This window comes from Nocardia sienata NBRC 100364 (assembly GCF_001613205.1).
In the GTDB taxonomy this organism is placed as follows: Bacteria; Actinomycetota; Actinomycetes; order Mycobacteriales; family Mycobacteriaceae; genus Nocardia; species Nocardia sienata.
In genome coordinates this window covers 56,170-113,462 of sequence record NZ_BDBX01000005.1, presented here as the reverse complement: position 1 = coordinate 113,462, position 57,293 = coordinate 56,170, and the positions used below count along the sequence as shown (strand labels likewise).

54 protein-coding genes (2 of these 54 only partly in view) are annotated in these 57,293 nt (G+C 68.6%); 25 read left to right on the top strand and 29 right to left on the bottom strand.

Translation table 11 applies throughout. The annotated features are described in order from the left end of the window. From NS4_RS06210 to NS4_RS06180, 7 genes are all read right to left on the bottom strand, one after another. Positions 1–560, bottom strand: partial view of an alkyl/aryl-sulfatase gene (locus NS4_RS06210; protein WP_245665124.1) — the start only. Its footprint begins 1,504 nt before the window's first position; 560 of the gene's 2,064 nt are visible here — the first part of the coding sequence; the start codon lies at positions 558–560; its stop codon lies off the left edge, out of view. 57 nt (positions 561–617) lie between these two features. Then, positions 618–1,961, bottom strand: a complete 1,344-nt coding sequence (locus tag NS4_RS06205; RefSeq protein ID WP_063058528.1) for an MFS transporter — start codon at positions 1,959–1,961, stop codon at positions 618–620. A gap of 150 nt (positions 1,962–2,111) precedes the next feature. Continuing rightward, on the bottom strand, positions 2,112–3,302 hold the full coding sequence (locus NS4_RS06200) for a serine hydrolase domain-containing protein (protein WP_063058527.1): 1,191 nt from the start codon (positions 3,300–3,302) through the stop codon (positions 2,112–2,114). Between the two features lie 50 nt (positions 3,303–3,352). Beyond that, the gene (locus NS4_RS06195; RefSeq protein WP_063058526.1) at positions 3,353–3,646 is read right to left on the bottom strand and encodes a DUF202 domain-containing protein; all 294 of its coding nucleotides are present in this window, start codon (positions 3,644–3,646) and stop codon (positions 3,353–3,355) included. Then, on the bottom strand, positions 3,643–3,993 hold the full coding sequence (locus tag NS4_RS06190) for a YidH family protein (RefSeq protein ID WP_063058525.1): 351 nt from the start codon (positions 3,991–3,993) through the stop codon (positions 3,643–3,645). The genes NS4_RS06195 and NS4_RS06190 overlap by 4 nt, the downstream gene beginning before the upstream one ends. Beyond that, positions 3,990–5,177, bottom strand: a complete 1,188-nt coding sequence (locus NS4_RS06185) for an acyl-CoA dehydrogenase family protein (protein ID WP_063058524.1) — start codon at positions 5,175–5,177, stop codon at positions 3,990–3,992. Before NS4_RS06185 ends, NS4_RS06190 begins: the two co-directional genes overlap by 4 nt. A 12-nt stretch (positions 5,178–5,189) precedes the next feature. Continuing rightward, positions 5,190–6,746, bottom strand: coding sequence for an acyl-CoA synthetase (locus NS4_RS06180; RefSeq protein ID WP_063058523.1), 1,557 nt, complete (start codon positions 6,744–6,746; stop codon positions 5,190–5,192). A gap of 115 nt (positions 6,747–6,861) precedes the next feature. Here NS4_RS06180 and NS4_RS06175 point away from each other — a divergent pair, with 115 nt between their 5' ends. Further along, a complete protein-coding gene (locus tag NS4_RS06175; RefSeq protein ID WP_157105915.1) occupies positions 6,862–7,467 on the top strand; it encodes a TetR/AcrR family transcriptional regulator in 606 nt (201 codons plus the stop codon). A gap of 68 nt (positions 7,468–7,535) precedes the next feature. Here the strand turns inward: NS4_RS06175 and NS4_RS06170 are convergent, their stop codons facing one another. After that, on the bottom strand, positions 7,536–8,606 hold the full coding sequence (locus NS4_RS06170; protein ID WP_063058521.1) for a ferredoxin--NADP reductase: 1,071 nt from the start codon (positions 8,604–8,606) through the stop codon (positions 7,536–7,538). Between the two features lie 379 nt (positions 8,607–8,985). Between NS4_RS06170 and NS4_RS06165 the strand changes: the two genes are divergently transcribed. The 3 genes from NS4_RS06165 to NS4_RS06155 are packed head-to-tail and all read left to right on the top strand — an operon-like array spanning position 8,986 to position 11,188. Then, positions 8,986–9,489, top strand: a complete 504-nt coding sequence (locus tag NS4_RS06165; protein ID WP_063058520.1) for a flavin reductase family protein — start codon at positions 8,986–8,988, stop codon at positions 9,487–9,489. Positions 9,490–9,505: 16 nt separating this feature from the next. Next, a complete protein-coding gene (locus tag NS4_RS06160) occupies positions 9,506–10,039 on the top strand; it encodes a nuclear transport factor 2 family protein (RefSeq protein WP_063058519.1) in 534 nt (177 codons plus the stop codon). Between the two features lie 6 nt (positions 10,040–10,045). Beyond that, positions 10,046–11,188, top strand: a complete 1,143-nt coding sequence (locus NS4_RS06155) for an oxidoreductase (protein WP_063058518.1) — start codon at positions 10,046–10,048, stop codon at positions 11,186–11,188. Between the two features lie 183 nt (positions 11,189–11,371). Here the strand turns inward: NS4_RS06155 and NS4_RS06150 are convergent, their stop codons facing one another. Beyond that, positions 11,372–11,857, bottom strand: a complete 486-nt coding sequence (locus NS4_RS06150; RefSeq protein WP_063058517.1) for a nuclear transport factor 2 family protein — start codon at positions 11,855–11,857, stop codon at positions 11,372–11,374. Between the two features lie 250 nt (positions 11,858–12,107). On the opposite strand from NS4_RS06150, the gene NS4_RS06145 reads away from it, so the two are divergent. From NS4_RS06145 to NS4_RS06125, 5 genes are all read left to right on the top strand, one after another. Further along, entirely contained in the window at positions 12,108–13,280 is a 1,173-nt protein-coding gene (locus tag NS4_RS06145; protein WP_063058516.1) for an acyl-CoA dehydrogenase family protein, read from the top strand. 27 nt (positions 13,281–13,307) lie between these two features. After that, positions 13,308–14,234: a biphenyl-2,3-diol 1,2-dioxygenase gene (bphC, locus tag NS4_RS06140; protein ID WP_063058515.1), complete on the top strand. Its 927-nt coding sequence runs from the start codon at positions 13,308–13,310 to the stop codon at positions 14,232–14,234. Positions 14,235–14,402: 168 nt separating this feature from the next. Beyond that, positions 14,403–15,056 carry an IclR family transcriptional regulator gene (locus NS4_RS06135; protein WP_157105914.1) on the top strand — a complete coding sequence of 218 codons (654 nt, stop codon included), beginning with the start codon at positions 14,403–14,405 and terminating at the stop codon, positions 15,054–15,056. A gap of 170 nt (positions 15,057–15,226) precedes the next feature. After that, positions 15,227–15,979, top strand: a complete 753-nt coding sequence (locus NS4_RS06130; RefSeq protein WP_063058513.1) for an IclR family transcriptional regulator — start codon at positions 15,227–15,229, stop codon at positions 15,977–15,979. Between the two features lie 155 nt (positions 15,980–16,134). Further along, on the top strand, positions 16,135–16,764 hold the full coding sequence (locus tag NS4_RS06125) for a TetR/AcrR family transcriptional regulator (protein WP_063058659.1): 630 nt from the start codon (positions 16,135–16,137) through the stop codon (positions 16,762–16,764). Here NS4_RS06125 and NS4_RS06120 read toward each other — a convergent pair. The 3 genes from NS4_RS06120 to NS4_RS06110 all read right to left on the bottom strand — a co-directional run bounded on the left by NS4_RS06120 (position 16,747) and on the right by NS4_RS06110 (position 18,834). After that, positions 16,747–17,883 (bottom strand): 3-ketosteroid-9-alpha-monooxygenase, oxygenase component, encoded by a 1,137-nt coding sequence (locus tag NS4_RS06120; protein ID WP_063058512.1) that lies wholly within the window; start codon positions 17,881–17,883, stop codon positions 16,747–16,749. The genes NS4_RS06125 and NS4_RS06120 overlap by 18 nt on opposite strands. Positions 17,884–17,935: 52 nt before the next feature. Next, entirely contained in the window at positions 17,936–18,103 is a 168-nt protein-coding gene (locus NS4_RS33245) for a hypothetical protein (protein ID WP_245665122.1), read from the bottom strand. Positions 18,104–18,279: 176 nt separating this feature from the next. Further along, positions 18,280–18,834, bottom strand: coding sequence for a TetR/AcrR family transcriptional regulator (locus NS4_RS06110; RefSeq protein ID WP_063058510.1), 555 nt, complete (start codon positions 18,832–18,834; stop codon positions 18,280–18,282). Positions 18,835–18,933: 99 nt separating this feature from the next. Here NS4_RS06110 and NS4_RS06105 point away from each other — a divergent pair, with 99 nt between their 5' ends. The 3 genes from NS4_RS06105 (at position 18,934) to NS4_RS06095 (ending at position 21,969) form a co-directional block, all read left to right on the top strand. After that, a complete protein-coding gene (locus NS4_RS06105) occupies positions 18,934–19,371 on the top strand; it encodes an SPW repeat domain-containing protein (protein WP_084486899.1) in 438 nt (145 codons plus the stop codon). Beyond that, positions 19,368–20,018, top strand: a complete 651-nt coding sequence (locus NS4_RS06100) for a hypothetical protein (protein WP_157105913.1) — start codon at positions 19,368–19,370, stop codon at positions 20,016–20,018. Before NS4_RS06105 ends, NS4_RS06100 begins: the two co-directional genes overlap by 4 nt. Positions 20,019–20,295: 277 nt before the next feature. Further along, positions 20,296–21,969: a bifunctional 3'-5' exonuclease/DNA polymerase gene (locus NS4_RS06095; protein WP_218020310.1), complete on the top strand. Its 1,674-nt coding sequence runs from the start codon at positions 20,296–20,298 to the stop codon at positions 21,967–21,969. A gap of 82 nt (positions 21,970–22,051) precedes the next feature. Here the strand turns inward: NS4_RS06095 and NS4_RS06090 are convergent, their stop codons facing one another. Next, a complete protein-coding gene (locus NS4_RS06090) occupies positions 22,052–22,390 on the bottom strand; it encodes a glycine zipper domain-containing protein (RefSeq protein WP_084486895.1) in 339 nt (112 codons plus the stop codon). A 151-nt stretch (positions 22,391–22,541) separates the two neighbouring features. After that, on the bottom strand, positions 22,542–23,204 hold the full coding sequence (locus NS4_RS06085) for a class I SAM-dependent methyltransferase (protein WP_245665120.1): 663 nt from the start codon (positions 23,202–23,204) through the stop codon (positions 22,542–22,544). Between the two features lie 432 nt (positions 23,205–23,636). On the opposite strand from NS4_RS06085, the gene NS4_RS06080 reads away from it, so the two are divergent. Further along, positions 23,637–24,992, top strand: a complete 1,356-nt coding sequence (locus tag NS4_RS06080) for a phosphoribosyltransferase family protein (RefSeq protein WP_063058507.1) — start codon at positions 23,637–23,639, stop codon at positions 24,990–24,992. Further along, positions 24,979–25,164: a hypothetical protein gene (locus tag NS4_RS06075; protein ID WP_157105912.1), complete on the top strand. Its 186-nt coding sequence runs from the start codon at positions 24,979–24,981 to the stop codon at positions 25,162–25,164. The genes NS4_RS06080 and NS4_RS06075 overlap by 14 nt, the downstream gene beginning before the upstream one ends. Before the next feature lie 16 nt (positions 25,165–25,180). On the opposite strand, the gene NS4_RS06070 is transcribed toward NS4_RS06075, so the two are convergent. From NS4_RS06070 to NS4_RS06040, 7 genes are all read right to left on the bottom strand, one after another. After that, positions 25,181–25,588, bottom strand: coding sequence for a DUF302 domain-containing protein (locus NS4_RS06070; RefSeq protein ID WP_063058505.1), 408 nt, complete (start codon positions 25,586–25,588; stop codon positions 25,181–25,183). Between the two features lie 30 nt (positions 25,589–25,618). Further along, positions 25,619–25,885: a metal-sensitive transcriptional regulator gene (locus tag NS4_RS06065; protein ID WP_063058504.1), complete on the bottom strand. Its 267-nt coding sequence runs from the start codon at positions 25,883–25,885 to the stop codon at positions 25,619–25,621. Positions 25,886–26,120: 235 nt separating this feature from the next. Beyond that, positions 26,121–27,062 carry a universal stress protein gene (locus NS4_RS06060; protein ID WP_084486891.1) on the bottom strand — a complete coding sequence of 314 codons (942 nt, stop codon included), beginning with the start codon at positions 27,060–27,062 and terminating at the stop codon, positions 26,121–26,123. After that, a complete protein-coding gene (locus NS4_RS06055) occupies positions 27,059–27,769 on the bottom strand; it encodes a DUF2267 domain-containing protein (protein ID WP_084486889.1) in 711 nt (236 codons plus the stop codon). Before NS4_RS06055 ends, NS4_RS06060 begins: the two co-directional genes overlap by 4 nt. Positions 27,770–28,063: 294 nt before the next feature. Continuing rightward, the gene (locus NS4_RS06050; RefSeq protein ID WP_063058503.1) at positions 28,064–29,803 is read right to left on the bottom strand and encodes a sensor histidine kinase; all 1,740 of its coding nucleotides are present in this window, start codon (positions 29,801–29,803) and stop codon (positions 28,064–28,066) included. A 67-nt stretch (positions 29,804–29,870) separates the two neighbouring features. Further along, the gene (locus NS4_RS06045) at positions 29,871–30,515 is read right to left on the bottom strand and encodes a response regulator (RefSeq protein WP_063058502.1); all 645 of its coding nucleotides are present in this window, start codon (positions 30,513–30,515) and stop codon (positions 29,871–29,873) included. Between the two features lie 130 nt (positions 30,516–30,645). Beyond that, positions 30,646–31,512 carry a DUF302 domain-containing protein gene (locus NS4_RS06040; protein ID WP_063058501.1) on the bottom strand — a complete coding sequence of 289 codons (867 nt, stop codon included), beginning with the start codon at positions 31,510–31,512 and terminating at the stop codon, positions 30,646–30,648. A 402-nt stretch (positions 31,513–31,914) separates the two neighbouring features. On the opposite strand from NS4_RS06040, the gene NS4_RS06035 reads away from it, so the two are divergent. Together NS4_RS06035 and NS4_RS06030 are read left to right on the top strand one after the other, a co-directional pair. After that, positions 31,915–32,364 carry a pyridoxamine 5'-phosphate oxidase family protein gene (locus tag NS4_RS06035; protein ID WP_063058500.1) on the top strand — a complete coding sequence of 150 codons (450 nt, stop codon included), beginning with the start codon at positions 31,915–31,917 and terminating at the stop codon, positions 32,362–32,364. Positions 32,365–32,375: 11 nt separating this feature from the next. Next, complete coding sequence (locus tag NS4_RS06030; protein ID WP_063058655.1) at positions 32,376–33,371, top strand: zinc-binding alcohol dehydrogenase family protein; 996 nt, start codon at positions 32,376–32,378, stop codon at positions 33,369–33,371. A gap of 71 nt (positions 33,372–33,442) precedes the next feature. Here NS4_RS06030 and NS4_RS06025 read toward each other — a convergent pair whose 3' ends face one another. Beyond that, complete coding sequence (locus NS4_RS06025) at positions 33,443–34,309, bottom strand: universal stress protein (protein ID WP_063058499.1); 867 nt, start codon at positions 34,307–34,309, stop codon at positions 33,443–33,445. A 320-nt stretch (positions 34,310–34,629) separates the two neighbouring features. On the opposite strand from NS4_RS06025, the gene NS4_RS06020 reads away from it, so the two are divergent. Beyond that, positions 34,630–35,643: an Acg family FMN-binding oxidoreductase gene (locus NS4_RS06020; RefSeq protein ID WP_218020313.1), complete on the top strand. Its 1,014-nt coding sequence runs from the start codon at positions 34,630–34,632 to the stop codon at positions 35,641–35,643. Between the two features lie 102 nt (positions 35,644–35,745). Beyond that, entirely contained in the window at positions 35,746–39,732 is a 3,987-nt protein-coding gene (gene otsB / locus NS4_RS06015) for a trehalose-phosphatase (protein ID WP_281218638.1), read from the top strand. 45 nt (positions 39,733–39,777) lie between these two features. Here otsB and NS4_RS06010 read toward each other — a convergent pair whose 3' ends face one another. Continuing rightward, the gene (locus tag NS4_RS06010) at positions 39,778–40,677 is read right to left on the bottom strand and encodes a universal stress protein (protein WP_169811729.1); all 900 of its coding nucleotides are present in this window, start codon (positions 40,675–40,677) and stop codon (positions 39,778–39,780) included. Positions 40,678–40,972: 295 nt separating this feature from the next. On the opposite strand from NS4_RS06010, the gene NS4_RS06005 reads away from it, so the two are divergent. From NS4_RS06005 to NS4_RS05990, 4 genes are all read left to right on the top strand, one after another. Continuing rightward, positions 40,973–42,394, top strand: a complete 1,422-nt coding sequence (locus tag NS4_RS06005; protein ID WP_245665118.1) for a wax ester/triacylglycerol synthase domain-containing protein — start codon at positions 40,973–40,975, stop codon at positions 42,392–42,394. Further along, entirely contained in the window at positions 42,391–43,782 is a 1,392-nt protein-coding gene (locus NS4_RS06000) for a wax ester/triacylglycerol synthase family O-acyltransferase (protein ID WP_084486881.1), read from the top strand. The genes NS4_RS06005 and NS4_RS06000 overlap by 4 nt, the downstream gene beginning before the upstream one ends. A gap of 241 nt (positions 43,783–44,023) precedes the next feature. Next, positions 44,024–45,127 (top strand): GGDEF domain-containing protein, encoded by a 1,104-nt coding sequence (locus NS4_RS05995; RefSeq protein ID WP_157105910.1) that lies wholly within the window; start codon positions 44,024–44,026, stop codon positions 45,125–45,127. A 193-nt stretch (positions 45,128–45,320) separates the two neighbouring features. Continuing rightward, complete coding sequence (locus tag NS4_RS05990) at positions 45,321–45,968, top strand: LysE family translocator (RefSeq protein WP_063058652.1); 648 nt, start codon at positions 45,321–45,323, stop codon at positions 45,966–45,968. 68 nt (positions 45,969–46,036) lie between these two features. Here the strand turns inward: NS4_RS05990 and NS4_RS05985 are convergent, their stop codons facing one another. Both NS4_RS05985 and NS4_RS05980 read right to left on the bottom strand, forming a co-directional pair. Next, the gene (locus NS4_RS05985) at positions 46,037–47,191 is read right to left on the bottom strand and encodes an NADH:flavin oxidoreductase/NADH oxidase (RefSeq protein ID WP_084486879.1); all 1,155 of its coding nucleotides are present in this window, start codon (positions 47,189–47,191) and stop codon (positions 46,037–46,039) included. Positions 47,192–47,243: 52 nt separating this feature from the next. After that, positions 47,244–48,044 carry an amidohydrolase family protein gene (locus NS4_RS05980; RefSeq protein ID WP_245665116.1) on the bottom strand — a complete coding sequence of 267 codons (801 nt, stop codon included), beginning with the start codon at positions 48,042–48,044 and terminating at the stop codon, positions 47,244–47,246. Between the two features lie 292 nt (positions 48,045–48,336). Between NS4_RS05980 and NS4_RS32015 the strand changes: the two genes are divergently transcribed. Together NS4_RS32015 and ligA are read left to right on the top strand one after the other, a co-directional pair. Then, positions 48,337–48,498, top strand: a complete 162-nt coding sequence (locus NS4_RS32015) for a hypothetical protein (RefSeq protein ID WP_157105909.1) — start codon at positions 48,337–48,339, stop codon at positions 48,496–48,498. Between the two features lie 258 nt (positions 48,499–48,756). Further along, positions 48,757–50,748 carry an NAD-dependent DNA ligase LigA gene (gene ligA / locus NS4_RS05970; protein WP_063058496.1) on the top strand — a complete coding sequence of 664 codons (1,992 nt, stop codon included), beginning with the start codon at positions 48,757–48,759 and terminating at the stop codon, positions 50,746–50,748. Between the two features lie 108 nt (positions 50,749–50,856). Here ligA and NS4_RS05965 read toward each other — a convergent pair whose 3' ends face one another. Then, entirely contained in the window at positions 50,857–53,100 is a 2,244-nt protein-coding gene (locus NS4_RS05965) for an ATP-binding cassette domain-containing protein (protein WP_063058495.1), read from the bottom strand. A gap of 63 nt (positions 53,101–53,163) precedes the next feature. Between NS4_RS05965 and NS4_RS05960 the strand changes: the two genes are divergently transcribed. Continuing rightward, a complete protein-coding gene (locus NS4_RS05960; protein ID WP_084486875.1) occupies positions 53,164–54,168 on the top strand; it encodes a helix-turn-helix transcriptional regulator in 1,005 nt (334 codons plus the stop codon). 242 nt (positions 54,169–54,410) lie between these two features. Here the strand turns inward: NS4_RS05960 and NS4_RS05955 are convergent, their stop codons facing one another. From NS4_RS05955 to NS4_RS05945, 3 genes are all read right to left on the bottom strand, one after another. Further along, positions 54,411–55,244 (bottom strand): SDR family oxidoreductase, encoded by an 834-nt coding sequence (locus NS4_RS05955; RefSeq protein ID WP_063058651.1) that lies wholly within the window; start codon positions 55,242–55,244, stop codon positions 54,411–54,413. 220 nt (positions 55,245–55,464) lie between these two features. Beyond that, positions 55,465–57,027 carry a class I adenylate-forming enzyme family protein gene (locus NS4_RS05950; protein WP_063058494.1) on the bottom strand — a complete coding sequence of 521 codons (1,563 nt, stop codon included), beginning with the start codon at positions 57,025–57,027 and terminating at the stop codon, positions 55,465–55,467. Between the two features lie 16 nt (positions 57,028–57,043). Beyond that, on the bottom strand, positions 57,044–57,293 hold the 3' end of the coding sequence (locus NS4_RS05945; RefSeq protein WP_063058493.1) for an alpha/beta fold hydrolase. 638 nt of this gene lie beyond the right edge of the window; the window shows 250 of its 888 coding nt (coding positions 639–888); its start codon lies off the right edge, out of view — the gene reads right to left on this strand; it ends in the stop codon at positions 57,044–57,046.

Below are 57,293 nucleotides of genomic sequence, written 5' to 3'. Positions count from 1 at the left end.
TACAGCGCCAGCGCGGCGGCAGCGGTCTCCCGGGAGATCAGCGGGTCGATGACGACGACACCGGTCGCGCCTTCCACCAGTGTCATATTGGACAGGTCCAGGCCCCGCACCTGATAGATGCCCGGAACCACCTCGTAGAGACCTTGTTTGGCGACCAGTCCGGACTGGCGCCACAGGCTCGGATGTACCGACGGCGGACAGGGGTCCCGCAGGAACGCGTAGGAATCGTTGTCCCAGACGACCTTGCCGGTGGAATCGCGCACGACACCGGGGTCGAGCCCGGCGATCCGGCCCCGGTCTGCGTCGGCGAAGTCCGCGGTGTCCGAGAGCGGCAGGGTCTGCGCTGCCTGCCGGTGTTGTTCGACGATATGGTCGCTCGGCTCGGTCACCTCCGCGTAGGTGTGGGCGTCCGCGGGCGACGAGTCGCAGGCGGTGGCACCCACCGCGGTGGCCGCGAGCGCGGCCGCGCCCAGTCCCAGCACCCCGCGCCGGGACATCCACGGGCGGCCTCCGGCCTCCGGTCCGGCGGGGGCGCCGCCTGCTGCATTGATTTCCGACATGATCTCCACTCACCTACTGTCCGCGGACGAATACACAGCACACGAGAGCTCGGCCCGTCACTTCGCGCCGGTGCCCGCCGGAGGGGCCGGCGCGAGCGGGACGGGCCCCGGCCACCGGGCGGCGATGACAGCGCTGTCGCGCGCGTAGGGTCGGTACAGCGCCGCCGAACAGATCCCGTTCGCGGTGGTCAGCAGCACCGTGACCAGGAGTAGCGCCCCCTGCAGCCCGATGGCGTCACCGAGGCGCCCGACCAGCAGTGCGTAGCCGGCGTAGGCGAGGGCCTCGACCGTGGACACCGAGACCGCGAAGGCGAGGCCGCGCAGATGCGGGGGCACCACCGCCATGATCAGCGGCCGGTTCGTGACGGGTACCTGACCCTGGAGAAAGCCCAGCACGGTGAACAGCGCCACGTAGACCGCGGTCTGCTCCCAGACCAGCTGCGTGGCGAGGAACGCCACTGCCGCGAAGGCCAGCTGACTCACCTGGAGCATGGCGATCCGGCCGGTGCGGGGCCGGGCCCGGTGCCACAGATCGTTGAGCCGACCGCCCCCGAAGGTCCCCGCCATATAGCCGAGTGCGAAGGGCAGGGCGATCGCCGCCGCGGTCGCGGTGCCGAGGCCGCGCTCGGTCACCATGAATGTCGCGGCGAAACTCATGATCACGTTCTGCCCGGAGAACACCCGCTGCACCAGGACGTAACGGAAGGTACGAATCGCGAACAGTTCGCGCAGCGAGCCGCGAAGGCCACGGGCCCGGTCCTCGATCCGGGCGAGGGTCGGCATCTCCGCGTCGTGCCGGGCGTGCGCTGCCGGGTCGTCGAGACAGCACAGGATCAGCACCCCGAGCACCAGGGTGATCGCGCCGGAGAGATAGAAACCGTAGCGCCAGCCGTTCGCGAAACCGGACAGCAGGCCGAAGACCGGCCCGGAGATCCCGGTGACGAGCGCGACCCCGCCGTAGAGAGCGCCGGTGGCGCGCCCGCGATGGTGGTCGTCGTAGATATCGCCGAGGATCGCCAGCGCGATCGGCCCGGCTCCGGCGAACCCGGCCGCGGCGATACCGTAGAGCACCACGAACTGGCCGAAACTGTTCGCGGTGCCCGCGGCGATCGACCACACTCCCCAGAATCCGGCGCAGATCGCCAGCACGGTCCTTCTGGGGTAGCGGGTCGCGAGAAACATCCACGGCACCCCGGCGACCATGCCGACACCTTTGCCGACGGCCACGATCGTGCCCAGTGCCGAGTTCGACAGGCCGAGGGCTTCGCGCATCAGCGGGAACAGCACCGAGGTCACATTGGCCTCGGCATTGTCCATCGCGGACGAGCCGGTGAGCAGGGCCAGATTCTTTCCGCGCCGGAGCCGGTTGCCGGGCGCGGTGAGATCCGCGAGTCGCGTCATTGGGATGTCCTTCTCGAAGAATCCGCGCGCGTGCCCGGGGTGGAAACACCCGGTCCGTGTGCGGCGAGTCACACTGAATAGTACTGGATATGTTGTCTATAACAAGACAAATTGTTCAGTAAGATTCGAATGTGCTGGTAGAAGGCCGGCTCACGAGGGCGCGCCGGCCAGAGCGCCGCCGATCTGCGCGAACAGCGGCACCAGCGGCGGCGGTGGCACGGCAGGTGAGAGGATATGCGCGCCGTAATGCACGATCACCAGTTCCCGGCCGGGACAGACGTACAGCCGCTGACCGTGGATACCGCTGGCCATATACGAGCCGAGGCCGTCGTCGAGAATCCACCAGAAGTCGTGGTAGCCCAGCCGAGCCGGGGTGTCGACCGGATCACGCGGAAGCCGGACCCGCCGGGTCGGGCCGTCGGGCACCGCCGTGATCGACCGGGCCACGGCCTCCGGAACGACCTGCCGTCCCTCGACGGCGCCGCCGCAGCGCAGCATCTCACCCACCCGCGCCCCGTCGGCAGCGGTGGCGGCGAATCCGCCACAGGCCATTTCCCGGCCCGCGGAATCGACGACGAAATAGGCGTCCTCGGCCGCGCCGATCCGCGACCAGACCAGTTCACCGAACAACTCGGCGGTCGGGACGCCGGTGACCCGCCGCAATACCTCGGCGACCACTTCGGTGTTCGCGTTGTCGTAGCGGAACTCCGCCCCGAACGCGCCCGTCGCGCGACTGGTGGCCAGATGACCGAGGATGGTGGTGGGGCCGGTGTACCCGGCCGGCCGCAGACCTGGTGAGACCACCGCCCAGAACCGGTGCGCCTCCAGGACCCGGTCGTAGGGCCGGCCGCCGAAATCGACCGCGGTCGTCATATGCAGCAGTTGCTGCAGGGTGGCCGCGCCCAATCCGGTGCCGGCGAGTTCGGGTACATACGCTTCGGCGGTCGCCGCGCGCCGGATCAACCCCTGGTCCTCGACGAGCGCCGCGAGCAATCCGATATAGGACTTCGTCAGCGAGGCGTTCAGATGCGGCTCGTGAGGCCGGTACCCGTGCAGGTACTGCTCATACACCACCCGGCCGCGGTGCATCACGACCAGTGCGTCGGTATCGGATTCGTGCAGCGCCCGGCTCAGCGGCACCGTACGATCCCACGTCCAGCGGATCGGGAGTTCGTCCAACTCCGCCGACGCCTGAGGGAGCGGGCGCGGGCCCCCGGGACCGCGCCACACGGTGCGGGTCGGGCTCATCTCGCGGATGGTCGTGACGTGCTGCCGCACGTGAACGGGGTCGAGGAACCCGCGCGTCCACGCCATATCGGAGGGGTTCACGGTTCTGGTCATGGCGATCTCCAGTTCGTCGCAGCGCGGTGCCGGGGTCGGAAACGGGTGGTTCAGAAGAGCAGCGGGAAGACACAACCGGCGGTCAGTCCGATCCCCGCACAGATCACCGCGGCCGGTAGCCGGGGCATGGGCCGCGGATCGGCCGGGGCGCGCCTGCGGCGCACCCGGGCAGCGGCCGCGAGTGCGACCAGGACCACGGATGCGGCCCCCAGCGCGAGCAGGGCCGCCGCCGACGGTTCGCGCGTGAGCGCGCGCACGAGCAGCGCCGGCACCACGGCTGCGGCCAGCACCGTACGCTGCCAGGCCAAGACCGTCCGCTCGGGCTGTAACCCCTCATCGGTCACAGCGCCAGCAGCGCGACCGAGAGCAGCGCGGCCACGCAGACCCCGGTGACGGTCGCGGCGATCAACGGTGGTCGGGGGAGCGGGTCATTGCGGCGCATGGCCCGCTGCACCCGGCGCCAGTGCCCGAAGGCGCCGACCGCGATCAGGCAGGCCAGCACCGCGCAGACCGCGCCGATCGCCTTGTGTACGACCGGCGCCGCCCCGGCCGCATACAGCTGGCCGACCGCGATTCCGCCGGCGACCAGGCCGAGCGCGGTCCGGATCCAGGCGAGGAAGGTGCGCTCGTTGGCGAGGGTGAAGCGGTAGTCCGGCTCCCGTTCGGTCCCGGTATCGAGCGCGGAGGTCATGAGAGCAGCAGTTCGCGGGCGATCCCGTTGCGCTGGATCTCCGAGGAGCCGGTGAGAATGCGGAACATCCGCAGTTTCTGGAACAGGCCCTCGATCTCACCGCCGCGGATCACCCCGGCCTTACCGTGGATCTGCACCGCGTGATCGGCGATGGCGAAGGCCTTCTCCGCGACGAAGAGTTTGCACAGGAAGGCCTCGGTCCGCGGTCGCGCCCCGGCGTCGAGCGCGGCGAGCGCGTCGTAGGTCATCGAGCGGGCGGCGTAGTAGTCGGCGGCCATATCGGCGAGCCGGTGCTGAATCGATTGGAGCATCCCGAGCGGCGCGCCGTTGACCTGGCGGGTTCTGGCGTAGTCGAGGGACAGCCGCAGCGCCCGGCGGGCACCGCCGAGCGCGGTGGGGCAGTGCAGCAGACGGTTCACGGTGACCCGGCCCAGTCCGATCCGCAGCCCCTGCCCGAGCTCGCCGAGCAACTGATCGGGGCCGATATAGCAGTCGTCGAGCACGATGTCGGCTTCGATGTGCTCACCCGACATGGGCGTCGACCCGTCGGCCACGGTGCACCCCGGTGTATCGAGGTCGACCAGGAAGGCGGAGAACGTATCGGTGGGCTCGCCCGCGGTATCGGCCATCCGGGCCACCAGGATGGAGAAGTCGGCGAATGGGCCGGCGCTGGAGAACACCTTGTGACCGTTGAGCCGCCACCCGTCTCCCTCCGGGGTCGCGGTGGTGAGGATGCCGCGCACATCGGACCCGGCGTCCTGCTCGGTGAGCGAGAAGCAGCACGCGCGTTCCCCGCGCAGCACCGGCAGCAGATATTTCTCGAGCTGGTGCTGCGTGGCGTACTCGAAGATGGAGCCCACGCGCAGCGGTCCGCCCATATCGCCGAGCACCGAGGAGGAGAACAGCCGGGGTGAGGCGCCGACTTCTTCCTTGAGCGCGGCGAGCTCGGTGAAAGTCAGTCCCTGCCCGCCGTATTCGACGGGTAGGTGGATCCCGTAGAAACCCAGTTCCCGGCTGCGTCGCCACACCGGTTCCAGCACCTCGCGCCCGTAGCGGGATTCCCGGGTCAGGCCGAGTCCGGCCTCGTAGTCGGCGAGTTCGCCGTCGAGGTAGTCGCGCAGTCGCTGTACCAGATCCCGCAACCGCGGGTTGTCGTCGTAGGTCGGGCTGAGGGTGAAGGTCATCGAATCTTCCTGTCAGTTCACGCGTCGGCCGGTGCCGGCCCAGTAGCTGTCGCGGACGGCGCGGCGGTCGATCTTGCCGTTGCGGTTGATCGGCAGACTCGCCGCGAAATCCACCGAACGGGGTTTCTTCATCCGGGCCAGCCGGTCCGCGCAGTGGGCGATCAGTTCCTGTTCGGTGGGTGTCGTGCCCGCGCGGGGCACCACCACCGCCTTGACCGCTTCCCCCCACTGCTCGTCGGGCACCCCGACCACACACACCTCTGCTATATCGGGGTGTTCGTAGAGTGCGGCCTCGACCTCGCTGCAGTAGATGTTGAAACCGCCGGAAATGATCATGTCCTTCTTGCGGTCGACGATGAACAGGTAGCCGTCGCCGCGGAAGTAGCCGATATCGCCGGTGTGTACCCAGCCGTCCCGGAAGGTTTCCGCCGACAGTTCCGGTTCGTGCCAGTACTCGCGGACGCAGTCCGGGCCGCGGGCGATGATTTCGCCGATCTCACCCGCGGGCAGCGGCTTTCCCGCCTCGTCGACGACGCGGACCTCGGTATCGAAAACCGGCCGGCCGCAGGACTTCAGCAATTCCGGATCCGATTCGATGCCGCGCACCACATCCTCGGTGGTGAGTACGGTGATCCCGCTGGTGGTCTCGCCCAGACCATAGCCCTGCATGACCACCGGCCCGAACACGCGCACCGCGTCACGCAACCGCTGCGGCGACACCGGGGCGCCGCCGACGCCGAGCACTCGCAGGCTCGACAGGTCCACATCGGCGATCGCGGGGTGTTCCATGAGCATCGTGAGCATGGTCGGCACCACGAAAGTCGTGGTGATCCGCTCGGACTCGACAGTGCGCAGGAACCGCTCGGTATCGAACGCCGGCAGGATCACCACGGTGGCGCCCCGGGCCAGAACGGCCAGCAGCATCATGCCCGAAGCGTGGGTGATCGGCCCCGGAGCGAGGTATCGATCGTCGGACTGCGTCGATCCGGACGGACTCATCAAGCGCTTGCGCATATTGGCCAGCCGGTTGCCGTGCGTCTGCACCGCCGCCTTCAGTTTTCCGGTGGAGCCCGAGGTGTAGTTCAGCACCGCCGCGGCATCCGCGGACACATCCACGGCGATCGGGTCTGCCGATCCGGTGCCGAGTACCTCCTGATAGCGCTCCGTGCCCGCCACGGTGCCCGTGTAGTCGATCAGGGCGCAGTCGATACCGGCTCGCGCTGTCGCGGCGGCCGCCGTCTCCGCGTGCGCGGAGTCGACGAACAGCACCTGGACCTCGGCATCTCGCAGGATATGCGCCAGTTCGTCGCCGCCGAGCCGGGCGTTCACCGGTACGCGGACGAAACCACCCTTGGACAGCGCCATTTCGGTGACCACCAGCTCGCCCGAGTTCGCGGCATAGGTGCCCACCGCCTGGCCCGGAGCCAGCCCCCGGGCCAGAAGTGCCGACGCCAGCCGGTTCGATTCGGCCTCCAGTTGCCGGTAGGTCCAGCGCGCCGAGCCGCACACCAGCGCTTCCCGGTCCGGCCAGAAGGTGGCGCTGCGGGTCAGATAACCGCCCAGATTCATCGAAACTCCAAACCGACAAGGTGCCTGTAATTGGACATGTTGTCTAATTACAGCGGCTCTGTCAATGCACGCGATATGCTCGATCGAAGACGGATCTCTACCAGGAAGGGAACCCGTGCCAGCCGAAGACCGCCGGGTCCGCCGCAGCCGACGGGCGCTGCGTGATGCCCTGATCTCGCTGGTCCTCGAACGTGGCTACGCGAGCGTCACCGTCGAGGACATCACTGCGCGCGCCGATCTCGGCCGCGCCACCTTCTATACGCACTACACCGACAAAGACGACCTGCTCAACCACATCGTCACCGACCTGATCGACGAACTACAGGAACGGCAGCGGCCGCTGGTCTCCACCTCGTCGGTCGGGTTCACCGGCAAGCCGATCCTGGAGATGTTCCGGCACGCCGCCGAGGAGCGCGATACCTACCGGGTGATCCTGCGCGGCGAGGGCGACGGGCGCGCGCTGCGCCGGTTCATCGACGACCGGGCCGCTATCGCTGCCGTGGTGTTCGCCGCGCGCGCGGAGGCGCAGGGGGCCACGCCGAATATCGATATCGATCTGCTGGCCCGGGCCTGGGTCGGTGAGCAGATCACGGTCCTGCAGTGGTGGCTGGAGCCGGAGACTCCCACGATGTCACCGGAAGAGGTCACGAATATGCTCCGCGACCTGTCGCTGCGCGGCCGGTTCTGGGCCTCCGGGTTCGAGGGCGAAGCACCCGCCTGACCCGGTCGACGCACGAGTGGGTCCGCGAACCCGATTACTATGGCGGAATGCACTGACCCCGGGTCTGATCAGAACTCGATGCGCAGTTCCTCGCTGATCGGCCTGGCCTGGCAGGCCAGAATATAGCCGTCGGCAATATCCTCCTCGTCGAGGACCGAGGTGTTGCCCATATCGACCTCACCCGCTCTCAGCGTGCAGGCGCAGGAGCCGCATTCGCCCTCGCGGCACGAGAAGGGCACGGTCAACCCCTTGGAAAGCAGCACCTCGACCAGGGTCGCCGACCGCGGCCAGCGGAACTCGTGCTCCACTCCGTCGAGACCGACCGAGACGATCGCCGCGTCGGCACAATCCTCGGCCGCCTCGGGGAGCTCGACCGCGGCGAAGGGATCGCCCGCCAGCGAGGTGAACGTCTCGGCGTGTACCCGGTGGCGGGGCATGCCCGCGCGGGCGGCCGCGTCGTGGACGGTGTCCATGAACGGCTGCGGGCCGCACAGGTAGACCGAGTGATCCCGATGTGCCGCGATCAGGGCGGCCAGGTGCGCGGCGGCGGGCAGGCCCTGGACACTCTCGAGCCAGTGCGTGACCGAGAGCCGGTCGCTGTGCCGGACGGCCAGCTCACGGAGTTCGCGCGCGAAGATGACCGATTTCTCGTCCCGGTTGGCGTAGACGAGTGTCACCCTGCCCGATCCCTGTGTCAGCGCGGATTTGAGGATCGAGATCACCGGGGTGATGCCGCTGCCCGCGGCGAACAGGAGCAGGTCATCGTCCAGGTTCGTGGGCGTGAAGAGACCCGCGGGCGGAAGGACCTCGAGCGTGTCACCCGCGACCACGTTGTCACACAGCCAGTGGGAGGCGTAGCCGTCCCGGGTGCGCTTGACGGTCACCTTCGGCGGTTCGCCGGCGAAGGGTGAACTCGCCAGCGAATAGCACCGGGCGACCGAACCGGTCCGGTCGCTCGGAATCCGCAGCGTCAGGAACTGACCCGGCCGGTAGCCGAACTCGGCTCGGCGATCCGCGGGGACATCGAACACCAGCGAGCGTGCGTCATCGGTTTCCTCCACCACCGCCGCGACGGTCACCAGGACCGAACGTGCACTCCGTGGCGGTTCCATCGTTTCCGGCGTATCGATCGCTGTCATCGCGGCTGTTGCCCTTCCACTCCGGCGAACACGGCTTTCCCGGTCGAGATGACCGGCGTGCTGTACCCGACCACTTCGAATGCGATCCGCACCCGGTAGGGCGCGTCGGTCTCGGCGAGCGCCGGCCGCGGACGCGGTGCTGCCGGAGTGCTCCGTGGCTGCGCTCGTCGCACGGGTCGGTGCTCATGAGGGAGAGGGTGCCAGGCGGCGGCGGGCACGACAGCGCCGCTTCCGTTGAGCGAGAAAAGCGGACGTTTCTCGTCCGGCGAAGGCTTCCACTGAGCGAGAGGAGGCTGGGAGCCGTTACCGGCCGGCCATACGCTCGCAGCGTCGACGCAGTCGAGCCTGCGAACACACAACGGAACCGGAGGTAGGTCGGATGACCATGGAATCGGTGTCGCCGGCCGCGATGCGCAGCGCATTGAGCCAATTCGCCAGCGGAGTGACCGTGGTGACAGGGAAGGATGAACACGGCCCGGTCGGGTTCGCCTGCCAGTCGTTCGCGTCGGTGTCGCTCGACCCGCCCCTCATCCTCTTCTGCGCCGATCACCGGGGTCGCTCCTGGCCGCGCGTCCGCGCGTCCGGACTTTTCACCGTCAATGTGCTCAACGAGGACCAGACCGACCTGTGCGCGCGGTTCGGCTCGCGCGACGGACGCAAGTTCGACGGGCTCGACTGCGAGACCTCGAAGTGGTCGACTCCGTCGCTGCCCGGTGTGCTCATGCGGGTGCACGCCGAGGTATCCGAGGTGCACCGGGCCGGAGATCACGATGTGGTGATCGGCCGGGTGCTGGAGCTGGAAACCGTCACCCGGAAAGCGCCGATGATCTTCTTCCGGGGCAAGTTCGGGATCGACCCGCGTGCAGATCTGCTCAGCGCCTAGGAAGGTGTGCTCAGCCATGTCGGAATATACGTCGAACCATCGTCCGCCCGGTCTCTCGGCGGACGAAGCCGTGTCGGCGACAGAAGAGATCAAGCGTGTCTTCGCCGCCCGTCTGCGATACATGGACACCAAGCAGTGGCACAGGTATGCCGGACTGCACACCGAGGACGTGATCAGCGAGACATGGGGCGGACTCCCCGACGACAAACAACCCCGCAGCGGCGGCACCACGAACCGTGTAATCGGTAACCGAGTTCTGGCCGACACGATCCGGGCGCTGCTCGACGGCCCGGTGCCGGTGACCACGGTGCATCACGGGCACACCCCGGAAATAGAGTTCACCTCGTCCACCACCGCCCGTGGTGTCTGGGCGATGGAAGACCTGCTCTGGTGGTCCGACGGCGATGAGGAACTGCACCTGCACGGGTACGGCCACTACCACGAGGAGTACCGGAAAGTGGACGGGCGGTGGCTGATCGGCTACCGCAAGCTCACCCGCCTGCGGGTCGATGCCCCGCCGGACTTCTTCCGTTTCGCGAAAGCCCTGTGATACACGATGAACGAGCACCATGCCGCTCTGTTCCGGCCGCTGACCATCCGTTCCCTGGAACTGCCGAACCGGATCGTCATGTCCGCGATGACCCGGTCGGCTTCACCTGCCGGGGTTCCCGGCCCCGATGTCGCCGCGTACTACCGGCGTCGTGCCGCCGGGGGGACCGGCCTGATCATCACCGAGGGCGTCGCCATCGACCACCCCGCCGCGGTCGACAATCCGCGGGTGCCCCGCATGTACGGCGACGACGCGCTGACCGCCTGGCGGACCGTGGTCGACGAGGTGCACACGGCAGGCGGGCGGATCGTTCCGCAGCTCTGGCACGTCGGACCGCTCTGGGGCGCGATGAGTGCGGTCGACCCGGCGATCACGCCGATGCGGCCGTCCGGGCGGTGGGGCACCGTGGGCACCACGTCCTATCCCGACGACTATGTCGCGCGTGCCGCCCGGCTCACGCGGCCGATGACCGAGGATGATATCGCCGAGATCGTAACGGCATTCGCGCGCGCCGCGGTCAACGCGGCCGAGATCGGCTTCGACGGTATCGCACTACACGGTGGTCACGGCTATCTGCTGGATTCTTTCCTCTGGCGCGACACCAACACCCGGGGCGACCGGTGGGGCGGTGAGCCGTTGGCGCGCAGCAGGTTTCCCGCCCTGGTGGTCGAAGCTGTCCGCGCCGCCGTCGGCGACGAGCTGCCCATCTTCTTCCGTTTCTCCCAGCACAAACAGCAGGACTACACCGCACGCATCGCCGAGACGCCCGACGAACTCCAGGTGATCCTGGGAGCGCTCGCCGATGCCGGGGTGGATGTCTTCGACGCCAGCATCCGGCGCTTCGATCTGCCGGCGTTCGAGGGCAGTGACCTGTCGCTGGCCGGATGGGCCAAGAAACTCACGGGTGCGCACGCCATGGCGGTGGGCAGCGTCGGCCTCGGGAAGCCACTACGCGACAGCCGGATCGAGGGCGCTGCGGAAGTGGTCGACAATATCGGCGAGGTGGAACGCCGCATCGAGACCGGTGAGTTCGATCTGATCGCGATCGGACGCATGCATCTCGCCGATCCGGCACTGGCGACGACGCTGCGCACCGGAGCGCCGCTGACGTCGTTCGACCGCGCAGTTCACGAAGGCACCCTGCACTGACCCACCGGCGGCCGGGCCGGCGCCCGCGCGGCGAACCCCCGGAGGGGAAATCCTGTTACTCGGACTGCTCAGTACCGGACCGATCTGCCGGGCCGGCCGCAGCCGATGCTCGCGACTCCGACGTCGGCCACAGCCTTCAGCGCGTCCGCGGGAATCTGCTGTACCGCCTGCCCGGCGGCCGGCTCAACGGCCCGCGCGGCCCAGCAGGTCCCGCGCAGCGGCACTGCCGTCCAGCAGCCGCGCGGTGCGGCGCCGGATCAGCCACGTGCCGTCGGTACGGACGAGTTCGAAGCGGTTGGCGGTGACCCGCCACACCCGGAACGAATCACCTTCCACGTCGCGGCGCAGCAGCAGCGAATGACAGGTCGCCACCGCGGTGTCGCCGTCGATCCGGATGTGTACGGGGTCGAGCAGGTGCCCACAGCCTTCGTGGATGTAGTCCTGATGCGGTGCGGTGCGCACCATCTCGGTGATCGCGTCGCGTCCTTCCATCACCCGGATATCGATGTCGTATACGGCGTCCTCGGCCCATAACCGGCCGACCGCGTCGGCGTCACCGGCGTCTACGGCGGGCCCGTAGGCGGTGAGCACTTCGTGGACAGCGGCTTTGTCCTCGAGGGCTCGCACCCGGTCGAGCAGGGTGTTCACCAAATCCGCGGTGTCGGTCATATCGATCCTCTCCAAAGCCTCCGGGCGCTCGTGCGGGCGGCCCGGTCTCCTGTTCTACCGACATGGTCGGCGCCGAACCTCGAGCCTTCCGCTCAACGGAAACCCGGGTGTGCCGCCATCTCATGGCTGTCATGTTTGTCAGATCGCGCCCCGCGCGCCGCGCGGGCCGATCAGTTCGTCCCCGACCGGTTCCGGAGGAACACCGGTTTTCCCCGGCTCCTCGATGGGCCGAATCCCAGGAGAGTCGTATATGGGCCAGGTATTGGACAGCATCATGGCGCACGCGGAGGAGATCCGCGCTGGAGCCGCGGAGGGCGAGGCGCTGATGCGGCTGCCGGACGTTACCGCGAAACATCTGCGTGACTCGGGCATCGTGCGTATGTTCCAGCCGAAGGAGTACGGCGGTGCGGAAGGCCATCCCCGCGAGGCCGCCGAAACCGTCATGGCCCTCGGCGCCCTCGACGGCGCCGCGGGCTGGGTGGCGGGAATCGTCGGCGTGCATCCGTGGGAGCTGGCCTTCTTCGACCCCCGGGCCCAGGAGGAGATCTGGGGGGCGGACAACGATATGTGGATGGCTTCGCCGTACGCACCCATGGGCATCGCGGTCCCGGTCGAGGGCGGATACATCCTCAACGGCCGCTGGTCGTTCTCCTCGGGCACCGACCACTGCGGCTGGATCATGATCGGCGCCGCGGTCGGCGACAAGGACGGTAACCGCACCGGCGCGGTGCTGCATGTGGTGCTGCCGCGCTCGGACTACCGGATCGACCACGACAGCTGGAATGTGCTCGGTCTGCGCGGTACCGGTTCGAAAGATCTGATCGTCGAGGACGCCTTCCTCCCGGAGCATCGCACGATCGACGCCGATATCGTGCTCAGCGGCAACGGCTGGCGGCATGCGGGCCGCGATGAGACGCTGTATCGCTTCCCGTTCTCCTGCCTCTTCCCGTTGGGCATCACTTCGTCGCTGATCGGGATGACCGAGGGAGCGCTCGCCTGCTACATCGCGGCGCAGCGGGAGCGTGTCCAGGTCACCGGCGTGCCCATCAAAGAAGACCCCTATGTCCTGTTCGCCGTCAGCGAGGCGGCGGCGGAGATCTCCGCGGCCCGGCTCGCCCTGCTCGAGACGGTCGACCGGTTCTGGGACAAGACCGAGCGCGGCGAGGAGATCGGATTCGAGGAACGCGCGATCGGCCGGCGCACCCAGATCTCGGCGGCGTGGCGCGCGGTGCGGGCGATGGATGAGGTCTTCGCCCGGGCAGGTGGTGCGGCGGTGCATCTGAAGACGCCGATGCAGCGGTTCTGGCGCGATGCCCATGTCGGCCTGACGCACGCCATTCATGTGCCGGGTACGACCTACCACGCGGCGGCACTCGCGCAGCTGGGCGGTGACCCGCAGGGTCCGTACCGCGCAATGATCTGACATCCCTTCGCTTTCGAGGAGGAAACAATGACCGAACTCTCCAGGACAGAACTCCGCGGTCTCGGGTATCTCCGGGTCCAGAGCCAGGATGTCGCGCGCTGGCGTGAACTGCTCATCGACGGCCTCGGCATGGCCGTCGGCTCCGGTCCCGAACGGGACGGGCTGTACGCCCGCATCGACGAACGCCGCGCCCGTATCGCAATCCTGCCCGGAGATTCCGATCGGGCGCTGGCCGTCGGCTGGGAAGTGCGTGACGAGTTCGCGCTCCAGCGGGTGCGCGAAGCCGTGGAAGAATCCGGACACACCGTCGAGGTGCTGTCACGGACGGAATGCGCGTATCTGGACGTGGAGCAGGCCATCGCGTTCGACGATCCGGCCGGGACGCGCCTCGAGGTGTTCTTCGGCCCGGTCCTCGACCACAGCCCGCTGGTCACTCCGTTCGCCGGACGATGGGTCACCGGGGAGCACGGCCTGGGGCATGTGGTGCTGCCCTCGGCGAAGTTCGCCGAATCGTACGACTTCTACACCCGGGTACTGGGTTTCCTGCCCCGGGGTTCGATCCGGCTGGACGAAGAGGGCCACAGCCGGGTGCGGTTCCTCGGGATCAACCGGCGCCATCACAGCCTTGCGCTGTGCCCGGCCCCGCCGACGGCCGAACCGGGCCTGGTGCACCTGATGACCGAGGTCGACACCCTCGACGCGGTCGGCCGCGCACTGGACCGGGTGAACCGGCAGAAGTTCTCGATCTCGTCCACGCTGGGCAGGCACACGAACGACAAGATGATCTCGTTCTACGTCCGCGCGCCCGGCGGATGGGATCTCGAATTCGGGACCGAGGGGATGCTCGTGGACGAGCGCTACTACACGTCCGAGGAGATCACCGCGGACGCGTACTGGGGTCACGATCAGTCGGGCTCCGAGCCGTTGAAAGCGTTCATTCCGACGGCCGGCTGAACCGCGCACGGCCAGCCCTGACACCGAAGAGCACCGCGACGATCGTCGCGGTGCTCTTCGGTGTGGTTGTCTCGCTGGGATGAACGGTCTGTGGAGGTCCGCTGCCGCGTCGGTCATAATTGATTGTCCGATCAATCAATTCTGTCCATCTCGCTGCCGGAGTTGCCCGTGACCGCTGTAGACAACCGATCCCAGACCGTTATGGGGCGGGTCCTTCTGTTGCTCGAACCTTTCCGTGAATGCGAGACCCTGACACTCACCGAGCTGGCCGAGCGCGCGGGCTTTCCCCGGTCGTCGGCCCATCGGTTGCTGTCGCAGCTGGTGGAGGTCGGCTGGCTGGGGCGGAACGGTACCGCCTATCACCTCGGGCCGAAGCTGGTGGAACTCGGCTCCGAGGCGCGCCGGCACGATCGGATCTACCGGGCCGCCGCCCCGACGATGTACCAGCTGCGCAAACGCACCGGAATGACCGTTCAACTGACTGTTCTCGACGGTGACGAACTGCTGTTTCTCGAATTGATCGGTGGCCGGTGGGCGGCTTCGGCGCTGTGTGCCCGCGTCGGGCAGCGTCTTCCGGCGCGGGGGACCGTCGAGGGTGCCGCTCTGCTGGCGCTACGTGACGGGTGTGGGCCCGTGGTCCGGGACAGTGTTATACGAGGCCGCGCGGGGGAGTGGGTGCGCTGCGTCGCGCTCGCCTTCGATGCCGGGTGGCAGGAGGCCGCCGCGCTTTCGCTGGCCGGCCCGGCGGGGCGGACTCCGGAGGGCGCCGTGCACGACCTCGCTGTGGCCGCCGACATGGTGGTGTCACAGCTCTCCGCCTGAGGCGGTCCCGTCTTCTCCGCTCCTGTGATCGTGGGCACAAGGGTATAAGCGCCGAATGGTTTCGACCCACGTCACAGTCCTGCTATTGTCGCCTCAGCCATTGATTGAGCGCTTGATCAATAGCCCTGTGGTTTCCGGCCGCGGCGCGGCCTGCTCCCGATGGAGGTTCAATGAAGAACGGCGACGACTTCTCTCCGGCTGTCATCGACCGCGTCGCGACTCTGCTCGACGAGTTCCGCGACGGCGCCGAACTCACGCTGTCCCAGCTGTCCGGCCGGACCGGCCTGCCGCGCTCCTCTGTGCACCGGATGCTCTCCCGGCTCGTCGAGTTGGGGTGGGTCGGCAGGCGTGGTCGGATGTACGGTCTGAGTCGCTCGATGTTCGAGTGGGGAGCCCTCGCGCAGCAGCACGACCGCCTGCACCGGGCCGCGCATCCGATCTTGCACGAACTCCACGCGACGAGCGGGCTGATCGTCCATCTGGCTGTTCTCGACGGCAACGACGTGCGTTACCTCGACAAGGTCGGCTACGGGCGGATCGCCCTCCCCTCGCGCATCGGCGGACGACAGCCGGCCTCGCGTACCGCGCTGGGCAAGGCGCTCATCGCCCATGCCGGCGTGGATCGGGCCGCCGCATATGCGGCCGCCGCGGTTCCGGCATCGGGGGGAACGCAGGTGCTACCGCGCCATGAGATCGCCCGCATCCGTCAGCAGCGCGTGGCCTACGAACGCGAGGAATGCGTCGCGGGCATCGCCTGTGTGGCCGCCCCGATCGGCAACAGCCGAACCTGCGTGGGGGCCGTCTCGGTGACCGGCCCGGTCGACAGGGTGGATTTCGTACCGCTGGCCATCTCGGTCCGATCCGCGGCGCATGCGATCTGGCGCAGCCACGACGAGTACGGCTCCGCACAACGCGCGGGATGAGCGGTGGTCGGCGAACGAGTGCCTGGCCGCCGTCCACCGCCGGCGTATGACCCGGTGATGTAGCGGAGCCCGGGACCCATTGACCGTTTGATCAATGAGGTGTGGCACAATCGGCCGGACCGGCAAGTCGCGCCCGAATCCGACAGGGGATGACCGTGAACCCGCAGGAACGCAGAAAGCTGATTCTCGACCGCTCGGCCGAGATCTTCGCCCGTAAGGGGATTTCCGCGACGACCATCCGTGAGATCGGCGACGCGGTCGGGGTGTATTCGGGCGCGCTCTACCACTACTTCCCGTCCAAGGAAGCGATCGTCACCGAACTCATCCGCGAGTACATCGAGGACCTGGCGGCGCGCTGCGAGGCTGTGCTGGCACGGGAATTGCCACCGATCGAACGTCTCGAGGCGCTTACCGAGGTCGCGCTGGCGACCAGCGAGGAGTATCACGGCGCCACAGCGATCTGGCGCCGCGAAAGCGAATATATGCGGGAACGTGTGGTGGAGGCCGATATGTCGGCGACCGCCGACATCATGCAGGTCGCCTGGCGCGAGGCCATCAGAGAGGGGGTCGAGGCCGGCGAGCTCCGCGGAGATATCGATCCCGAGGCATTCCGGGAACTTCTCTACGATGCGGTCTGGCACGCCTCCCGCTGGTTCCGGTCGGATTCACAGCGGTCCCTGTCCGGCCTCGCCCGCACCGTGATCTCGGTGTTCGTCGACGGGATGCGCCCCCGCCCCACCCCGGCCGGGGCGGGGCGGACAGCGACATCACTCGCCGGAAGCTGACAGGTTCGCCGCCACTTCCCGATGCCATGACTCGAGCGCGCGGCCGGTGTCGACCTCGAACTCGAAGCGTTGCGTCATCTCCGGAGTGACGTCTTCGAGATCGACATAGAACTGGCTGTACCACCGGCGAAGCTGGTACACCGGGCCGTCCTCTTCGGTGAGCAGCGGGTTTTCGATGCGTGTTTTATGTTTCCAGATCTCGATGTCCTGCTTGAACTGCTCTTCGAGCCCGTCGGTGAACAGTGTGGCCATCTCCGCGGTCTGCTCCTCGGTCATCCCGTCGATCTTCTTGACGATCGTGCCGAACTGGAGGACGAACGAGTTCGAGCTGACCGGGTAGTGGCAGTTGATGAGTTTGGACTCGACGGTGGTGCCCTCGGCGACGGTGTAGATCGTGTCGAGCATGAAGGAGGGACCGTAGTAGAAGGCGTCCGAAATGGTCTGCGCTTCGGGAAGGTCCATCTGCACACCGGTTTGGATGTCGTCGCGACCGTAGGAGCGCATATGCTGTCCGGCGATGTGGCCGTCGAAAACGTTTTTGAAGTACTCCGGCATCTGATAGTGCACGTAGAAGAAATGCGCCATGTCGACGACATTGTCGACGATCTCGCGGCAGTGTGACCCCTCGACCCGGATCGTCGTCCAGGTCCAGTCGCTCCACTGCCCCTCCTCGTATCCCTCGATCTCCGGGATGGCCTGTTCGGCGGGCGGCTCGGAACCCTGCGGGCAATGCCAGACCAGCAGAATGCCGTTGCGCTCCATGGTGGTCCAGCTTCGTGTGCGGGCGATCTTGGGGGTGCGGCGAGCGTACGGGACCGCCTCGCACCGGCCGTTGCCGTTCCAGCGCCAGTCGTGGAAGGGGCAGGCGATGGTGTCGCCTTTGATCTCACCACGTGCGAGGTTGCCGCCCATATGCCTGCAGTACGCGTCGAGCACATGGATCTGGCCGGTGGAGTCGGCGAATACGACGACCTCGGTACCGAAGACCTCGACCTGGTGCGGTGTGCCGTCCCGGAAATCCTTGGCCAGGCCGAGGCAATGCCAGCCGCGGGCGAAACGCGCCGGATTCGTTCCGGTTTCGATGGTGCGGATCTCGATTCGCTCTGGTTCGACGGTCATGGGTTCTCCAGTGATGTGTGGGTAGATCGAACGGACTGGCTGTGGACTGGGGTCACCGGAGCGGACGCCGGTCCGAGCCGGCGGCAAGAGGCGCGACCGCCGGCTCGGACCGCGTGGACGGCGCGATCTGACCGCGGGCCACCGCGTCGTCCACCGTGCGGTCGAGGGATTCGCAGCGCGGCAGGTAGCCGGCGTGACCGACCCCTGTCAGTGCGGCCATTTCCCGGCATGTACGCGAGGCCTCGGCGGTCCATTGGATGCTCGTGTGGGCGGGGCTGTACTTCGCGACGGATACACGAGCGGTACAGGTGTGACAGACGAGCGGCTGCAATTTCCGGATCCCTTCCTCGGATGAGTCGAGGCTAGGAATACGTCTGTGGCGGAGGCCACAGGAATTCAGTCCAGCGGAACAGCACCGGCGGTGAGCACGGACAGCACCCGCTCACTCCAGTCGTCTCGGACACCGCCGCTGCGCGCGATCTCCGCGAGATAGGCACCGACGATCATGTCCAGGAAGGTTTCGACGTCGAGGTCCGATCGCGGTGCCTGGGCCTCGAGCGCTCGGCTCAGCGCCTCGGACAGTCGATGGCGATGCTGTACGAGCAGCGAGCGGATCAGGGTGGTGAATTCCGGATCGTCGTCGGTGAGCAGTGCGGCCACACCTCCTGGTCCGATACTCACGTCGACGACGTGCAGGGATTGTTCGACAACCCATCGCATCACTGTCGGCAGGCTCGCGGTGCCCGGGGGTAACTCCGGCTCGGCGATCGAACCCAACGACGAGGTGAGCATTTCACCGCGATTGCTGTATCGGCGGTAGATCGTCGTCTTCGCCACCCCCGACAGCGCGGCGACTGCCTCGACGGTGACTGCCTTCGGCCCTTTGGCGCGCAGCAGTTCCAACGTCGCGGCGGTGATCCGTTCGTCACGGGGTGCCGGCGCCTCGGTCATCGGAGCTCCTTGCCTTCGTGTCCGGTTCCTCACAACCGGGTCCATCATGTCAGCCATTTGCGCTACGATACGTGTAGCGTAGCGATTAGGAGGTACGACATGGACAGCACGGGTAGGAATTCGATCGTCGGATGGGGCGCCATGGCCTTGGGGCTCGCGACCGCGGCGACCCCGATGTGGATCGACACGACCGCGGCCGGTGCCGGCCTCACGCTCGGACTGGGAGCGTTGACCGTCATCTACGCGATGTGGTCGCTGCTCGCCCGAAATCCGACGAAGGACCACTGGGCCCTATCGGTCATCGGGCTGATGCTCTTCATCTCGCCCTGGGTGGGCGGGTTCGCCGCCGAGGGCGCGGGGTGGGTGGCCTGGACGACCGGTCTGCTCCTCGCCCTGCTGGCGGGCACGGCCTACGTGAGCGACGAAGCCGGCAATGTCGCCGAGACCGCTCGGGTCGAAGAGCTGGTGACCTACCGGCTGCGACAGATCCGGCAGCGAGAGATCGCCGATCGCCTCGGATCCGGTAGCACGGCATGAACGCCGAAAACCGTAGTCGCACCGCGCACTCGCGGGGCGCGGACCCCGCCGGGTCGGTGCCCGTTCCGCAGAGCCGCAGGCTTCTTCGAGAAGGTACCGGGGCGCGCCGCGCGGAGCAGCCGGCTCTCGCTGTGGTGAACGGCGTGCTCGGTGCCGGCGCCACGGCGTTGCCGTCACCCGAGCAGTTGCTGGCCGGCATCTCGGGCCATCTCGATACCGACGGTGCCCCGGCGCTGGTGGGCTTCGCTCATGAACTGGGTGGCCTACGTGCCGCACTGCCGGCCCATCCGCTGGACCCGGCCCCCCACTCTGTGTCGTTCGCGGAAGCCGATCTGCGGCGGCGGATCACCGCGGTGGTGGAACAGATCGACACCTGGCGGTTGCGGCACCTGCCGCACCGCACCGGGGCACGTACCCACACTCATTCGCTCGGACAGGTCATCGACCAGGTCGCGACGCGGTACGTCGATGCCCGGTGGGCTGTTCTCCACTGTGGGGATCGGCGTCTCCGTCGGACAGCTTGGTTTCACCTCGGCCAGGCCCGCGAAGGCTATGCCGATCTGGTCGCCGATATCCGGGCCGGTCGCATCGAACTCCCGGTGGGCTGGCGCGGTTTCCGGGCCGCGGTGCCGACTCGGTCGGCCTAGCACAATGGTCGGCGGCCGATCCGTCGGTCGCGCCGGCCGGGGGCGGGCCTGCTGGGCGTAGAGGACTCGGCCCACCTGCAGGCAGCGAGGAGGTCCGCGACGACTATCCCGCGGCGGGCCGGTTCGCTGCCGAATCTCAGACCCGCGGCAGCTGAAATCCCGGTCGCCCGGCCGGCGCCTTCCGGGTCCGCCCGCCGACTGCGACCAGGTCGCCCACCGCCGATGCCGCGACGAGCCGTTGTCGTGGATGTCGGACCCTGGTGCCAGACTCGGGGACGTGCGGTGGGCGGTGGCGGAGTCGGGTGACGGGGGCGCGTATCTGTGTCCACTCGATTCGGCCGGCCGGCCCGCCGCGGCGGTGATCCGTGAGCCTTCGCTCGCCGAGGCGGTGCGGTCACGCCCCGACGTCGAGCGGTGGGTGTGGCGGTCCACCGCAGAGATCTATCGGGTGCTGACGGCGGCCGGTGTGCGGGTCGAGCGCTGCTACGACGTGGAGGCCGCGGAGGCGCTGCTGATCGGATACGAGGAAGGGCAGTCGGGTCGGCCCCGTTCGCTGGCGGCCGCCTGGGCTCGGTTGCACAACCTGCCCGTCCCGCCGGACGCACCGGCGCGGGCCGCCGAGAGCCAGCCGTCGTTGTTCGAGTCGGGTCCGGTACCGCTGCCGTCCGGCATCGACGAGTTCACCGCCCTGTTGGAGGTCTACGCGGGTCAGCTCGCTCGGACCGCGGCCACCGAGCATCCCGAACGTATGCGGTTGCTGCTCGCCGCCGAATCGGCGGGCATGCTGGTCGCCGCGGAGATGTCACGGTCGGGGATCCCGTGGCGCGCGGACGTGCACCGCGAGTTGCTGGACACGATGCTGGGCGAGCGCTTTCCGGGCGGCGCGGAACCGAGCAGGCTGGCGGAGTTGGCCGATGAAGTGTCGCGGGCCTTCGGGGACGGGGTGAGGGTCCGCCCGGACCTGCCCAACGACATAATCCGGGCATTCTCCCGAGCCGGGATCCTGTTGTCCTCTACCCGTAAATGGGAACTCCAGCGCATCGACCATCCCGCCGTGACGCCACTGCTGGCCTATAAATCGCTGTACCGCCTGTATACCGCCCACGGCTGGTCCTGGCTCGAACAGTGGGTACACGGCGGCCGATTCCGGCCCGAATATCTGCCGGGCGGCACGGTGACCGGTCGCTGGACAACCAATGGTGGCGGCGCCCTGCAGATTCCGAAGGTGATCCGCCGTGCGATCCGTGCCGACCCGGGCTGGTCCCTCGTGGTGGCCGACGCCGACCAGATGGAGCCGCGAATACTCGCCGCCGTCTCGCGCGATCCCGGATTGATGGAGGTGGCCGGCCGGGACGCGGATCTGTACGCGGATCTGGCCGCCCGAGGCTTCGGCGGCGACCGCGCGCAGGCCAAACTCGCCCTGCTGGGCGCCATCTACGGCCAGACCTCCGGCGATGCCCTGACCCACCTGGCCGGTCTCCGCCGGCGATATCCGGCCGCGGTGGCCTATGTCGATGCCGCGGCGCGGGCCGGTGAGGAGGGCCGTCTGGTCCGCACCTGGCTGGGGCGGACGTGCCCACCGGCATCGGTCGCGTCACCGGACCAGGACCAATCGTCTTGGGAGAACCCAGGCGAGTACCGCAGCACTTCGGCGGCGCGGGCCCGGGGCCGCTTCACGCGTAACTTCGTGGTGCAGGGGAGCGGTGCCGATTGGGCCCTCTTGGTCCTGGCGGGTCTGCGTCATGCGATATTCCGTGCCGGGCTCCGTGCCGAGCTGGTGTTCTTCCAGCACGACGAGGTGATCGTGCACTGTCCGTCGGAGGAGGCGACGCAGGTCGCCGAAATGATCTCCACCGCGGCCGATACCGCGGGCCGGCTGGCTTTCGGGCCGACACCTGTGCGATTTCCCTTCACCACGGCGGTGGTGGAGTGCTACGGGGACGCGAAGTAGGCCCCTCACCTGCTGTCGCCGGCATGCGGGACCGAAGACCCCGGGCCGGTCCGCCCGGCAGAGTTGATCTACCGGGTCGCGGTCAGGGCAGAACCTGCGGGATCACGTCCGGACGAAGATAGCCCACCAGGGCGCCGATCGCGGAGCCGATAAGTGAACCGGCGCCGGACCCGGTGGCCGAGCCCACGGCAGAACCGACCGAGCCCCCCGCGGACGATCCGTTCAGCACCGGATCGGGAATCAGTGCGTGCGGGTTGGTGGCTATGTCCTCGCTCTTCTGCAGCGCAATGCCGGCCACGGGTGTGGCTCGGTCGGTAGCGGCCGCGGCGGCCGACGGACCCGCGAGAACAATCGTCGCGGCCATGGGCAGTGCACCGAACGCCACCATGCCTGTTGCCTTGACCAGGCTATTTCCCATCATCTTCTTCCCGCCTCTGCGACCCTCGCAGCAGGCGAGGGCGTAATCCGCGGGCCGGAGGCGCTCCGGCCGTCTGAATCATAGGCGGCCCGGTGCGGTGTTCGATCGAGGACTGTGATGAATAACCATGAGAGACAGCGGAATTCGTGAGAGGTCAGGTACGGGTGGCCACTCCCATGACCAGCGGTCGAACGATCGGAGGCATGCGCCGCCACGACGTTTCCTGCACGTCTTCGAGTTCCAGACCAGCGGCCCGGATCAGCTCGAGGGTCGCACGATTGCAGTGGCAGCCCTCCGCGAACCGGCGCCACGGGCCGGCGAGCCGGTCTTGCCACCGCGCAAGGCGCGGCGACTCGGAACGCACGTGCTCGAGAAACAACAGCTGACCGTGGGGGTGTAGAACACGCTCGATCTCCCGCAACACCGGAGCCGGATCCTCCACCGTGCACAGGACGAGTGTCGAGACGACGGTGTCCACGGTGGCATCCGCGAACGGAAGCCGTTCCGCCGATGCATCGACGACGCGCGCCCGACTTCGACCGCGATGCAGCCTCCGCGTCAACCGTGTACGCATCGCGGCTTCCGGTTCGGTCAAGGTCAGCTCGTCGAGGTCGCCGGGGTAGTACCTCAGGTTGAGGCCGGTACCGCTGCCGAGTTCGACGGTTCGCCCTCTCGCGCGGCCGAGTAGATCTCGCCGACGAGCGGCCATACCCGACCTCTCGCCCAACCAGAGCAGCGGATCGTACAGCGCCGCGAACACTCGTGCCCACAGGCCCGAGCCCTTCGCCGCTGCCACGGGTACGGCACCGCTGCTCACAGCTCCGACCGTACGCCCGGGGCCGTCGGTGTGCACGCGAATGCCGGTCGACGTGCGGAGTGTCCAACGGGTCGAGTGCAGGGAACCATCAGGACCGGGTGAACTATAAACCTGTACATACGTAGATATGCGCATTGATCTACGATTGGCTGGTGGACGGGCTCTGCGCGGAGAAGCGGCGATAGCGGTCGGCGCCTCGACCGACTCCGCCGGAGCGAAGTGGATCGGCCGTGATATCGGGGCTGATGACATTGGTCCTCGTCTCGGAGCACCTTTCGCACTGTCGGCGATGCCCGCAGATGACAAGTGTGGTGGTGAACAACGCCATGATCCGGGTGGTCGCCGGTGTGGAGGACGCCCGGACGGTGGATACGGCGCATGCTCCGTCCACTGATCGATGTGCCGGGACGGGCCGGGGCCAGGAGGTCGGCAATGGGGTTCGAGGATCGCCGGGATGCCGGACGGCAACTGGCTGCCCGCCTGGCCTATCTGCGGGACGAAGACGCAGTCGTGGTGGGGTTGCCCAACGGTGGCGTCCCGGTGGCCTACGAGGTCGCCCGCGAGCTGAACGCGCCGATGGATGTGATCGTGGTGCGTAAGCTGGGCGTGCCCTATCAGCCGGAGCTGGCCTTCGGCGCACTCGGTGAGGGCGGTATCCGGGTGGTCGACGCGGCGGTGCTCGCCTCCACGAGACTGGACCGCGCGGAAACGGAATCGGTCGAGCGGCGCGAACGCCGCGAGCTGGTACAGCGAGCCGATCGACTACGGCAGGCCCGTCCGCAGGTGTCGCTGTCCGGCCGGACCATAGTGGTGGTCGACGACGGAATAGCCACCGGCGCCACGGCCCGCGCCGCGTGTCAGGTGGCATGGGCGCACGGCGCGCAACGGGTTGTACTGGCTGTTCCGGTGGCGCCGCGCAACACGGCGGCGTTACTGCGGGATGTGGCCGACGAGGTGGTCTGCCTGCAGGTGCCCACCCTGCTCGGGGCGGTCGGCGGCTGGTATCGGCGTTTCGATCATGTCACCGATTCCGAGGTCGAGCGGCTGCTGCGCGCCGCGGCCCGGCAGCTCGACCTCTTCGAGCCGCCCGGCGACGACCCACCGCGGCGCGAGGAGGAGGTCGTCGTGCCGATCCGCGGCGGTCGGCTGGCCGGACATCTGACCGTGCCGGAAGACCCGCTCGGACTTGTGGTTTTCGCCCACGGCAGCGGCAGCAGCCGGCACAGTCCGCGCAACCGATTCGTGGGAGATGTCCTCGGCCGCGCCGGGCTGGCCACCTTGCTCATGGATCTGCTCACCGGGGACGAGGAGAACACGCGAGCGCGTGTTTTCGATATCGAGCTGCTCGCGCGGCGACTGGTCGAGGTCACCCACTGGGTGACGGCACGTGAGGACCTCGCGTCGCTGCGGCTGGGATACTTCGGCGCCAGTACCGGAGCGGCTGCGGCGCTGCGCGCCGCGACCGATCCCGGCGTCGTGATCACCACGGTGGTCTCGCGCGGCGGCCGGCCGGATCTGACCGGGGCGGCGCTCGAGGCGGTGCGCATGCCCACACTGCTGATCGTCGGTGGCAATGATCAACAGGTCCTGGAACTCAATCGATGGGCAGCGCGGCAGATACCCGGTGACACCGAATTGGCCGTGGTGCCCGGCGCCACGCATCTGTTCGCCGAGCCGGGGACCTTGGAGCGGGTCGCCGAACTGGCCCGCGATTGGCTGGTCGCGCATTTGTCGTCGGTACCGGCCCACCGGGGCGGTCCCGGCGCCCACGGTGGTGCCGATCGGTGACGACGACTACACCGACAGCCACCGCCGAGGGGATGTCGACGTCGGCCACGGTGTGGTGACGATCGAGGGCATCTTCGCCGACGAATCCGAGCAGCGGGTCGTCGCCGCGACGGCCCGCACGGTCGCCGGCGTCGGCGGAGTCCGGATCGTCGACACCGCCGCCGGCCGGTGATCCCCGCCGAGGGCGATCAGTTCTCGCCGGTGTCGAGCGTATCGAGGGCCGCCCGCAGTTTCACGGTGGCCTCCTCGGCTATCGGTTCCAGCGCTTGTTCATCGGTCACCTGAACCATGACCTGCGGATTCATCGCCTCGACGAGAACGGCGGTATCGGAATCGACGTCGCGGCGCACCACCACATTGCAGGGCAGTAACAGGCCGATCCGGCGGTCGACGCCGACGGCTCGGTGGGCCAACGGTGGATTGCACGCGCCGAGAATCAGGTAATCTTCCATCTTCTCGCCCAGTTTGGCCTCGAGTGTGGCCCGCATATCGATTTCGGTGAGCACCCCGAAGCCTTGTTCGGCGAGGGCGGCACGAGTGCGCGCAACGGCTTCTTCGAAGCTGGTGTGCAGAGTAGTGGACAGACCGATTTCCATATGTCGGCTCCTTTCGGGTGCTCTCGGTGGTCAGGCCAGTGCGAGGAACAATTTCTCCAGTTCGTCGACCGTCATGGGGTTCGAATTCTCCCCGGATTCGGTGAGACATTCGCGCAGCCCGGTGGCGACGATCTTGAACCCGGCGCGATCGAGTGCGCGGGATACCGCGGCCAGCTGGGTCACCACATCTTTGCAGTCGCGCCCCTGTTCGATCATCGTGATGACCCCGGACAGCTGGCCGTGGGCCCGGCGCAACCGGTTCAGCACTTCGTTTATCGCGGTCTCGTCGCCGACCATGTTCTGCCTTCCTTCTCTTCCTTCTCGCCAGCATACCCCCTGGGGTATGCTGGCGCTCGGCCTCGCCCAGGGGAGAAGCGGACGGCGGGCAGGAGTCTGCGCAACCATGCGGTCGGCCCTTGCCGCCGCCCTCGGCGAGGCAGTTCCTCGACCGCGCCCTCGTCGACGCACTCGCTCGGAGCGCACCTGCTCGGACGGGTGTCCGGACTCGGCTACGAAGGGCACGCCGGCTTGCTCAGGTGGCGTGGGCGACGAGCACCGGGCAGTGTGCGCGCTGGACCACGATATTGCTCTTGGATCCCAGGAGCAGTCCGTGGAAACCACCGCGTCCGCGACTTCCGACCACGATCAGCTGCGCGGACTGCGACCAGTGGATCAGATGAAGATCCGGTCCCGCCAGATAGATCCGGCGCGTCACCCGGACACCGGGGTATTTCTCGCTCCATCCGCTCAGCCAGGTGCGGAGCTGGGCGTCGGCCGCCTCCGCGATCGGCGGGTCCTCGATCATTTCGGGCATCCCGGCGAACCAGTGAGTGCGCAGATCGTGCCAGGTGTGGATCGCGACCAGGGGCGCACCGCGCGCGTCCGCCTCGGCGAAGGCGGCCGCCGCGGCGGCTTCACTACACCGGGAACCGTCCAGGCCGACGACGACCGGCCCGTGCCGGTGTGCGGGCCGGCCGGGTACCGCACCGCGTACGACGACCACGTGTCCGTGGCCGTGGGCGACCACGGACAGCAGCGTCGAACCGAGATGGGTGAGGGTCGATCCGTTGCCGGACGCGCCGAGGACGGTGAGATCGGCCGCGGCCGACCGCTCGATGAGCACCCGGGCCGCACCCACCTCGGACAGTTCGGTTTCCACCGGCAGTGACGGGTCGATGCGGAGAGCCTGTTCGCGTGCGGCCGCGAGGACTTCGGCGCCGCGACGGCGGACCACGTCGACCACCGGTGGTCGCACGGCATCGTGGACTCTGCGAACAGCCCGAGCCGCGGCCGAGTTGTAACCGTGCACGATCCGCAGTGCGCGGTGGCGCTGCGCGGCTGTCTCGCTCGCCCACCGCACCGCCAGATCGGACGCCTGCGAACCGTCGGCGCCGACGACGATCTGCCCGGGTAGCGCCGACGATGCGTCGTCCACCGGATCGGGGTCCCGTCGGGCTTCACCCGCCTGGTTCATCGCCCATCTCCGGGCACACGGCCCACGGACGCGACCGTGATCCGGTCGTGGTGCGGCTGTAGTTCGGGTGGGGCCGTCACGCCCGCGGCCAGGAGAATGCGATGGGCCTGCTGGGCGGCGGCGCGCATCCGGGCGTCGTCGGCCTCGTCCGGCTCGACCGGCGAGCGTTCGAGGCCCCGGGCGAGTACGCCCACGGCCTCACCCAGCGCGCGGACCGATTCGCTCAGGTCCGCGGCGCGCCCGCGGGCCCGGTTCTTCCGGCGTCCGGCTACGTCGGCGGACGGAGGCGCCGCGCCGCTCAGCAACCGGCACAGCGGTTCGGGCAGAACCCCGAAGACCCGGCCGAGCTGCCCCGGCGAGAACCTGGCGGCGAGTACCTTGGTGACCGTACCGGCGGTGTAACCGACCTCGCCGCGCTCGATCCCCGCCTCGCGGGCGAACCGGGTCGCGAAATCTTGCGCGTCGTGCCGTAGCGGTACCCGGCTCGGGACCCAGCCGCTGTAGTAGGTGCCGCGCAGCAGTTCGGGCAGCTGGGCGGCCAGATGCGCCGATCCGGCGACACCGAGTTGATCGCGCACCGAGTGCAACCAGGCTCGCAGAACTCGATAGGCGTGAGGTTCGTCGGTTCCGAGGGAGGCAGCTACCGCGCGTATCCACTCGTGCGCTGTGCCCGCGGCCGCTGCCACGGGATCATGGGAATGAGACATCGGAGGTCCTCGCTTACGGTCGGGCTACCGCGGCGTCTCCTCGATCCGCCTTCCGGGTTGCGGAAATACGTCGCGGACGCTGTATTGGCCAGTCTCGCGCCGCAGAACAGCTCCTGACAGAGCAGAAAGTCACCGGTGGATGGGCCGGCGGATCGCCGGCCCCGCTCGGCTCCGGCGCGCGGAAGCTGCGCGGCTTGCGGCGCGCCGACCACGCGCCACGAGCCGGGGTCGGGACCTTGCGTCCGGCCGGTGCCGGGAGGCTTCCACCTCCGAGACCAGGGCCGTGGCGGGGTGTCAGGGCAGCGGCGCGCTCCAATACAGGATGGTGCCGCCGGTGGGTCTGCGGCTCACCGTGCAGTGGCCGCCGGCCCGCTCCGCGCGCACCCGGAGGTTGGCCAGCCCGCTACGACGCCGGTTCTCCGGCGACAGCCCGACACCGTCGTCGGCCACCTCGAGAGTCACCTCGTCGCCCACGCGCAGCTCGACCGAGAGTGTGGTGGCCCGGGCGTGCCGCACCACATTGCTGACCGCCTCGCGCAGGACGGCCTCGATATCGTCGGAGAGGGGCGGGGCAAGGACGGTGACCGGACCGCTGAGCCGGATCGTCGTGCGCAACTCGGTCTCGGCGGTCAGTTCGGTGACGATACCGTGCAGGTGTCGGCGGTAACCGGCCGATTCGGTGGTCGTGGTGTTGTGCAGATCGAAGATCGAGTGCCGGATCTCCTGCATGATCGACTGCAGGTCGTCGATGGTTTCGCCGAGCCGTGCGCGCACTTCGTCGCTGCGGGCGCGCTGCAGGGTGCCCTGGAGGCCGAGGCCGAGAGCGAAAAGGCGCTGGATGACATGGTCGTGTAGATCGCGGGCGATCCGGTCGCGGTCGGCGACCACATCCAGTTCCCGCATCCGGTGTTGTGTCTCCGCCAGCCGGAGTGCCAGGGCGGCTTGGTTGGCGATCACCGTCATCATGGCCTGGACAGCGGGATCGAAGGTGGTGCCGCCGGGCGGCTGGACGGTGGCGAGAACGCCGATGATGGTGTCCTCGGCGCGCAGCGGGAGCACGAGTGCCGGGCCGAAATCGCCGGAGATCCCCGGCAACACATCGGTGGCGAGCTGCGCCACGGCGATCGTCTGCCCGTGCCGGAATGCCTTACTCGATTGCGAGCCGTGCAGCGGTAGCCGTTGTCCGCGTAATTCGTGGGCCTGCTCGCCGGATACCGCGGCGATGATCAGTTCGCGCACCTCATGACCGGGCATATCGGGATCGTCGGGCAGCGCCACGAACGTGCACGCGGCGCCGGTGAGTGTGCGTGCCCGCTCGGTGACCAGGTCGAGGATGTCCTGGGGTTCGCCGCCCGCGAGTAGTTCGGTGGCCACATCCCGGGTGGCCTCCAGCCAGTGCTGACGCCGCCGGGACTGTTCGTAGAGACGGGCATTCTCGATGGCGATCCCGGCCGCCGCCGCCAGGGCCTGCACCACCACCTCGTCGTCCTCGGTGAATTCCTTGGCCCCGATCTTCTCGGTGAGGTAGAGGTTGCCGAACACCTCGTCGCGCACTTTGACCGGTACCCCGAGGAAACTGTGCATGGGCGGGTGGTGTGCCGGGAAACCGACCGACGCCGGGTGCTCGGAGATATTGGTGAGGCGGATGGGTTCGGGTTGCTGGATGAGCACCCCCAGTACGCCGTGGCCGCGGGGCAGGTCGCCGATCCGGAACCGGGTGGCGTCGTCGATACCCTCGTAGACGAATTCGGCCAATTCGTCACCGGCCGAATCGGTGCCGCGGACACCGAGTGCGCCGTACCCGGCATCGACGAGTTCGATGGCCGTGTGCACGATCGACCGGAGGGTGTCGTCCAGGTCCAAACCCGCGGTGATGGACAGCATCGCCTCCATCAGCCGGTCCATCCGGTCACGCACGTCGACAATCTGGGCGATCCGTTCCTGGACTTCGTCCAGCAGTTCGTGCAGCCGCAGCTGAGACAGTGTTTCGGTCACCGGGGGCCGGTCACGCGTCGCGGGCACCTGGCGTTCCATACGCGGTATTCTTCCACCGGCCTGATGTCCGCCGCTACCGTCGGGACTGGTCACGGGCGGTTCGGGCTCACCTGCGATCGGGCGGGATCATCTTGGTCGCGAGGACCGCGGCCTGGGTCCGGCGCTCGACCCCCAGTTTGGTGAGCAACCGCGAGACATAGTTCTTGACGGTTTTCTCGGCCAGGAACATGCGACCGGCGATCTGGCGGTTCGTGAGCCCCTCGCCCAGCAGCGCGAGCAGGGTGCGCTCCTGCTCGGTCAGTCCGGCGAGCGGACCCGTCGCGGTCTCGGCCTCGGCCCGGAACTTCGCCATCAACGCGGCCGCCGCCCGGTTGTCCAGCAGCGATTTCCCCGCCGCGACCTCGCGAATGGCGCGCACGAGTTCCAGGCTGGTGATGTCCTTGACGACGTAGCCGCTGGCGCCGGCCAGAATGGCGTCGAGCATGGCCTGATCGTCGGTGAAAGAAGTGAGGATCAGGCACCGGAGCCCTTGGTTCGCCGAGAGCAGCTCCCGGCACAATTCGATGCCGTTGCCGTCCGGTAGGCGCACGTCGAGGACCGCGACATCGGGCCGGAGCGCCGGGACACGGGCCAGTGCCTGGGAGACGCCTGCCGCCTCACCGACGACCTCCAGATCGGTTTCCGCATCGATCAGGTCGGCGACCCCGCGCCGTACTATCTCGTGGTCGTCGACCAGAAACACCCTGACCATGGTCCTGCCTCTCTTGGGTATCGGTTGTTCTCAGCGTACGGATCGGCGAGCCCGCGGGGCGGCGGTATGGGCCTCGCATTCGACGACCAACGGCACTTGACCGGCCGGTCGTGGTGTGTATGTGACCTCACTACCCGTGTGTGTGCGCGACTGCCGCCAATACCGCGATGAGGCGTTCGCTGATCTGCTCGGCCGCCGGCTCGAGTGCGGGTTGCCCGCTGCATTCGACGAGCAGTCGCGGGTCGGCCGTTTCGACGACAGTGACCGAATCCGCCCGTCGTACGGTGATATCGCAGGGCAGCAGCGGAGTGATCCGTCCGTTGACCCCCGCGGCATAGGTGGCGAGTTCCGGGTCGAAGGCGCCGAGAAGCAGGTGCTCGGCCGCGCCGGCGCCGGGCGCGTCGTCCGGGTCGGCGGGGATCGGCAGTTCGTACGAGATCTCGAAATCGTTGTCCCGCAGAGCGCTACGGACCGCCGAAGCGACCGCCGCGACGGACGCGGTTATCCGCACGCTCAGCGTGGTGGAGGTGACCGGGACACGTATCTCGGTGAGCAGGTCGGCGGGCGTGACGGCCTCGTCCGGCGCGATCCGGTAGATCTCGGTGGGTGGCCCGGTGGTCTGGAGACCGGAGTGCCGGAGCCAGTCGTCGAGCGCGCGGTAGGCGGCGCCGATACTCGTATAGTCGCCGTGGTGGCAGATGCGGGCGTAGCACCGGGGTCCGGTGCGGCGGAGGGTGAACTCGCCGTCCGAGGTGCCCGGCGCCGAGGCCGCGACCGGTAGGACCAACTCCACCTCGGTGGTCGCGCCGACCCGGAAATCGCCGTGGTAGGTCGTGGCCGGCGGACCGACAGGCAGCAGGCACAGGGTCCGGGCGAGGCGATAGAGGTCTGTCATGCCGTCCCGGATATCGTCACCCGCCCGATCGCTGCGTACCGTCCGGCGGATGGTGAGGACGGTGTGCGGAGCGGATTCGTGGAGGTCCACCTGATATGCCATGACGCGCCGGTCCTTTCGGCGCCGTCGGCCGCCGCGGCGGAGAGCGTGGCCCGTGTGGCGGGTGCGCGCACCGATGATCGAACCCGCCGCCGCGACCGGGGCACCGAACTCGCTTCCTCGTCTCGCGGTACGCAATGATCCTTTGACGGTACAGGGGCCGGGCAGCCCTCCCCAGGGCCGCTCGGCCCGCGGCCCGGGGACGTTCGGCCCCGGCCGTGGGCATGAGGCTTCTCTGGCGCGGGCGCGGCGAAGCGGTGTCCGGATCTGCCGACGCACCGGAACCCCGGCGTGCCGGGAAGGTACTTGGTGAGCGGTGGCAGGGGGCATTAGGCCCTGTCCCTTTCCTTTTCGCGGTGGTGATCTGGGGTGAGGCGCCGACAGAGAAAGCGGTGAAACGAGGTGATGGGTCCCGAAGTGTTCCCGGCCTACGACGGAGCTCCGCGGCGAACCGTGCCGCTGGAGCGTGCCGAAGCCCTGCGCCTGCTCGCCGCTGCGCCGTTCGGGCGCATCGTGTTCACCGCCGACGCGCTGCCCGCGGTGCGGCCGGTGAATCATCTCATCGGCGACGGCGGGGAAGTGATCGTGCGGACCCAGCCTTTCGCCGGTCTCGCCCGGGCGGCGTTCGGCCGCCCGGCGATCGTCGCCTATCACGCCGACGAGATCGACCCGGTGCGGCGAACCGGATGGTCGGTGCTGGTCACCGGCCCGGCGCGGCCGGTCACCGCCGGTGAACTCGCCGCGGAGTACGCGCGGCGGCTCGGCCCCTGGGGAGATCCGGACAGTGGCGTCGTCATCGGTATCGAGCCCACTCTGGTGACCGGGACGAGGTTGATCGAGGAGGTCGCGGTGTGAACCCGGTGACCATGCGAGCGTGGCGGGTGGACGCACCCCGGGGTATCGACCGGAAACCGATCATCGCGCGACGGGAGGCGCTCCCGCGACCGGGCCCGGGTGAGCTGCTCGCCCGCGTACTGGCATGCGGTGTATGCCGTACGGATCTGCACGTGGTGGAAGGCGACCTGCCCGTACACCGGCCGCATGTCGTACCGGGTCACGAGGTCGTCGCGGAGGTCGTCGCCACCGCGGAACGGGGTGAGTTCACGGTGGGAGACCGCGTCGGGATTCCGTGGTTGCGCCACACCTGCGGTGTGTGCGAGTTCTGCCGGAAAGGTACCGAGAACCTGTGTCCGGCCTCGCGGTACACCGGATGGGACACCGACGGGGGATATGCCGAATATGTCACTGTACCAATAGATTTCGCGTTGGCTCTGCCGGCCGGGTACGAGGATCGCGAGCTGGCGCCGCTGTTGTGCGCGGGCATCATCGGCTACCGTGCGCTCACCCGGGCCCTCGTGCCCGAGGGCGGGGCACTGGGTATCTACGGCTTCGGCGGTAGCGCCCACCTGACGGCTCAGGTCGCTCTCGCCCGGGGCGCTCGCGTCCATGTCATGACCCGCGGCGCCGCGGCCCGCGAGCTGGCGCTCGGGCTGGGTGTCGCGTCGGTCCAGCGCGCCGCGGATCCACCGCCGGAACGCCTGGATTCGGCCATTCTGTTCGCCCCGGTGGGCGAGCTGGTACCGCCGGCGCTGGAAGCCCTCGGCGCGGGCGGGACCTTGGCGGTGGCGGGTATCCATCTCACCGACATTCCCCCGCTCGATTATCAGCGCCATCTGTTCGGTGAGCGGCAGATCCGCAGTGTCACATCCAATACGCGCACCGACGCCCGCGAGTTTCTCGAGTTCGCGGCGCGCCATCGGCTGCGGGTGACGACCCACCCCTACCCACTGGAGCGCGCCGACCAGGCCCTGTCCGATCTGGCGCACGGCCGTTTCGACGGCGCTGCCGTGCTACTGCCCTGACTCCAGAGAACGATCTACGGTCTTCGAAGCGTCTGTGAAGGCGGTGGTCCGGACTCTCGCGATCGATCCGTTCAGATGCGGGCCCGGGCGATGATCAGCGGTACGGACACCCCGTGCAACACCGCCTGGCCGGTCGACCCCAGGCTCATTCCGGCGAAGCCGCCGCCACCGTGACTGCCGACGACAACCAGCTGCGCGCTCTCGGATTCGTGCAGCAGCCTGCGTGCGGGCCGGTCTTCGACGACCACCCGGGTCACCGCGACATCCGGGTACTGTTCGATGTGCCCGGCCAGGCTCTCGGCCTGCAGAACGCGGGCCTGCTCCTGCATTTCGGGGCGCGACAGGTACCGGAAGAATTCCGACCAGGTGGTGACGGCGACGAGACCGGTACCGCGGCGGGAGGCCTCGTCGAAGGCGATATCGACGGCTTCGGCACTGTGCGGAGACCCGTCCACCCCGACCACCACGGGCGCATCCGGGCGTTCTCCGTGTTCGCCGTAGCGCTGTGGAATCACGGCGACGGGGCAGTGCGCGTGCCGTGCCAGCGAGGTGCTCACGGAGCCGAGCAGCCCCCGCCCGATCGCGCTACGACCGTAGGTGCCCACCACGACCATGCGGGAGGTCCGGGATCTCTCGATCAGTGTGGGCGCGGGGTCCGGATCGACCACGATTGTGGTGATCTCCAGATCGGCGGCGATCTCGCGGGCTATTTTCGCCGCGGACGCGCACACCGCCTCGCCGTCGGCCCGCAGCGCTTGATTGTCGAAAGCGACGACCCCGAGCCCGGGCCCGAAATCCAGCGGCGCCCCGACGGCGTACACGAGATTCAGCGGGTTGCCGTGTCGTGCGGCTGTCCGCGCCGCCCACCCGACGGCCGCGAACGACGCGGCCGAGCCGTCGACACCGACGACTACAGGCTGTTCTCTATGTGTGCTCACGGTCGGCTCACCTTCTCGCTCATCGGCTCCGGAGTCCGGACTCGGCTCTCGGCCACGGTATCTCCGCCGCTCGGGATACAGCGAGATTAAAGGGCGGACCACGCCGAGGATGGGGGCATTGGTCCCCGGCCGAAAGGGTCCAAGGTCGATTCTCGCAGCATGTCTTCGGGTGCCCGGCGGGCGAACCGGCCGGCCGGGCCCTGGTTCTCCGGGACGGAGGACCTTCGGCACTCTCGCGAACGTGTCGGGGTCGGTCAGTATCAGGAAGCCGGGAACGAGACGGTCCGGTGATGCGGGTACAGGGCAGCGGAGGTGTTCGAATGCTCGACCGGAAACCCGACGACGCCACGGTGCGTGCCGTACTGGAACATGCCTGTCGTGCGCCGTCCCTGCACAACAGCCAACCCTGGCGGTGGCGCTGGGACGGCAGCACATTGGAGCTCTTCGTCGATGCCCAGCGGCTCCTGCCCGGTGCCGATCCCCTGAATCGGCAGGGCATCCTCGCCTGTGGCGCGCTGCTCGATCACGCGCTCGTAACGTGGGCGGCCGCCGGCTGGGATGTGCGCGTCAGCCGTTTCCCGGAGCCCCCCGTGCGGGCGAACCTGGCCGCGCTGTCATTCGTGGGTCGGCGCGAGCCGTTCGAGATCGATATGTTGTCCGCCGCCGCGATCGACAGCAGATACACCGACCGGGCGCCCCTGGCCGCGCCTGGGGGCTGGGCGGAACTCGAGCCGGTGCTGCAGAGTCTGTGCCGGCAGCGCGATACCTCACTGCACATGGTGGACGATCATCTCCGCGCCGATCTGGACCGTCTCTCCCGCACCACCGCGAAATTGCGCCGCCACGATCCGCGATATCAATCGGAACTGCTGTGGTGGGCCGGTGCCGGCGCCCACGGCGGCGCCGGGATCCCGGTCTCCCGGTTGCCCTCGGCGGATCTGTCGGCCCGGGTGCCGGTCAACCGCAGTTTCCCGGTGGGTTCGATGGGCGCGGTCGACGAGGACGCCCGCCCGGACGAAGCGATGGTCGTCGTACTGTCCAGTCGCGACGATACGGTCGAGTCGCTGCTGTGGTGCGGGGAGGCGCTCTCGGCGGTATTGCTCGAATGCACCGTCGAGAATTTGTCGACCTGCGTTCTCACCCATATCACCGAGCTCGCCTCGGCCCGCGCGACGGTCGCCGAACTGGCCGGGCCACGGTTCCCGCAGCTGCTCGTCCGGTTGGGGCGCCCGCTCGTGTCGCCGCCACCGCGTACCCCGCGTCGCGGTATCGGCGAGGTCCTCGAGGTCGTCGATACCGCTGCGGCAGGCCGAGCCGGTCACGACGCGCGCTGAGCAGGCAATGACGGAGCCGGCACCGGGGACGGGAGTGCGGACCGGAGGAAGAGCGGACTTTCGCCCCTGTCGGCCGCGCGCCGCGACGATCACACTCGATTCGTGGCTCACAGTGCGGCCTCGCCGCGGATCGATACGCGCCGCCACGATGCGGTGATCTTCGATATGGACGGGGTGGTGACCGACAGTGCCTCGATACACGCCGCGGTGTGGACCGAACTGTTCGACGCCTTCCTCTCCGCCCGGCCGGCCGCCCCCGGACCGGATCGGTCGCCGTTCACCGAGGTCGATTACCTGAAGTACGTGGACGGTAAGCCCCGCTATCGCGGAGTCGCCGACTTCCTCGCCTCGCGCGATATCCGGCTGCCCTGGGGCGAGCCGACCGATCCCGAATCGGCCGGGACCGTATGCGGTATGGGCAACCGCAAGGACCGCCTGTTCCGTGAGCGCATCGCACGTGACGGAGTCGTGGCGTTCGACTCCACCGTCGCGCTGGTTCGCCGGCTCCGTTCCGAAGGGATCCGGACCGCTGTGTTCACCGCCAGCCGCAATTGCGAGCAGGTGCTCGCCGCGGCCGGCCTCGCCCATCTCTTCGAGGTCCGGGTCGACGGGGTGGACGCGGAAGAACTCGGCCTGCCGGGAAAGCCGGATCCGGCCGTGCTCCGCGAAGCCGCGGCGCGGCTGCACAGTGCGCCGGGCCGGGTCGTCGTGGTGGAGGACGCCGAAGCCGGTGTGGCGGCGGGCCGCAACGGGGGTTTCGGACTGGTGGTGGGCATCGACCGACAAGGTAGCGGGGACAGGCTGCTGGCCGCGGGCGCCGATACGGTGGTCCACGACGCCGCGGGGATCGTGGTGCGCGGTGGGTTCCGGCGGGTCGGTGAGGTGCCCGATGTCTTCGAGTACTGGCCGCGCTTCGCGGATCTGCTGGAGACCGAGAAACCCGCTGTGCTGATGGATTTCGACGGGACTCTGGCCGAGATCGTCACCGACCCCGCCGCCGCCGAAATGGTGGAGAGCGCTGCCGTGACCGTCGCCGATCTCGCCGCGCGCTGCCCGGTCGCCGTGGTCAGCGGCCGTGGGCTCGACGATCTGCGGGCACGGCTGCCGGTTCCCGGTATCTGGCTGGCGGGCAGTCACGGGTTCGAACTGATGGCGCCGGACGGCACCCGCCACCTGCCCGGCGCGCCATCCGGCACCGAGGCCGGGATCGCCCGTGCCGCCGCGGATCTGCGGGCACGAGTGGGCGATCTCGCAGGGGTCACTGTCGAGCACAAACGGTTCGCCGTGGCCGTGCACTTCCGGACGGCCACGGACGCGGACGCTGTCCGGGCGGTCACCCTCGTGGACGAGGCCGGGCGTGCCCGCGGTCTGCGCGTGGCCTCCGGCCGCAAGGTGGTCGAGTTGCGGCCGGATATCGACTGGGACAAAGGCGACGCGCTGCGCTGGATACTGGATCGGATCGACGGACCGGTGGTCCCGCTGTACATCGGTGACGATGTGACCGATGAGGACGCCTTCGACGCCGTCGGGCCGGACGGGCTCGCCGTTGTGGTACGGGCCGCGGAGAACACCGGTAGGTACACCCGCGCCCACTTCTCGGTGGACGGTCCCCGCCGGGTCGCGGATCTGCTTTCCCGAGTCGTGCGCCTGATCGGAGCCGATTCGGCCGCAAGGGAATCGGAGACGTGGTCGTTCGCCTACGACGGCTACGACCCGGAGCAGGAAAAGCTTCGCGAGGCTCTCTGCACGGTCGGCAACGGCTATTTCGCCGTTCGGGGGGCGGCGCCGGAGAGCCGGGCGGGGCGATACCACTATCCGGGTACGTATGTGGCCGGGATCTACAACCGCCTCCGGGACCGGGTGAACGGCCGGATCATCGACAACGAGAGCATGGTGAACCTGCCGAATTGGCTGCCGGTGACATTCCGGGTCGCCGACGGCGACTGGTTCGATCCGGACACCGCCGACCTGCTGGATTACCGGCAGCGTCTGGACCTACGCCGTGCCGAACTGGTCCGGTGGTTCCGGTTCCGGGACGGCGCGGGGCGTATCACCCGGGTGGAGCAGCGGCGATTCGCGGCGATGCACTGTCCGCAGCTGGGAGCTCTCGTCACGACTGTGACGGCCGAGAACTGGTCGGGCACGCTATATCTGCGCTCGATGATCGACGGGGAGGTGAGCAACAGCCTGGTCGAACGGTACCGGGCGCTGTCGGGAGTGCATCTGGACGCGGTGCGAACCACCCGGTTGTCCGAGTCGGCCGTGCTTCTCGCGGCGCGCACCGGCGACTCGGAGATTGCGCTGGCCGTGGCCATCCGCGACCTGCTGCGCGGAGGTACCGCGCCGGCCGTGGAGGTGCGGGAGCGCAGCCGTATCGGTCACGAGTTCGGAGTCGAGATGGGGGAGGGCGACTCGGTAACCCTCGAGAAGACGGCAGCGATGTGCACCGGCCGGGATCGCGCCTCGGCCGGCCCCGCGGACCAGGCCGGACGATTGCTGGCGGCGGCGCCGGATTACGCGACACTCTTCGCGGGACACACCCGGGCCTGGGAGCGGATCTGGGGCAAGATGCGAATGGATCTCGACGGCGACGCGGGCTCGCTGCGCGTCCTGCGGTTGCACCTGCTGCATCTTGTCCAGACCTTGTCGCCGAATACCGTGGAAATGGATGTGGGTGTGCCGGCGCGCGGGTTGCACGGTGAGGCCTATCGCGGTCACGTCTTCTGGGACGAACTGTTCGTCTTCCCGGTGCTGAACCCGCGTATCCCGGCGCTGACCCGCTCGCTGCTGCGCTACCGCTACCGGCGGCTCCCGGAGGCCCGCCGGGCAGCGGCGGCGGCCGGCGTGCCGGGTGCGATGTTCCCGTGGCAGTCGGGTAGCGACGGACGTGAGGAGAGCCAGCAACTACATTTGAACCCGCTCTCGGGCCGATGGAATCCGGACCCGAGCCGGCGGGCGCACCATATCGGCGCCGCCGTCGCCTACACGGTGTGGCAGTACTACCAGGCCACCGGTGATCTCGAATTCCTGGCCGATTATGGAGCCGAGCTGCTGGTGGAGATCGCCCGATTCTGGTCCGGCCTCGCCGATTTCGATCCGCGGCGGGGGCGCTATGTGCTCTGCGGTGTCATCGGTCCCGACGAATTCCACACCGGCTATCCGCACGCGCCCGCGGCGGGCGTCGACAACAACGCCTACACCAACGTCATGGCCGCCTGGACCATCACCTGCGCGCTCGAAGCACTCGATACGCTCGCGCCCCGCGTCCGCGCCGAACTGCTGGAGCGGCTCGGAGTGGGTCCGGCGGAGCGGGCCCGGTGGCGCGAGGTCGCCCATCGGATGTACGTGCCGTTCCACGACGGGGTGATCAGCCAGTTCGACGGCTACGAGCGGCTACAGGAGCTGGACTGGGACCACTATCGGCGCCGATACGGCAATATCCAGCGGCTGGACCGGATACTGGAAGCCGAGGGCGACGATATCGGCCGCTATCGCGCGGGCAAACAGGCCGATGTGCTCATGCTCTTCTACCTGTTCTCCGCCGACGAACTCCGCGAGCTGTTCACGCGTTCGGGCTACGAGCTGCCGGGGGAGATGATCCCGCGGACGATCGACTACTACACGGCGCGAACCTCGCACGGTTCCACACTGAGCGCCCTGGTGCATTCGTGGGTTCTCGCCCGTGCCAATCGTGATCGCGCCATGGAGTTCTACGATCAGGTGATCCGCTCGGACGTGGCCGATATCCAAGGCGGGACCACCAGCGAAGGTATCCATCTGGCGGCGATGGCGGGCAGCGTCGATCTGCTGCAGCGCTGTTTCACCGGTTTGGAGATCCGACGCGACCAGCTCATCTTCTGTCCCTACTGGCCGAAGACCCTGGGTACGCTGTCCTTTCCGATGACGTATCGGGGACACCGGCTGATCGTGCGGGTCGACGGCCGCAGAGTCGAGATCGGGTCCGCGGCGGGAAACGCGCCGCCGATCGAGGTGGTCTGCCGGGACCGGTCGGCGCGGCTCGCGCCCGGAGAATCGGTCCGGCTGGTCGACCGTCCGCCCGTGGAGCGCGCCGGGAGTACGGCCGGGTGAGCAGACAGCTCGAAGCGAACCGGGTCGATCCGGGCGTCGGCGCGCTCACCTGGGGCGGCAGACGAGCACCGGGCACCTCGAATGGCGGAGCAGGGACATGACAGCCGGGCCGGGTGCGGCAATCGCACCGGCTGCGCGCCGGCCACCGATGACCAGAAGCTGCGCCGTTGCCGATCGGTGTGTCAGGACCTGTGCGAGGGGACCGGTTACCGCGGTTTCGCTCGACCTGACCACGGGATGTTCGCGGGCTATCCGCGCCGTCGAGTCGGCGATCAGGGACGGCGGTACCACCGCCGCAGCGCCGCACCGACCGCCGGGCATCCCCCACCGGGGGTGTACCACCTCGAGGGCGGCGCCGAGCGACTCCGCCAGCACGAAACCCTGGACCAGCGCCGGCAAGGTCGACTCGGTCCCGTCGAACGCGGCGACCACCGGCCGTTCCCGCGGGATCGGATGGCCTGGCGCACCCCGCCACACGGCCACCGGTGAGTAGGCCCGCGCGACGACTCCCGTCGTCGTCGGACCTGTCTTCCGCTCCCCGAACGCCGTTTGGGCACCCACCACCAGCATCCGGGCGCGGCGGCTGTGCTCCACGAGAACTGCGGTGGCCGATCCGGTGATTATTTCGGTGGCCGGATCCGCGACGGTGGGCGCCGAGCAGGTTCCGATGATCAGTGCTGTCCGGCGGACGACGACCGTCGGGTCCGGTTCCGGGTCCACCGGGTGGTGCCCGTGCAACCACGGCCGGGCACCCGCGGCGTGCCGGTGCCCGGGCACCGCGAGCACGTGTACCACCAGGAGCGGGACATGCAGTGATTCGGCGATATAGGCGGCCCAGCGCGCGGCGTTCAACGATGCGGACGAGCCGTCGGTACCGAGGAGCACCGGAGGTACCAGGCCCCGGGATTCGTCGTCCATGGCTACGGAGTCGCTGGTTCTAGACACGACTCGTCGGCGATCGGTATTCCCATGACGCCCTCCGAACATATGGTCTCGGATGTCCGGTTACCCGGTCCGGTGCACCGGTGAGGACAGCGTTGCCCTATCGCGGAGCAGACAGCAAGAGCCCGATGTCGGAGGTACCGGGGCCGTAAGTCCTCCGGCGGTCGTTTCGCGCGCTGATCGCCACTCGCTCGGCCGAATCGGTGACCTTGGCCTCTGCCCGCCGCACGGCGGTGGGGACAACAGTAGGGAGGTCGACTCCGCAGGGATCGACTCCGACCGATGAAAGCGACTGCGCATGGGTACTCACGAGTCCCATATGACCCAGTCGGACCTGTTCACCTGGAGCATGGAACAGGATCCCGCGCTGCGGTCGACGATCGTTTCGGTACTGGTTCTCGATGCCGAGCCGGAGTGGGACCGGCTGGTCCGCATCTTCGACCGTGGGACACGGGTCGCGCCCGGTTTCCGCCATGTGCTGTCCGCGGCGCCGTTCGGGCCGGCCCCGCCTCGTCGGCAATACGATCTGCACTTCGATCTTTCCTGGCATCTGCGGCATATCGCCTTGCCGCCGCTCGCGGACCAGGCTGCTGTGCTCGAATTCGCGCGCAACGAAGTGATGACAGCGTTCGACCCGGCGCGACCGCTGTGGACCTTCACCCTGCTGTCGGGGCTGCCCGGCGGCAGGAGCGCGGGGGTGCTGAAAGTTCATCACAGCCTGACAGATGGTGTCGGCGGTATGCAGATCGCCGCGGAGGTACTGGACCTCGCCCGGGAGGGAACCGAACGCGGGCCGGTGCGTGCAGAGGTACCACGCCGGGTCGGGCCGGTCGCCGATGTACTCGCGTGGCACGGGTCCGCAGGATGGGGGTTGCTGCAGGGTGGTGTCTCCGCGTCCACAGCACTGGCGCACGCAGTGGTCGATCCGGTGGGGGCCGTGCGTGATGGTGCGGCGATGGTGTCCTCGCTGGTTCGCCTGGCTCGACCGGTCACCGAGACCCTGTCGCCGATCATGACCGAACGCGGACTGAGCAGGCAGCTGACCGTTCTGGAAGTTCCGCTCGCCCGCCTGGAGGAATCCGCGGTCCGAGCGGGCTGCACCGTCAACGATGCTTTTCTCACCGCGTTGTTGCTCGGATTGCGTTCCTATCATCGACGTCACGATGCGTCGTTCACCCGGGTACGGGTGACCGTGCCGATCAGTATTCGGACCCCGAACGACCCGCCCGGCGGTAACCGCATCACCCTGGCCAGGTTCGCTGTTCCGGTCGACACGGACGAAGTGGTGGAACTGATGTGGGTAGTGCGCGATCTCGTGGAGCGCTGGCGCCGGGAACCCGCTATCCCGTGGTCGAACGCGGTGGCGGCGGTGTTCAACCGGCTTCCGGTCGGCGCTGTCGCACAGATGCTCAGGCATGTCGATTTCGTGGCCTCCGATGTGGCCGGATCACCGGTTCCGCTGTATCTCGCGGGCGCGGAGGTCGAGCGGGTGCACGTGTTCGGGCCGACCATAGGTACCGCGTTCAACGCGACGCTCATCTCCCATATGGGAACGTGCTCGGTGGGGATCAACACCGATACCGCGGCGGTACCGGATCCGGCCGAGTTCACCGAATGCCTCGCCTCCGGCTTCCGAAAAGTACTGGCTTTCGCCCCGGACCCGGACCCGCGCAGCAGCGCGGCGGTGGTGCCATCCGCCGATCGGTCGGGTGCATCGTGAACGAGCTACGGCCGCTCGACACCGGCTTCATCGAACTGGAGGACGCCGACCGGCGGATCAGCCTGGGCATCGCGGTAACCGCGGTACTGGCCGGCCCGCCGCCGCGACACGAAGAGTTCGCGGCCCTGCTGAACACGCGTATTGCCGATATCCCTCGGCTGCGGCAGCGGGTGCGCCGCACCGCGCTCGACCTTGCCGCACCGGAATGGGAAGACGACGTGGACTTCGACCTGGCCCGTCACCTGCGGTGGGTAACTCTTCCGCGACCGGCGCAGGACAGCACACTGTGGGAGTTGGTCGCGGCCGAGATCGAGGAGCGGCTCGACCGGGATCGCCCGCTGTGGGAGTGCGTCGCGGTGGAGGGATTGGCCGGTGATCGCTGGGCGGTGATCTTGAAAGCCCATCACAGCCTGGTCGACGGCATCTCGGGAGTAGCCGTATTCGAAACCCTCTGCGATCCTCGGCCGGGGGACGATCGGCGGGTGCGTCGCTTCGAAGGGGTACGGGAAGAGCCACAACGTCCAGGGTGGGCGAAGCTGCCTGCGGCGTTGCCCGCAGCGGTGGTCGGCACCGTGCGCAGCCTCGTGCCGGTCGGTGCCGCGCTTCTCGGGTCGGGGCCGGTGTCGTCGCTGAACGGCCCGATCGGGCATCGCCGCCGATATACCGCGGTGCGCGTATCGCTGCCGGTGGTATCCGGCATCGGCGCCGTCTACCACGTGACCGTCAACGATGTCGTACTGGCCGCGATCACCGCGGGATACCGGGAACTGCTGCTCGGACGCGCAGAGGAACCGGCGGCGCACACGCTGCGGATCCTGGTACCGGTTTCCATGCGTGCCGAACACGCGAAACATGTCATGGACAACCGGGTCTCGGCAGTGCTGCCCGACCTGCCGGTCGGCCGTGCCGACCCGGTCGACCGGCTCCGCGTAGTCCATATGACCATGGAAGCGCACAAGTCGGGCGGGGCGCCGGGTGCCGAACACCTTGTTCTCGGGCTGGCGCGCGGGCTGCCGTTCGCCGCCGTGGCGTGGACATTGCGGCTCGCGGCACGGTTTCCCCAGCACGGGGTCGCGGGGCTGGCGACCAATGTGCCCGGTCCCCGGCACCCGCTCGCTCTGCAGGGCCGGCCGGTGCTGGAACTGGTGCCCGCGGTGCCGATCGCCATGCGCCTGCGGACCGCGATCGCGATCCTGAGCTATCACGATCACCTGGTGTTCGGTATCACCGGGGACTACGACTCCACCCCTGATATCGACGTGCTCGCGGCAGGGATTCGTGGTGCTGTGCAAGAACTCGCCGAGCGGGCCGGATGCGGTGTGGAGACGGCCGACGGTCCGGACGGGGCTCCGTCCTGTCCACCACCCCGGTCTCCGGACATACGGTAAGCGCACACTGCCGGAACTCTCGGGGGCCGGAACCGGCCCCGGGGGGGCAGGCGGGGCCATCGGCTGTCCAGGCGCCGACCCGCGCCAACTCGGGTGAACACTTCGGTCTCCCCTGCTCCGGCCGTTGCCGCCCGGGGAATAATGTCCGGTCTGGACTGCCCCGGACCAGCCGGTGGAATTCCTGGAATGGCAGCCGGTACGGGCTACGGTGGGCAACGCGGTCGGGACCAAGGGTGAGTCGATGAATGACAGCAAAACACTGCGGGCCTGGTGGAACGACCCGGTCGACTACCGCTGGCTGGTGCGTACGCTGGCGGCGCGTTCGGCGCTGGGTCCACTCAAAGTGCTGATCGGCGTCGCGGGCGCGGCGATCGCGGTGATGGGCGCCGTGATCGCGGGCACGCCCGTGGGGCCGGCCGGTGATCCCGGCCTCGCTTCGACGGTCGGGGTGCTGTGCGGGACGCTGTGGGCGCTGCGCTGGTGGCTGCTGTCCTGGCCGAGCAAGACCGAGTCGCTGGTACTGATCGGCGGCGCGGATGTGCTGTTCACGGTGGAGTTCCTCCAGGTACCGGATCGGTTGTTCGGGGCGATGGGCGCGCTGCTGCTCGTGGTCACCGGCAGTTACCTGGGTTTCTTCCACAGCGCGCGGGCCCTCGCCGCGCATTCGGCGTGGTCGTTGCTGTCGGTGGTCGTGTTCTCGGTGCGAATCGCCACCGGGGGCGGCGATATCCGGCTGGCCTGCGCGGTCGGGCTGCTGCTGTTCGTGTCGGTGGTCAGCGCGCTCCCCGCGTTGCAGATCCTCTACTGGCTGTTGCGCACCGAATCGCTATCGGACCCGCTGACCGAACTGCTGAACCGCCGGGGTCTGGAGATCCGGCTGCCGCAGTTGGTCGACGGGTTTCCCGCGATCTGCGTCATGAGCTTGGATCTCGACCGGTTCAAAAGCGTGAACGATACCTGGGGGCACCGCGTCGGCGATACCGTCCTGGTGCGGACCGCCCGGCGGTTACACGCCGTCGTGGGGGAGAGGGCGGTGGTGGCGCGTACGGGTGGGGAGGAGTTCGTGGTGGCCGCGCCGATGGACGCGGCTGCCGCGCGCGCCGAGGCCGAACGGCTGCGGCGCGCGGTCGCCGACCCACCGGAGACCGCGGTGGAGGTCACCGCGAGCGTGGGTGTCGCGGTCTTCGACACGACGATCTGTCCCCGGTGCCCGCGCCCGACCCCCGATCGGCTGCTGCAATGCGCCGACGCCGCCATGTACCGGGCCAAACAGTCCGGCGGGAATCTGGTGGTGGTCGACGAACTCACCCCACCGCAGGATCACCGGCATCCGGCTGCCGGATGAGGCGACATCCCCGGCCGGGCGGTCTCGGTCTCGCCACGGCCGGACACACCGGGCTCGCAGTGGCGTTGGCTCTGCCCACCCTCCTCGTACTGGTAGTCGTCTATTCGATCGGCCGGAGCCGGTGAGGCCGGGCCGAAGTTTCTCGGTGCACCGCCCGGTTTCCGCGCTCGGCAACTGGCTGTATACAGGGTGCATGCCGACTCCGCACTGGCAGCCTTTCCTGATCGCTGCTCCCCTCATCGCGTTCACTCCCGGTGCGAGCCAACTGCTGTCGTTGCGGAACGCGGTACAGCAGGGCGCTGTGGATGCGTTGGTGGCCGTCTCCGGCCGGCTGTCGGCCTTCCTCTTGCTGGTGCTCGCGACAGCGGTGGGGCTGGGTGAATTGCTGGTCACCTCCGAGCCGGTGTTCACGGCCGTGAAATGGTGTGGTGTCGCGTATCTGCTCTACCTGGGCGTGGCCATGCTCTACCGGAGCCGCCCCGTCGGCGCGCCGGACACGTCCGGTAGCCCGCCGCCGGACGTGTCGTCGCCGCGCCGGACGCGTCGTCAGCTGACTCGGCAGGAGTTCACGGTGGCGCTCACCAATCCCAAGGCGCTGCTGTTGTTCGCCGCCCTCCTGCCCCAATTCGTCGACCACTCGGCGGGGGCCGTACCCGCGCAACTGATCGCACTGGGCCTCGGCTACCTCGTTGTCGAGTTCGTCGCGGCGACGGTGTACGCGGGCGTGGGTGGAGCCCTCAACTCGTTCGATATGCCGCCGCGCACCCGGCGCTATCTGGATCGCGGCACCGGCGTCACCATGCTCGCGGTCGCGGGCGGTCTCGCCTTCGCGCGCCGATGAGCCGGTCGATGCCGAACCCGCGCCGGTTTTGCCGGTGCGGTTCCGAGGGTCGCCGCCACCGCCCGGGTTCATACCGCACGAACATCAGTGAGCTGCCGCTCCCCGTCTGCCCGCGGCTTCGCCGCGGGCACGGGGGCCCGGAAGGCGCGGTCGTACTGTGGCGGATGCGGCAACCGCGCGCCGAGCCGGTCCGCGGCCTGCCGGATCCAGGCCGGCTCGCGCAGCAGGGCCCGGCCGAGAAAGACCGCGTCTGCCTGGCCCCGCGCGATGACCTGCTCTGCCTGCTCGGGGGCGATTATCATGCCCACCGCGCTGGTGCGTACCCCGGCTTCACCGCGTAGCCGCGCCGCGAACGGAACCTGGTATCCCGGCCGCACCGGGATGGCCGCATCGGGCACGGAGCCGCCGCTCGATACGTCCACCAGGTCGACTCCGAGCCCTTCGAGATGTGACGCGAGCGCAATCGACTCCGCCACGGTCCATCCCGGCCGGGGGTCCTCGGTGTCGCCGCCGAGCCAGTCGGTGGCCGACAGACGGAAGAACAGGGGTAGTTCCGCCGGCCATTCGCGGCGGACCGCGGTCACGACCTGGAGTGCGAACCGGATGCGGTTGTCGAAGTTTCCGCCGTAACTGTCGGTGCGGGTGTTGGACTGCGGCGACAGGAACTGGTGGATGAGGTAGCCATGGGCGCCGTGGAGTTCGAGCACCTGGAATCCGGCCGCGGCGGCGCGGCGGGCGGCGGCGGCGAATTCGTCGACAACAGTGGCGATCTCGGCGGTGCTCATCTCGGCCGGTGCGGGTAACCGGCCGAACGGCACCGCGCTCGGACCCACCGTGGGCCAGGCCCGGTGCGCGCGGTCGGGATCGGGCCAGGGGCGCCCGGTCGCCGCCTTCCGGCCGGCGTGTACGAGCTGGATACCCGGCACCGTGCCCTGGGCACGCAGGAAATCGGTGTGGCGGCGCAGCACCTGGGCCTGCCGGTCGTTCCAGAGCCCGAGGTCGTAGTCGCTGCTGCGGCCGTCGGGGGTGACGGCGGTGGCCTCGACCATGATCAGCGCCGCCCCCGCAACCGCCCGGGACCCCAGATGCTGTAGATGCCAGTCGGTCGCGGTACCCACGTCGGGTCCGTCGGGGACGGCGGCGAACTGCATCATCGGTGACATCCACGCCCGATGCGCGATGGTGATCTCCCGCAGGGTGAGCGGGGTGAAGAGCTGACTCATGGCCTGCCTGTCCTGATACACGATGGGACGCGGGTGGTGTCCCCGTTGCCTGTCAAAGCGACGCGAGGCCGAGAAATTCCCGGGCTGCCGCGACGAGCTCGACTTCGGTGACACCGTGGGTGACGGCGAAACGGACGGGATCCGCCTCTGCCATATCGAAGGGATAGTCGCTGCCGCAGACGATCCGGTCGGCACCTGCGTGGCCGCGTAGCAGGGTCAGCAGATGGGGGTCGTGGGCGACGGTGTCGAACCAGAGCTTCTCGAACGACTCCGCCGGTGGCCGCGCGGACCCGCTCCGGACATCGGCGCGTGCGTGCCACGCGTGGGTCCAGCGGCCGAGTAACCCGGCCGAGCAGCCACCGGCGTGTACGAAGCACAGGCGCAGTCGCGGGAGCTCCTCGAGGACCCCGCCGAGCAGGGCCGAAGCCACCGCGGTGGCGGTCTCCACCGGGTTTCCGATCAGATTGACCAGGTAGTAGTCCGGCCATTCGGGCCGGGGGAGTTGCATCGGATGCACCAGCACCGCCAGATCCAGCCGGGCGGCCTCGGCGAGCACATGGTGCAGCGGACCTCGGTCGAGGGATTCGCTGCGGAGCAGCGGCGGGATCGCGACTCCGGCGATACCTGGTGTCCCTGCGAGTCGTTCGAGCTGCGCGGTGGTCTGGCCGGGATCGCCGAAGGTGACCATGCCCAGCCCCACCAGGCTGCCCGCCGAGGTTGCGACGACTTCGGCCAGTGCGGCCTCACGCGGGCCGACGATATCGTCGAACTGCCGGCCGGCCTGTCGCCGGTCGCCGCGGTGACGCTGGGCAGCGCGGCGACCGTCGCGCATTTCGGCCTGGCCCACGCGCATTTCGCACCCGGTGAATCCGTGCTGGTACGCGGGGCGGCGGGCAGTATCGGTATCGCGGCGGTGGAGCTCGCGGCCCGCGGCGGGGCGAGCGCGGTCGCGGTCACGACCTCGTCGCCGGACCGCGGCAGCCGGCTCCGCGCCCTCGGCGCGACACATGTACTGGACCGGTCCGGGGAAGGCGATTCGACCGCGCCGCCGTCCTTCGACGTGATCCTCGATATCGCCGGCGGGGGCGGAGCTGCCCGCGTTCCTCGATCGCCTCGCACCGAACGGACGTTTCGTCCTGGCCGGCGTGGTGGCGGGCCTGCCGCCGGCGGATTTCGGTATGCGGCTCATGGGGGCGTTCCGGCAGTCCCGCTCGTTCGCCACATTCAGCCTCGATACCGTCAATCAGTTCGCCGAGTTCTACGAAGCCAACTTCAACGATTTGGCCGCGGCCGTCGAGAGAGGCTGACGGAATTCCCGGTTCGGCAGGGTCGTCGGTTCATCAACGAGAGGGACGGCGGGGAGTGTGAACACTGCTCGCCGCGAGGAGGTACGGAGGTCGAGGGCGCGGTCGCGGGCGACGAGTTCGGCTCCGCCCTCAGGACGACCGCCGGGGCGCCTGCCGCGGTGGAGGGAGGCGGTCGCCGAGTGTCTCGAGTACCCGCACCGGCCGCTCGGGGCGGGAGATCGCTACCGGTGTCGGTGGGGCTCGGTAGCGTCTGGTGCCGTGGACACCGGTGAACGTATCCAAGAGCTCGCGGACCGTGTGGTGACGCTGCGGGACGCCTATTACCGAGGGTCGCCGCTGGTCGCCGACGCGGAATACGACGCGATCGAAGACGAGCTACGGGGCCTGATCGAGGCGCACCCCGACCTCGCACCCGACCCGAACCCGCTGGAACAGGTCGGGGCGCCCGCCGTGCTGCACGCGCCGATCCGGCATTCGCGCCCGATGTTGTCGCTGGAGAAGGCGACCACCCCGGATCAGGTGGCGGCGTTCTTCGACCGGTTCCCCGGCCAGTCGGTGGTGGTGATGCCGAAGCTCGACGGCTTGTCCCTGGCCCTGGTTTTCGAGGACGGGCGGTTGGTGCGTGCCGTGACCCGCGGTGACGGCACCACCGGTGACGATGTGACGGTGCTGGTCCGCGCGTTGGTGGACGGTGTGCCCGACCGGATCGACGTCCCGGGGCGGGTGGAGGTGCGCGGTGAGGCGGTGATGCTGCGGTCGACCTTCCTCGCCTACAACACCGCGCACCCGGACAAGCCGCTGATCAATCCGCGCAATGCCGCGGCGGGCACACTGCGGGCGAAGGACCCGGCCACGGTTGCCGAGAGGCGGCTGCAGTTCTTCGGCTTCGATCTCGACACCTCTGCCGGCGGCGCCGCTGCCGACCTGGCAGAGGGGCTGCGGGCGCTGGGGATCGCGGGGGCGCAGATGCGGGTGTGCGCCGACGCCGAGCAGGCACAGGCGGCGATCACCGTGATCGAACAGGGCCGCAACGACCTCGACTACGACATCGACGGCGCGGTGCTGCGATTGGCCGACCGCGACGCCTACGCCGCGGCGGGGACCCGGTCCAACAGCCCGCGGGGCGCATTGGCGTTCAAGTTCGCCGCCGAGGAGAAGACCACCTTGCTCAACGAGGTGGTCTGGGACGTCGGCAAAACCGGCAAGATCGTCCCGGTCGCCTGGCTGGAGCCGGTGTTCGTGGGCGGCACCACGGTCACGAAAGCGACGCTGGCCAACCAGCAGGTGATCCGCGCCCGCGATATCAAGGTCGGGGACACCGTGCTGGTGCGCCGCGCGGGCGATGTGATCCCGTTCGTGGCCGGCGTGCTCGACGCCTCGAAACGCACCGGCGACGAGCGTGAAATCGTGCCGCCCACCGGCTGTCCGTCGTGCGAGCAGCCGGTGACCGAGCAGGGCAACAGCCGGGAACTGTTCTGCACCAACGTCGCCTGTCCCGCGCAGACGGTGCGCAGGCTCATCCACTGGGCGTCGCGGCCGGCGGCCGATATCGAGGCATTCGGCCAGGTGTGGATCGAGCGCCTGGCCGAGGCGGGCATCCTGGAGCGCCCTTCGGATTTCTACACGCTGACCACCGAGCGCCTGCTCGAGTTCGACCGTATCGGCGAGACCTCGGCCGCGCGCATGATCGAGTCGGTCGACGCGGCCCGCCGGGTGGGCCTGCGCCGCGCGCTGATCGGCCTGGCGATTCCGATGGCCTCCGAGGGCACCGCCGCTCGCCTGGCCCGAGCGGGATTCCGCTCCCTGGAAGAGGTCGCCGACGCGGGCGAGGAACGACTCGTGGCCGTAGAGGATATCGGCCCGAAGGTGGCGGCTTCCCTGGTCGAGCACCTCACCCGCCTGCGTCCGGAAATGGAGCGGTTGCGCGCCGCGGGCGTGAGTCTGGATGTGCTCGAGGAAGATCTACCACCGGTCGTCGCGGCGGGCGCGCCGCTGGACGGCAAAACGGTGGTGATCACCGGGGCGATCAGCGATCCGCGCTCGGGGGAGAAGGTCGCCCGCCCGACGTTCCAACGCCTGTGCGAGAAGGCCGGCGCCACGGTGGCGTCCTCGGTATCGGCGAATACCGACCTGCTCGTCACCGGTGCGGGGGTCGGCGAGAGCAAGCTGGCCAAGGCCGCGAAACTGGGAGTGGAGGTCGCCGATCAGGAGGAGATCTGGAACCTGCTGATCGCCGCGAGCGTCATCTAGACCTCGACCGGGCCGTTCGCGCGGAATCGGGGAGCCGCCGAGCCCGGACCGGCGGCCCCGAGCGGCGCCGCGACCGCCGGTCCGGGCTCGTAGCGCGGGACCGGCCGGTCACTGCGCGAGGGCATCGAGTGCCCGCGAGGTGGGCGTCGCGTGGCCGGTGTAGTGGGCCACGGGGCCTTCGAAGAGCACCGTTCCGCCGTGCCTGCCCGGGCCCGGACCGAGGTCGATCAGCCAGTCCGCGTGCCGGATGACCTCGAGATTGTGTTCGATGACCACTACGGTGTGGCCGGCGTCCACAAGGGCGTCGAGCACCCTCAGCAGTGTCTCGATATCGGCGGGATGCAGGCCGGTCGTCGGTTCGTCCAGCAGATATACCGCGGAGCCGGTGGCTTCCCGGAGTTCTCGGGCGATCTTGACCCGCTGGCATTCGCCGCCGGACAGTCCGCTCAGCGGTTCACCGAGCCGCAGGTATCCGAGTCCGACTTCGGCGAGCCGTTCCAAGGCCCGGGTGATCGCCGGCTCGGGCAGGCGTTCGAGGGCCTCGGCGACGGTGAGGTCGTCGATATCGGCGATGGACAGGCCCTCCACCGTGTGGGCGAGTGCTTCGGGAGTGAAGCGTCGCCCGTGGCAGCTGTCGCAGACGGTTTCCTGGCCGTCGAGGAACGCGAGATCGGTATGGACGACACCGAGTCCGCCGCAGGCCGGGCAGCCGCCCGCGGAGTTGGCGCTGAACAGCGCCGTGGGCATCCCATTGCGCCGGGCGAAGAGTTTGCGGATCGCGGGAGCGATACCCGTATAGGTGAGGGGAGTGGATCGGCGAGTGGCGCTCACCGGCTTCTGGTCGAGCGCTATCGCCTCGTGCCGGGAGGCGAATTCGGCGGCCAGACTGGATTTCCCGGAGCCCGCGACTCCGGTCAGCACGGTCAGCACGCCGGTCGGGATATCGACGGTGACGCCGCGCAGATTGTTGCGGTACGCCTCGGCCACGGTGAGCTTTCCGGTCGCTTGCCGCGGATCCCGGCGTGCGGCGCGCGGCCGCGCCAGTGCACGCGCCGTGGGTGTGCCGGCGGCGCGTAGCTCGGGGAATGTGCCTTGGAAAATCAGCCGTCCCCCTTCGGCGCCGCCGCCGGGACCGAGTTCCACGATCTGATCGGCGGACGCCATCACGGCGGGATCGTGTTCGACGACCAGCACGCTGTTGCCGCTGTCGCGTAGCCGGGTGAGCAGCCGGATCATCGATTCCACATCCGTGGGGTGCAGGCCGACGGTCGGTTCGTCGACCACATAGGTCATTTCGACGAGGCTGGAACCCAGGTGTTTCACCGTTTTGATCCGCTGGGATTCGCCCCCGGACAGGGTCGTGGTGGCGCGCCCGAGAGTGAGGTAACCGAGCCCGATGGTGGTCATCGCGTCCAGCCGCGCGTGTAGCGCTTCGACCACCGGTGCGACCTGTGGCACCTGGATGGTCGCGACGAGGCCGGCTAGCTCCCCGACCTCCATCCGGGCCATCTCACCGATCGTGCGGCCCAGCACGGTCACGGCGCGTGACGCTTCGTTCAGCCGGTCACCGCCGCATTCGGGGCAGCATTCGGAGCGGGTGAACCGACGGATCGTCTCCTGTTTGCGCTCGGACAGGTTGTCGGAGGTGTGCAGGTGGATGCGTTCGAACCGCTCGACGATCCCCTCGTAGTCCTTGGGTGGGCGCCGGTCGAGCCGGGCCGCGGCGGAGCCGCCGTACAGCAACGCCTCGCGCTCGGTCTCTCCCCACTCCCGCAGCGGGGTGTCGGGGTCGAAGACGCCGATACCGGCGTACTGGTCGTACCAGTAACCGCCGTGGCCGAATCCGGGTAGCAGAATCGCGCCGTCGGCGAGGCTTCTGTCGAGATCGAGGAAACGTTCGGTCGCGCTCACCACGACCTCGCCCAATCCGGCGCAGGCCGGGCACATACCCGCTGGTTCGTTGAAGGAGAAGTGGTCGGATTCCCCCACCCACGGTTCTCCGATCCGGGAGTACAGCAGGCGCAGATAGGTCCAGGTGTCGGTGATCGTGCCGACCGTCGAGCGGGCGTTGCCGCCGATGCGCCGCTGATCGATCACCACCACCGGCGACACCCCGTCGATCCGGTCGACGGGCGGCCGCGCCCATTTCGGCAACCGGTTGCGCACGAATGGGGGAAAGGTCTCGTTGAGCTGATAGCCGGCCTCCGCCGCCACGGTGTCGAAGACCAGGGACGATTTACCGGACCCGGAGCGGCCGACGAAGACGACCAGCCGGTGGCGGGGGATATCGAGGTCGAGACCGGCCAGGTTGTGGGTGCGCGCGCCGCGAATGACGATGCTGCTCGTAGCCATGGGTTCGACGCTAAGGACAGATGTGGCCGGATCCTGACCGCGATTCACGGAAGAATCGGACCGGTGGCGGATGTGACCGAACGAATGCTGGCGCTGTTGTCGACACTGCAGACCGGGCGTGCCTACTCGGGCGAGGACCTGGCCCGCCGGCTCGGTCGCAGCCCTCGGACGCTGCGTCGGGATATCGAGCGGCTGCGCGGTTACGGCTATCCGGTCGAGACGCGACCGGGTCCCGGCGGCTATTACCGGCTGCGGGCCGGGCGCACGATGCCGCCCCTGCACCTCGACGATGACGAGGCGATCGCCACCCTGCTCGGCCTGGCCGCGCTCGGCGCCACCGGCCCCGCGACCGCCGGCGGGCTCGACGACGCCGCGACCCGCGCCTACGGCAAGATCGACCAGTTCCTGCCCGCCCGGCTGCGGCCCCGGGTGGCGGCGATCCGCGCCGGTCTGGACACAGGCCGCAGGGTCGCACCCGCGGTGTCGCCGGAACACCTCGCGACCCTGGCCGCCGCGAGCGCGGACCGTGAGATCGTGACCTTTACCTACACCGACGTCCACGGTGCGACGAGCACGCGGCGGGTCCATCCCTACCGCCAGATCCATCAGCATCTGCGCTGGTACCTGCTCGCCTGGGATACCGCTCGCGCGGATTGGCGGGTGTTCCGGGTGGACCGTGTGGGCGAGTTGCTGCGCACTGGTGCCCGCTACGAGCCTCGGCCGCTCCCGGCCGATTCCGCTGTCGACTATCTGCAGCGCGGTCTGGATATCGGTAAGCATCGCGTCGATCTGCTGGTAGCGGCCGGGCCGGAGCGGGTCGCGGATGTGCTGGCCTATCAGCACGCCGAGATCGTCGCGCACGATGGTGGGCACACCGCTGTCACGGTCCGGCTGGACACCTGGCAATGGCTGGTCGGCGCACTCGCCTTCCTCGACACCGATTTCACCGTGACGGCGCCCGCCGGCTTCCTGGCCGGGTTCGAAACATTCGCGCGGCGCCTGCTCGCGGCGGTCGCCGACCGGCCGGGCGCGCGGTTCGACGACAAGCGGCCGCCTCGGCGCGGCTGAGCGAGTGTGCGGCGACACGGGAATGGGTTCTGGCACGGGAAGCGTGAACGCTGGTTCGACCGGGGTGCGGCAATGGTCGCATGCGTCGGCCTTCTTTGCCCGCCGTGGTGATGGAGTGGGGTGGTGACTCGACTGCCGCCCGGCTGCTGGGATCGAGCTGCGGGGCGGGGGGCTTTCGCTCGGCGGGTTCGGCCGGCCACCCCGACATTCGGATACGAGGGGATCATGGTGGGGAGTTGCAGTCACTTTCCCCGCCCACTGCCTATAGTTCGGGAATGGGAGGCTGCTATTTCGGCCATCGCGCTGCTTGCTCCGCCGAGCGCCATGCCGCCGTCCACTGGTAGAACGACGCCGGTGATGTAGTCGGCCAGCGGCGAGGCCAAGAACAGGCACGCTCCGGCGAGGTCACCTGGTGTGCCCCACCGACCGATCGGCACGGCATCGGTGAAGATGTCTCTTGCCTCCTGGGTAGGGGCGAGACGGTCCATACCTTCGGTTCCTTCGATCGCGCCGGGAACCACCGAATTGACCCTGACGCCGCCGGCGCCCCATTCCAGAGCCAGTACGCGGGTGAGCATGTCGACGCCTGCCTTGGCCGCGCACACATGAGACTGCATCGCCATGGGCAGGAAGGCCTGGGGTGCAGAGACGTTGATGACCAGCGCACCCGGACGACGCAAGAGTGGATACGCACTTCGTAGTACGTGGTAGGTGCCCAGCAGGTCGATGTCGACCACGGAGCGGAATCCATTGGGAGACATGTCCATGGCCGCTGCCGGAAAGTTCCCGGCTGCGCCGGACACGAGCACGTCGATGTCGCCGAATGCGGCGTGAGCGCTGTGTAGTGCCGCGCTCGTGGCCTCGGGGTCGCGCACGTCAGCGGCTGCGCCGGTTGCCTCGGCGCCCAGCGCGCGAAGCCGCGCGACTGCGGCATCGATCTTCTCCCGAGATCGGCTCATAACTGCCACCCGCGCGCCGGCGGCGGCGAATCCCTCGGCGATACCGAGGTTTATTCCGCTCGTGCCGCCGGCGACGAATACATTGGTACCGCTGAAGTCGATGTCTACTCGTGGCATGGCAGGCTCCTTCAAGTGATGTGTAAGACGGGTTTTCGTCCGAAGGCGGGGGCCGGTCGGTGTGGCAGACCGCTGAACCCGAGGGCTCGGTGCGAGCCGTCGCTGGACCTGGATAGCCGGTGCACGGTTGTGTCCGCGTGGCATGTCGCCACCTATGGAGCCGACCGTGGTTGCCGCCGATTGGAGGTCGGCGGCAACTTCTGCCGCCGTGGTGGACCGGTCAGCCCAGGGCGCCTGGTTGTGTTGATTCGTTGCGAAGTGCGGCCTTGTGCACCTTGCCGGACGGAGTCAAGGGCAAGCTCGGCCTGATGATGATTTCTTTGGGAACCTTGTAATCCGCGATTTTGTCCGCGCAGAAATGCTGGAGGTCGCCTTCGGCGAGCCGAGCGTCCGGCGTCAGGACAACGTAGTAGCGGCCGATCTCGCCGAGCACCGGATCGGGTACGCCGATACCGGCCACCATGAGGACCTGGGGGTGCTCTGCCAGTATGTTCTCGACTTCGATCGGGTAGATGTTGTATCCGCCTTGGACGAACATGTCCCTGGCCCGGCCGTGCAGGGTGATGAAGCCGTCGTTATCGGTCCAGGCGATGTCGCCGGTGCGCAGCCAGCCGTCGTCACCGATGGCGTCGGCCGTTTCCGCGGGCATGTTGTGATAGCCCGCCATGACCGAAGGGGTTCGGAGCAGGAGTTCGCCGGTTTCGCCGACGGCGACTTCGGTCCCGTCGGCATCGGCGATCTTGATCTGCACGGTCGGAAGCGGCCGACCGATCGCGCGCACGGTCGTCTCTGTGTCGGCGCCCCAGGGGGTCATCACGACTGCGCCCGAGGACTCACTGAGCCCGTAGAGGTTCATCACGGTGGCGTTCGGAAAGGAGCTGGTCAAACGTTCCAGCAAGGCTGGTTCCGCGTTGGCGCCGCCGGTGACCACGAGCCGAACCGCAGCGGTATCGATGGTGATGAACCGGGGCTGGTCGAGTAGCAGTGTGTGCATGGTCGGTACCCCGACCCAGATCGTGAGGTCGGCTGTATGGAACAGGTTGGCGGCGGCGGCGGCCTCGAAGGTCGGCAGCAGCACAGTGCGGGCACAGGTGACCAGCGCGGCGAGTACGCAACAGGTGATGCCGCTGACATGGTTGAGCGGTACGGCGACCGGTAGCGTGTCGCCAGGGCCGAGCCGCATGTGCCCCGCTTGGGCGATAGCGGCCGCGAGCTGGCCGCCATGCGTCAGAACTGCTCCCTTGGGCCGGCCGGTTGTCCCGGACGTATAGATGATCATGACCGGATCGTCTTCGCGGACGGCGTCCTCGGCTTCGGCGAGCAGCACGGTATCCGCCGGTGTGGACCAGAGCTCATCGAGGACGTGATCGCCGCCCGCGCCGAAGGTCACCACGGCTTCCAGCTGTGGAAGACGATTTCGCAGGCCGGCCAGCATGCCCAGAAAGTCGATGCCCTCGCTGGACGGCACGGTGACCACCACACGTGCCCCGGAATCGCCGAGGATGCGGGCGAACTCCTTTTCCCGGTATCGGACACTGAGCCCGACCACCACCGCGCCGATTTTGGCCGCCCCGAAGTACACAGCAAGCCAGTCGGGTGTGTTGGGCCCGTTGACTGCGATGCGATCGCCCCGCCGGATGCCCAGCCGCAGCAATCCACCGGCGACCCGGTCCGACCATGCGTCCATCTCGGCGAACCGGATTTTCCGGTCGTCCACTATCCAGCCCACGGCATCCGCCGCAGTGGTCGCCGCCCGGTGGAGGACGTCGTGAATCCGCTTCATCGGAGCACTCCTCTCGTTACGCGTTCGACGCCAGGTGTGTGGTCAGAAAGTCGATCTGATCGGCAACGATCTTCTCGACGGCCGGCGGATGGTAGACCGTGAAGTGATCGGCGTCGTAACGTTTCAGGACGGCCCGTGGTGCGGCTGCGGCCACCCGCCCCGCGATGGCGGGGTCGATCAGATTCTCTTGCTCGCAGGCGCACACCAGCAGCGGGCAGCGCACGCGTGGCGCGGAGGATGCGGCGTTGTAGAACAACATGCCCAGT

Coding starts and splice junctions, on each gene's coding strand:
- NS4_RS06205 (WP_063058528.1), bottom strand. CDS start 1,961: ATGACGCGACTCGCGGATCTCACCGCGCCCGGCAACCGGCTCCGGCGC.
- NS4_RS06200 (WP_063058527.1), bottom strand. CDS start 3,302: ATGACCAGAACCGTGAACCCCTCCGATATGGCGTGGACGCGCGGGTTC.
- NS4_RS06190 (WP_063058525.1), bottom strand. CDS start 3,993: ATGACCTCCGCGCTCGATACCGGGACCGAACGGGAGCCGGACTACCGC.
- NS4_RS06185 (WP_063058524.1), bottom strand. CDS start 5,177: ATGACCTTCACCCTCAGCCCGACCTACGACGACAACCCGCGGTTGCGG.
- NS4_RS06180 (WP_063058523.1), bottom strand. CDS start 6,746: ATGAATCTGGGCGGTTATCTGACCCGCAGCGCCACCTTCTGGCCGGAC.
- NS4_RS06170 (WP_063058521.1), bottom strand. CDS start 8,606: ATGACAGCGATCGATACGCCGGAAACGATGGAACCGCCACGGAGTGCA.
- NS4_RS06165 (WP_063058520.1), top strand. CDS start 8,986: ATGACCATGGAATCGGTGTCGCCGGCCGCGATGCGCAGCGCATTGAGC.
- NS4_RS06160 (WP_063058519.1), top strand. CDS start 9,506: ATGTCGGAATATACGTCGAACCATCGTCCGCCCGGTCTCTCGGCGGAC.
- NS4_RS06155 (WP_063058518.1), top strand. CDS start 10,046: ATGAACGAGCACCATGCCGCTCTGTTCCGGCCGCTGACCATCCGTTCC.
- NS4_RS06150 (WP_063058517.1), bottom strand. CDS start 11,857: ATGACCGACACCGCGGATTTGGTGAACACCCTGCTCGACCGGGTGCGA.
- NS4_RS06145 (WP_063058516.1), top strand. CDS start 12,108: ATGGGCCAGGTATTGGACAGCATCATGGCGCACGCGGAGGAGATCCGC.
- bphC (WP_063058515.1), top strand. CDS start 13,308: ATGACCGAACTCTCCAGGACAGAACTCCGCGGTCTCGGGTATCTCCGG.
- NS4_RS06130 (WP_063058513.1), top strand. CDS start 15,227: ATGAAGAACGGCGACGACTTCTCTCCGGCTGTCATCGACCGCGTCGCG.
- NS4_RS06120 (WP_063058512.1), bottom strand. CDS start 17,883: ATGACCGTCGAACCAGAGCGAATCGAGATCCGCACCATCGAAACCGGA.
- NS4_RS33245 (WP_245665122.1), bottom strand. CDS start 18,103: ATGGCCGCACTGACAGGGGTCGGTCACGCCGGCTACCTGCCGCGCTGC.
- NS4_RS06110 (WP_063058510.1), bottom strand. CDS start 18,834: ATGACCGAGGCGCCGGCACCCCGTGACGAACGGATCACCGCCGCGACG.
- NS4_RS06105 (WP_084486899.1), top strand. CDS start 18,934: ATGGACAGCACGGGTAGGAATTCGATCGTCGGATGGGGCGCCATGGCC.
- NS4_RS06100 (WP_157105913.1), top strand. CDS start 19,368: ATGAACGCCGAAAACCGTAGTCGCACCGCGCACTCGCGGGGCGCGGAC.
- NS4_RS06090 (WP_084486895.1), bottom strand. CDS start 22,390: ATGATGGGAAATAGCCTGGTCAAGGCAACAGGCATGGTGGCGTTCGGT.
- NS4_RS06080 (WP_063058507.1), top strand. CDS start 23,637: ATGGGGTTCGAGGATCGCCGGGATGCCGGACGGCAACTGGCTGCCCGC.
- NS4_RS06070 (WP_063058505.1), bottom strand. CDS start 25,588: ATGGAAATCGGTCTGTCCACTACTCTGCACACCAGCTTCGAAGAAGCC.
- NS4_RS06065 (WP_063058504.1), bottom strand. CDS start 25,885: ATGGTCGGCGACGAGACCGCGATAAACGAAGTGCTGAACCGGTTGCGC.
- NS4_RS06060 (WP_084486891.1), bottom strand. CDS start 27,062: ATGAACCAGGCGGGTGAAGCCCGACGGGACCCCGATCCGGTGGACGAC.
- NS4_RS06055 (WP_084486889.1), bottom strand. CDS start 27,769: ATGTCTCATTCCCATGATCCCGTGGCAGCGGCCGCGGGCACAGCGCAC.
- NS4_RS06050 (WP_063058503.1), bottom strand. CDS start 29,803: ATGGAACGCCAGGTGCCCGCGACGCGTGACCGGCCCCCGGTGACCGAA.
- NS4_RS06045 (WP_063058502.1), bottom strand. CDS start 30,515: ATGGTCAGGGTGTTTCTGGTCGACGACCACGAGATAGTACGGCGCGGG.
- NS4_RS06040 (WP_063058501.1), bottom strand. CDS start 31,512: ATGGCATATCAGGTGGACCTCCACGAATCCGCTCCGCACACCGTCCTC.
- NS4_RS06035 (WP_063058500.1), top strand. CDS start 31,915: ATGGGTCCCGAAGTGTTCCCGGCCTACGACGGAGCTCCGCGGCGAACC.
- NS4_RS06030 (WP_063058655.1), top strand. CDS start 32,376: ATGCGAGCGTGGCGGGTGGACGCACCCCGGGGTATCGACCGGAAACCG.
- NS4_RS06020 (WP_218020313.1), top strand. CDS start 34,630: ATGCTCGACCGGAAACCCGACGACGCCACGGTGCGTGCCGTACTGGAA.
- NS4_RS06005 (WP_245665118.1), top strand. CDS start 40,973: ATGGGTACTCACGAGTCCCATATGACCCAGTCGGACCTGTTCACCTGG.
- NS4_RS05995 (WP_157105910.1), top strand. CDS start 44,024: ATGAATGACAGCAAAACACTGCGGGCCTGGTGGAACGACCCGGTCGAC.
- NS4_RS05990 (WP_063058652.1), top strand. CDS start 45,321: ATGCCGACTCCGCACTGGCAGCCTTTCCTGATCGCTGCTCCCCTCATC.
- NS4_RS05985 (WP_084486879.1), bottom strand. CDS start 47,191: ATGAGTCAGCTCTTCACCCCGCTCACCCTGCGGGAGATCACCATCGCG.
- NS4_RS05980 (WP_245665116.1), bottom strand. CDS start 48,044: ATGCGCGTGGGCCAGGCCGAAATGCGCGACGGTCGCCGCGCTGCCCAG.
- NS4_RS05965 (WP_063058495.1), bottom strand. CDS start 53,100: ATGGCTACGAGCAGCATCGTCATTCGCGGCGCGCGCACCCACAACCTG.
- NS4_RS05955 (WP_063058651.1), bottom strand. CDS start 55,244: ATGCCACGAGTAGACATCGACTTCAGCGGTACCAATGTATTCGTCGCC.
- NS4_RS05950 (WP_063058494.1), bottom strand. CDS start 57,027: ATGAAGCGGATTCACGACGTCCTCCACCGGGCGGCGACCACTGCGGCG.